The sequence below is a fragment of the Micromonospora sp. DT15 genome (genome assembly GCF_049841475.1).
Taxonomy (GTDB): domain Bacteria; phylum Actinomycetota; class Actinomycetes; order Mycobacteriales; family Micromonosporaceae; genus Micromonospora.
The window spans coordinates 222,348-278,838 of sequence record NZ_JBNCKJ010000002.1; the positions used below are offsets into that span (position 1 = coordinate 222,348).

Consider the following 56,491-nt stretch of genomic DNA (forward strand, 5'->3'; position numbering starts at 1 on the left):
GGGTGACCATCACCTACGACGCCGGCATCGACCGGCCGTTGCGGCTGACCCCCGACGAGGCCCTGGCCCTCGTGGTGGCGCTGCGGATGCTGGCCGAGACGCCCGGGGTGGCCAACCGGGAGGCCGTCGAACGGGCCCTCGCCAAGATCGAGGCCGCGGGTGACCTGGTGGGTGCGCCGGTGGCGGTCCGGTTGCCCGGGGACGCCCCGCGGGTCGAGGCGCTGCGTGCCGCCGTGGAGGGCGGCAGGGCCCTGCGGATCACCTACTACACGGCCGCCCGGGACGAGACCACCGAGCGGGTCATCGACCCGCTGCGGATGCTGATGGTCGGCGGCCGGGCGTACGTGGAGGCGTGGTGTCGGCGCGCGGAGGCCGTCCGGCTGTTCCGCGCAGACCGGATCGACGCGGTCACCGAGCTGGACGAGCCGGCCACGGTGCCGCCGCAGGCGGTCCCGCACGACCTCACCGAGGGCGTGTTCCGCCCCTCGGCCGACCTACCGCTGATCACCCTGCGCATCGGTCGGGGCGAACGGTGGATCACCGAGTACTACCCGTGCGAGCGGGTGGAGGCCGGCGACGGCGACCAGTGGCTCGTCTCCCTGCGGGTCACCGACCTGGGGTGGGCCCGCCGGTTCGTGCTGGGCCTCGGCCCGGAGGTGACAGTGGTCGCCCCGGTGGAGCTGGCCGAGCAGGTGCGGGCGACGGCGGCCGCCGCGCTGGACGCGTACGCCGTGCCGGCGGCCGTGCCCCGGCTGCCGGAGGTCGACCCGGTGCGCGCGCCGTCGGGTGACCCGGCGGTGGCTGGCCGCACCCAGTAGGCTGACCGCCGTGCTGATCTGGATCGTGCTCGCGGTGGTGCTGCTACCTCTCGTGGTGCTCGCGTTGGCCGTGCGCCCGGTGCTGGCCCGGCTGCCCCGACTGCGCCGCGCCGCCGTGGCGTTGCAGCGGCGTGCCGCGGAGGCCGAGGCGCTGCGGGACACCGCCGAGGCGCTGCAACAGCGTGCCGAGGACGTCCAACGTTCGCTCGACACCACGTCCCAGCGGCTCGCGGTGATCAAGGCCAAGCGCGGCTGATCGGGTACGCGCCCGGCGGTGGTTGACGGATCATCGCGGGTTGGTCAAGACTTCACCCTCTCGCCCAGACCACCACCACCCAGCGGGTGGCGGGCAGCCGATCCGCACGTACGATGGGCTGCGTACCACCCCCCGGACACAGAGCGACTGGAGCTTCTCATGGGTGCCCTCAAGCCGTGGCACATCGCTGTTCTCGTGGTTGTGCTGATCCTGCTCTTCGGTGCGAAGCGGCTCCCCGACGCGGCCCGTTCGCTGGGTCGGTCGCTGCGAATCATCAAGGCCGAGACCAAGAGCCTGCAGGATGACGACCGCGACCTCGCCGAGAAGGCCGACGCGCAGGCCGGCTACCAGCCGCTGCCGCCGCACGCCGGGCAGCAGGCGCCGTACGCTGGCCAGCCGCAGCAGGCCCCGTACCAGCAGGCCCCGCCGCAGCAGCCGGTCGTCGACCCGGTGCACCGCGTCCGCGACAACTGACCGAAGGGCCCCACTTCCGTGGCCTTCGCACTGCGTAAACGCGCCCCCAAGTCGTTCGAACGGGCCGCCGACGGCTCGATGACGCTCATCGAGCACGTCCGCGAACTGCGTAACCGTCTGTTCCGCGCGTCCGTGGCGATCCTCATCGGCTTCGGCTTCGGTTTTTGGTTGGCCAAGCCGGTGCTGCACCTGCTCCAGCAGCCCTACTGTGACCTGCCGCAGGCTCGATATGTCGACGGCAAGTGCGAGTTCGTGCAGCTCGGCCCGGCCGACCTGTTCCTGCTCAACCTGAAGGTCGCGCTCTGGGTCGGGTTGATCGTGGCCGCGCCGATCTGGCTGTACCAGCTCTGGGCGTTCATCGCCCCCGGCCTGCACCGGCACGAGCGGCGCTACGCGTACTTCTTCACCGCCCTCGCCGCGCCGCTGTTCGCGGCCGGTGCGGTGCTGGCGTACTTCGTCACGGCCAAGGGCTTGGAGTTCCTGCTCAGCATCTCGGACAGCGAGATCAGCACGACCTTGGAGATCACCAAGTACATCTCCTTCGTCACCAACCTGATCCTGTTGTTCGGCGTGGCCTTCGAGTTCCCGCTCGTCGTGCTGATGCTCAACTTCGTGGGCATCGCCAGCGCGAAGCGGTTGCTCAGCTGGTGGCGCGTGGCGATCTTCGTGTTCTTCGCGTTCTCCGCCGTGGTCACTCCGACGCCGGACCCGTTCGGCATGACGGCCCTGGCGATCTGCCTCTCCGCTCTCTACTTCGGTGCGGTGGGCGTCGCCTTCCTCAACGACAAGCGGCGTGGGCGCGGCAAGGAGATCTACGCCGGCATCGACGACGACGAGGTGTCGCCGTTGGAGTTCGACGCGGACCCGGTCGTGGCCGGGCAGCGGGTCGACTCGGCAGCGCCGATCGGCGAACCCGAGCCGATCGCCAAACCGGCGCCGATCGAACGCCGCTACGACGACATGACCTGACGGCTCCGCGCCGACCGGTCCACCGACGCCGTCCCCGTGTTTCGGGGGCGGCGTCGTCACGTCACCTGCCGCGCCGGCGGCGGAACTGTTGGTGACGGCACCTGCCCCTGGTGAACGGCGGGTGTCCGACCGGTACGGTGCTGCCCGTGACCGCAGACGACCACCTGCCCGGCCCGGTCGCCGGCGAACCCGTCGACCGCGCCCCGCTCGCCGGTGGGCCGGTGGCCGTGCTCACCAACCCGTCCGCCGGTCGGGGACGGTACAGCGCACTGCTGCCCCGATTGTTGGACGGGCTGGCCGGCGCGGGTCGGCCGCTTCGAGTGCTGTCGGCGTCCAGCCCGGGCGAGGCGGAGGCGGCATGCCGTCAGGCGGTCGCGGACGGCGCGGGTGCGCTGGTGGCGGTCGGCGGCGACGGCACCGTGCACCGGGCGTTGCAGGCGGTCGCCGGGACCGACGTGCCGTTCGGCCCGATCCCGGCCGGCACCGGCAACGACTTCGCCCTGGACACCGGCTTTCCAGCCGACCCCCTAGCTGCGGCGGCGGTGATCGCCGAGGCGGTACGCGACGGCCGCAGTCAATCGGTCGACCTGGCCCGGATGGTAGGGGTCGACGGCGTCGAGCGCTGGTACGGGGCGGTCCTCGCGGCCGGGTTCGACGCGATCGTCAACGAGCGGGCCAACCGGATGCGCTGGCCCCGCGGCCCGCGCCGATACGACCTGGCGATCCTGGTCGAGCTGGCCCGGCTGCGCCCACGCCGCTACACGCTGCGCCTCGACGGCGTGCCGCACGACCTGGACGCGGTGCTCGTGGCGGTGGGCAACTGCCCCACGTACGGCGGTGGCATGCGGATCTGCCCCGACGCGGACCCGACCGACGGGCTGCTCGACGTGGTGGTGGCGGGTCGGGTCAACCGGCGCACCCTGATCCGGGTGAAGCCGCGCATCTACCAGGGCACCCACATCAGCCATCCGCTGGTGCGCAGCTTCCGGGCCCGCACCGTGGAGTTGGCGGCCGAGGGCATCACGTCGTACGCCGACGGGGAACGCTCCCTGGAGTTGCCGGTGACGATCAGCGCGGTTCCGGGCGCCGTGCGGCTGCTGCGTTGACCCGTACCGCGCCGATGCTGGCGACGATCACCAGCACGATGGCGGTGCACTCCAGCACTGTCAACTCCTGCCGCAGCACCAGCCAGCCGGCGAGGGTGGCGACGGCCGGGCCGAGGCTCATCAGAACGGCGAAGGTGGCGGTGGGCATCCGCCGCAGCGCCATCAGCTCCAGGGTGTAGGGCAGCCCGGAGGCGAGCACGGCGAGGGCGGCGCCGAGGGCCAGCACCCGCGGGTCGAGCAGCGCCGCGCCGCCGTCGACGATGCCCAGCGGCAGGGTGACCAGCGCGGCGACGGTCAGCGCCAGGGCCAGCCCGTCCGCGCCGGGAAAGCGGCCGCCGACCCGGGCGCTCAGCACGATGTACGCGGCCCACATGGCGCCCGCGCCGAACGCGAAGGCCACCCCGACCGGGTTCAGCCTGTCGAAGCCGCCCTGCCCGAGCAGGGCCACCCCGGCCAGCGCGAGCCCCGCCCAGCCCCAGCTGGCCAGTCGGCGGGCGGAGAACACCGACAGCGCGAGGGGGCCGAGCACCTCGAGCGTCACCGCCGGGCCGAGCGGGATGCGTTCGATGGCCTGGTAGAACAGCGAGTTCATGCCGGCCAGCGCCAGCCCGAACGCGCCGGCCGCCAGCCAGGCCGACCGGTCGTGTCCGCGCAGGCGGGGCCGGCACACGACGAGCAGCAGCACCGCCGCGATGGTCAGCCGCAGGGTCACCGCACCGGCCACCCCGGTACGCGGGAAGAGCAACGCGGCCACGGCGGCGCCGAACTGCACCGACAGGGCCCCACCGAGCACCAGCCCCACCGCGACGACGCCACCGCCGCGGGCTGGTGGCGTTTCTGCCGGTGCCGGCGTGGGCAGCAGGATCTCGGTCACGGGCACGACGGTAGGCGCTCAGCTGCGGCTACCTCTCGGCGGTGTGCACCTGCCGCGATTCATTGCCGACTGACGAAACACACACCGTCGGTCAGCCGGGCAGGGCGAGGTCGAGCACCGCGCCCAGCCCGTTCTCCCGGCCCGGCTCGGCCGCCGGGAGCACCAGCGCCGAGCAGCCGGCGGCCACCGCGCCCGCGTCCGCCGGGGTGTCACCGACCATCAGGGTCTGCTCCGGGTCGACGCCCAGCATGCCGCAGGCACGCCAGAAGATCGCCGGGTCGGGCTTGCAGCGCCCCACCTCGTACGAGAGCACGAACGCGCCGACCAGGTCGGTCAGCCCCCAGGCGTCGAAGTGTGGCCGCAGGTCGAAGCCGATGTTGCTGACCACCGCCACCGGCACCCCGGCATCGCGTAACGCGGTCAGCGTGGGGGCGGTGTCGGCGTACGGCAGCCAGCCCTCGGTGGTCAGCAGCCGCTCGTAGAGCGCGTCGGCGAAGCCGTCGATGCCGGCGTCGACGGTCTCGGCCAGCCCGGTGTACGCGCCCCGGTGGGCGTGTTGGTAGAGGTCCCGGTCGGCCCACAGTTCGGCGAGTCGGGGCGGCACCCGTGCCGGCAGTGGCCCGCCGGCGCGACCGGCGGTGAGCAGTCGGTCGGCCAGCGAGGTGGCGCGGACGCGGTCCAGGGTGACGCCGCACGCCGCCGCGGCCTCCGACACCCACCGCTGGGGGTCCTCCACCTGGGCCAGGGTGCCGTGGAAGTCGAAGAGCACCGCCTTGACAGGGCGTCGGGACGCCCGGCGCTCGGTGGTGCCCGGCGGACTGGTCTGGGGCGGTTCGGCATGGTCCGGCACGCCGTGCACCCTACCGACCGCCCCCGACCGCGCCTCCGGACGGCCTTGTGGGGTGACATGACGCGGCACGCACTAATCTTGGTGCCATGTCGAGCCCCGCCGAGCGGTACGCAGCGGCGCGCCGCAAGGCCGCACAAGCCGCACAGTTTCCGGCGCTGGACGAGTTCGCCCTCGAGTTGGGGTTCGACCTCGACGACTTCCAGCGGGAGGCGTGCCAGTCGCTGGAGCGGGGCAGCGGTGTGCTGGTCTGCGCTCCCACCGGCGCCGGTAAGACGGTGGTCGGGGAGTTCGCCGTCCACCTGGCGTTGCGGGGTCGGCCCGATGACCCGGTGCCCGCCGTCGACGCGACGACCCCACCGGTGCGACGCAAGTGCTTCTACACCACCCCGATCAAGGCGCTGTCCAACCAGAAGTACCACGACCTGGTCGCCCGGTACGGCGCCGAGCAGGTCGGCCTGCTGACCGGCGACAACGCGATCAACGGCGACGCGCCGGTGGTGGTGATGACCACCGAGGTGCTGCGCAACATGCTCTACGCGGGCTCCAGCACCCTCCAGGGCCTCGCGTACGTGGTGATGGACGAGGTGCACTACCTGGCTGACCGGTTCCGCGGTGGAGTGTGGGAAGAGGTGATCATTCACCTGCCGGCTTCGGTCACCCTGGTCTCGTTGTCGGCGACGGTCTCCAACGCCGAGGAGTTCGCCGACTGGCTGGTCACCGTGCGCGGGGAGACCGCCGTGGTGGTCAGTGAGCACCGGCCGGTGCCGTTGTGGCAGCACATGCTGGTCGGCAAGCGGATGTTCGACCTGTTCCACGACGCCGACGCGGCCCGCAAGCACGACGTGCACCCGGAGTTGCTGCGCTACACCCGGGAGACCGCGCGGCGGCTGGAGTTGGGTGAGGGGCGCAGCGCCGGGCCCGGTGCCGGCCGGCGTGGTCCGCGTTGGCGTGGCCCGTTGCGCCCGGACATCGTCGACCGGCTGGACCGGGAGGGTCTGCTACCGGCGATCTTGTTCATCTTCAGCCGGGCCGGTTGCGCCGCCGCGGTGCAGCAGTGCCTCGCCGCCGGGTTGCGGCTCACCTCGGCGGAGGAACGGGCCGAGATCCGCCGGGTCGTCGAGTCGCGGGTCACCGCCATTCCCGGCGAGGACCTGTCGGTCCTGGGCTACTGGGAGTGGCTCGACGGCCTGGAACGCGGCCTGGCCGCCCACCACGCCGGCATGCTGCCGGTGTTCAAGGAGGTCGTCGAGGAGCTGTTCGTCCGCGGCCTGGTCAAGGCGGTCTTCGCCACCGAGACGCTGGCTTTGGGCATCAACATGCCGGCCCGCTGCGTGGTGCTGGAACGGCTGGTCAAGTACAACGGCGAGGCGCACGTCGACCTGACCCCGGGGGAGTACACCCAGCTCACCGGGCGTGCCGGCCGCCGAGGCATCGATGTGGAGGGGCACGCCGTCGTGGTGTGGTCCCCGGAGATTGACCCACGGCACGTGGCCGGGCTCGCGTCCACCCGCACCTATCCGCTGCGCTCCAGCTTCCGGCCGTCGTACAACATGGCGGTGAACCTGGTCGGCACGGTCGGCGCGGAGCCGGCCCGGGCGCTGCTGGAGTCCTCGTTCGCCCAGTTCCAGGCGGACCGGTCGGTGGTCGGCCTGGCCCGGCAGGTGCAGCGCAACACCGAGACCATCGAGGCGTACGGCGCGGAGGCCGCCTGCCACCACGGCGACTTCGACGAGTACTTCGCGCTGCGGGTGGCGATCGCCGATCGGGAGAAGGCGATCGCCCGGCAGGGGCAGACCCAGCGCAAGGCCGCCGCGGTGGCCTCTCTGGAGCGGCTGCGGGTCGGCGACGTGATCCGGGTGCCGTCGGGCCGGCGGGCTGGGCTGGCCGTGGTGTTGGACCCGGCGACCGGTGGGTTCGGTGAGCCCCGTCCGTTGGTGCTCACCCAGGACCGTTGGGCCGGGCGGGTCAGCCCCGGCGACTTCACCACTCCGGCCGAGGTGTTGGCCCGGATCCGGGTGCCCAAACACTTCAACCACCGGTCCCCGGGCGCCCGGCGGGATCTCGCCGCCGAGGTCAGCGGCACCGGCCTGGATCGGCACGCTGGCCGACGCGGGGGCCGTTCCCGGCAGGCGACCGGCGAGGACCACCAGATCACCCAGCTCCGCAGCGAGCTGCGTCACCACCCCTGCCACGCCTGCCCGGAGCGCGAGGATCACGCCCGCTGGGCGGAGCGGCGTCGGCGGCTGGAGCGCGACACCGAGGAACTGCGCGAGCGCGTCAGTGGTCGTACCGGGTCCCTCGCGCGAACGTTCGACCGGATCGTGGCGCTGCTGACCGAGCGTGGCTACCTCGCCCGCGACGGCGCGGTCACCGACGCCGGTCGGATGCTGGGCCGGATCTGGACCGAGGCGGACCTGCTGGTCGCCGAGTGCCTGCGCCGGGGGGTGTGGAACGGGCTGTCCCCGGCCGAGCTGGCCGCCGCGGTGTCGGTGGTGGTGTTCGAGGCGCGCCGCGATGTCGACGAGAGGGCGTCGCTGCCGCGCGGGCCGGTGGCCGACGCGGTGGACGAGACGCTGAAGCTGTGGGGGGAGATCGAGGCCGACGAGGCGGCGCGAGGGCTGACGGCGACCCGGGAGCCGGATCTCGGTTTCGCCTGGCCCGTCTACCGGTGGGCCCGGGGGGAGGCGCTGGCGAAGGTGCTCGGCAGCGGTCACGAGATCGATGGTGAGATGCCCGCCGGTGACTTCGTCCGGTGGGCCCGACAGGTCGTCGATCTGCTCGGTCAGCTTGCCGACTCCGGGGGCGCTTCGCCGGAGCTGCGGTCCACCGCCCGGCAGGCGATCGCGGCGGTCAACCGGGGTGTTCTGGCCTACCACACCTCGGTCTGATTACTACTCCCGGTGAAGACCGTCGGCTGATCGACGCAGCGGTCGCGCCGGACAACCCGTCCCGCTGACGTCGACAGTCAGCTCACCAGGCCCGTCCGGTAGGCGTAGACGACCGCCTGCACCCGGTCGCGCAGGTCGAGCTTGGTGAGGATCCGTGACACGTGGGTCTTCACGGTCTCCTGGCTGATCACCAGCCGGGCGGCGATCTCGCCGTTGGACAGGCCGGTGGCGACGAGGCGCAACACCTCCAGCTCACGCGGAGTCAGGCCGACGTCGTCCACGGTGCCCCCGGCCGGGCGGATCCGCTCGGCGTACCTGCCCACGAGCTGCCGGGTCACCTCGGGCGCCAGCAGCGCGGCACCGGACGCGACAGTGCGGATGCCGTGCAGCAGTTGGGCCGGAGGGGCGTCCTTGAGCAGGAAACCGCTCGCCCCGGCGCGCAGCGCCTCGTACACGTACTCGTCGAGGTTGAACGTCGTCACCACGAGCACCTTGACGGGCTCGGTGACCCCGGGGCCGGCCAGCAGCCGGGTTGCCCCGATGCCGTCGAGGATCGGCATCCGTACGTCCATGACGACCACGTCCGGGCGCAGCCGGCGGGCGAGGTCGACAGCGTCGCGCCCGTTGCCGCACTCGCCCACCACGTCGATGTCGGGCTGGGCGTCGATGATCGTGGCGAAGCCGGTGCGGATCAGCTCCTGGTCGTCGCAGACAAGCACCCGGACAGACGCGGTCACGACGGGCTCCCGGTGGGGATGCGGGCCCGCACGACGAAACCGCCGCCCGCCTGCCGTTCCGCGCTGAACTCGCCACCGAGCACGTGGACCCGTTCGCGTAGCCCGGCGAGGCCACGCCCGCTCCCACCGGGCGTCGCGGCGGGCGAGCCCGATCCGTCGGTGCTGACGTTCACCGAGGTGTCCCTTTCGCCGTGCCGCACGTGGACGATGGTGCGGCTGCCGTGGTCGTGCTTGAGGGCGTTCGTCAGCGCCTCCTGCACGACCCGGTAGGCGACGACCTCGCCGCCGCCGGTCACCCCCGCGGGGCTGCCCTCCTCGGTGAACTCCACAGGCTGCCCGGCCCGGCGGGTCTGCTCCACGATGGCGCGTAGGTCGCCGACGGCCGGCGTACGAGGATCGGTGGCGTGGTCGGGGTTGAGCAGGTCGAGCAGATGCCGCAGGTCGGTGATGGCCCGCCGGCCGGTGTCGGTGATGGCGGTCAGGGTCGTGTCGAGGCGCTCGGGGGCGGCGGTCAGGTAACGCGCCGCCTCCGCCTGCACGACCATCGCCGTCACGTGGTGGGTCACCACGTCGTGGAGTTCGCTGGCGATGCGGGTGCGTTCGGCGTTGCGGGCGGCCAGGGCGACGTGTCGACGGCGTTCCGCCTCGGCTGCCCGGGACTGCCGTAGCCACACCCCGATGCCCCACGCGAAGGCCAGCATCAGATAGAACGTGCCGAACCCGAGCACGCCCTCGGTCGAGCCTTGCCGATGCAGGGCGACAGCCAGCGACACGTACGCGGCGGAGGCCAGGACCACCGCGGTCCGCCGGTGCTGGTCGAGGTGGGCCGCCGCGCTCACCAGCGCGATGGCAAGCCCGGCACCCGCCACCGTGTGGTAGGCCCGGAGCTGGTCGAGCGCGAAGCCGAGGGACACCAGGGTGAGGCAGAGCGCCGGCCAGCGTCGACGGACGGCGAGTGGCAGGCACTGGAGGAGGATCGCCACGAAGGCCAGCGTGTCGAAGGGACGCGCCGGCAGGTCGCCGAGCTGCGTCCCGCGGTCCTGCAACGCCGGCACCACCGACGCGGCGGCGAGCAGCAGTGCCACCGGGAGATCCCGGACCGTGACGGCGTGCTGCCGCCACCGGTCCAGGAACGTCCGACGGTCGATCACGCGGTGACTGTAACCGTCGTCGGGGCGGCGGCCGCGCGGCGGCGACGCGGGACGATGGTGCCGCGGCGGTGAGCCATCCACATGAACCCCGCGGTCATCAGCACGCCCGCCGTGACCGCGAACACGCTCGCCTCGGGGCCGAAGTTACCCCCGGTGAGCAGCGCCGGGCCCGACATCGCAGTCTCCAGCAGGCCCTTCGACTGCTCGTTGCCCGAAACCACGGAGCTGAAGATGCCGCCCGCGGCGATGTTCCAGCCGAAGTGCAGGCCGATCGGCAGCCACAGGTTGCGGGTTGCGGCGTAGGCGGCGGCGAACATGAACCCGGCCTCGATCGTGATCGCGGTCGCGCCCCACAGGCTGGCATCCGGGTTGGTCAGGTGCATCATGCCGAACGCCACCCCGGTGAGGAGCAGGGCGATCCAGGTGCCGGCGCGTTCCTCGATGACGCGGAACAGGACGCCGCGGAAGAGCACCTCCTCGGTCACGGCGGCGGCGACCATGAACCCGACCAGCCCCATCGCGCCCGTCGCCGAACCGAAGCCGTTGATGTGGTACTCGGCGAAGAGCGCGATGGTGACGAGGACGGCCACGAACATCCCGACCCCGAGCACCGTTCCCAGGCCGGTCTGCGAGACGGCTCCGGCCCTCGCGAGTTCGGTGACCGCGCGACCTTCGGTACGCCGTACGACCCAGATGTAGACGAGGATGGCGAGCACCGACGTCAGCACGCCGAGTGGCAGTGTGAGCCAGTCGTTGCCCTGCGCGGCGACGGTGGCCTGGCCGCCGGCGAAAGCGACCGCCGCGACGGCCACGAGTTGCTTTACGAAACGCATCGGAGTCCTTCCCAAGGCCGTTGCACGGGCGCAGCGGCCTGGGTTGAACGCTATTTTTTCGCCTGCCGGAAATCGTCACCGCTCGGAGCGCACCTGCGGTAGCTCGCACGGGGGACAAACGGGCCGTCGAGGTGCGTGTCCGCACTGCGCCACACCCGGGAGGCCGCGCGGCGGCTGGAGTTGGGTGAGGGGCGTGGCGCCGGGGCCGGTGCCGGCCGGCGTGGCCCGCGTCACCGCCATTCCCGTGGCCCGGGGGGAGGCGCTGGCGAGGCCCGCCAGGTCGTCGACCTGCTCGGTCAGATTGCCGACTCCGGCGGTGCCACAACGGAGCTGCGGTCGACAGCTCGACAGGCTATAGCGGCCGTCAATCGAGGCGTTCTCGCGTACCACACGTCAGCGTGATAGTTACTTCCAGTAACTTTCGTCGGGTAAATCGACGCAGCGGACGGTTACCGAAACGGCACACCTCGAATAGCCCGGGGGGCCTATTGCGCCTGATCACAGCACCCCTGATCATTGCCGGGGCGTCTTGTTGACGCATCGGTAACGAATGGGGAGAAAGCCGCCGTGGCGGAAATCAATCACTTTGAGTACGGGTGGATCACGCCCGCGTTGAGTTACGCGCTGTCCGTGCTCGGCTCGATCCTCGGTCTGGTCTGCGCCGGGCGCATCCGTACGGCCCGGACGAACGGCCAGCGGGCGTGGTGGGGTCTGCTGTCGGCCTGGGCGCTGGGCGGCACCGCCATCTGGGCGATGCACTTCATGGCCATGCTCGGCTTCGCCGTCGAGAACACCCGGATGCGTTACGACGTGCCGCTGACCGCGGCCAGCACTGTCATCGCCGTGGTGGCGGTCGGTATCGGCCTGGCCATCGTGGGCACCGGCCGGCTCAATCCCGTACGACTGATCGCCGGCGGTGTCTTCACCGGCGTCGGCGTGGCCTCCATGCACTACACCGGCATGGCCGCCATGCGTCTCAACGGCACCCTCGGCTACGACACGGTCCGGGTCGTGCTCTCGGTGGTCATCGCCGTGGTGGCGTCCACCGTCGCGCTGTGGCTCGCGATGACCGTCCGGCGGGGGTTGGCGATCTTCGCCTCCGCGCTGGTCATGGGGATCGCCGTCAACGGGATGCACTTCACCGGCATGAGCGCCCTGTCGGTGCACCGCCACGAGCGGGCGGGCGAGGTGACCGGCGCCGGGGTGAGCACCCTGCTGGTGCCGATCGTGCTGGCGGTGATCTTCGGGGTGGTCGGTCTGCTCTACGCGCTGCTCGCCGCTCCGACCGATGACGACCGGGCCGCCACCGCGTACCTGAACGGGCTGCGGCTCTCGGAGCCGCCGGCCCCGGCCCCCACCCCTGCTCCCGACCCGGTCGGGTTGCGCGCCCGCTCCACCCTCGGCCAGCCCGGTACTCCGTTCCCGTCCCGCCGGGACACGCCGCCGCGCTGACGCCGTGCGGCCGGCCCGCGCCGCGTTGCTGGCGACCTCGGGGATCCGGCCGTCTCCGTGCCCGGACGGAGGCGGATCAGGCCGGCCGCCGGCCGGGACGGCTGCTGTCGATCGTGAGGGTGACCAGCAGCCCGGGGTGGTCGGTCGTCCCGTTCATGGGCACCTGGCTGCGACAGCAGAGGGTGATGTCGGCGGTCGCCGTGACGTGTTGCAGTCGGCCATCGTCGACCCGCTGATGGCCAGGTGGGATGCAGGACCGCACGTCGGGGTCGGGGCCGGCGCGCAGGTTGAGGTCGCCGCCGAGCACGGTCGGCTCGTACCCGGCGTCGCGGCTGATCGTCGGCAGGATGGTGCCGAGCAGGTGGTCGCACTGCGCGAGCGCGACCCGGTAGCCGCCGCTGGCCGACAGGTGCGTGGTGCAGGCGAGCAGGGCGCGGTCGACGTCGACGCAGAGCCAGGCGCGTTCCTCGGGGTCCGCGAGGTCCTGCGTGGGGTGGGTTCCGGCGTACACGGTGCTTGGTGTGCCCGGCGTCCGCAGGTGGGCCAGTAACCCGATGCCGAACCGTTGTCCGTTGCGGCAGCGGGTGTCGTCGCCGCTCGGGCGGTCGCCGGCGGCCTGGAACGCGGCCACCACGCTCTGGCCAGGGTGGACGGTTTGGAACACCCGGCGCAGGGCCGGCAGGTCGTCCGCGCAGATCTCGTTGAGGGTGACCAGGTCGGGCGCCTCGGCGGTGATCACCTCTGCGGCCCTGGCCATCGCGCGGCCGGTGTAGCAGCCGGCGAGGCCACTGTTGCAGAGGTTCATCTGCAGCATTCGCAGGACCGTGGGTTGCGCGACGGCGGTGGGCGCGGCCGGTGGTGCGGCCTGCGGGTTGGCGGGCAGTGCGGCGGCGGCGAGGATGCAGCCCACGACCAGGGTTCGGCGCAGGAACCGATAGGGACGGGCGGCCACACGGACTCCGGGGTGCGCGAGGCGACAGTCGTCGCCGAGGTGCCAGTGATCTTACTGGCGGCCGAAACGACGATCGAGGTCCCAGGAGCGGTGGGCCGAGGGGCACCCGCGCGGCGGGTGCCCCTCGGGTCGCTCAGTGGGCGCGGACCGCGACCGCCGTGTAGGGCGTGGTGGGGGTCGGCGGTGTGGTGAACCGGGCGTTGGGCAGGTAGAGCCGGCCCAGCGCCTTGGCGACGGTGGTGGGTACGTCGAAGTGCGGATCGGTGATGGTGCCGGTGAGCGCTCCGGCGGTGCCGGAGTGGTTCAGCCTGACCACCGCGATCTGGTTGAGGCGGTTCTGCACGACGTATAGGGTGCGGCCGAGCAGGAGAAGCCCGTCGCCGTTGGTGAAGGTGTGGCCCGGCACGTCCACGACGGTGCTCGCCCCGGTCGCCGGGTCGACCCGGTACAACGTGCCGGTGGAGGACTGGACGACGATCAGCGCCCGGCCGTCGGGTGTGGTGGTGATGCCGTTGAGGTTCACCCCCGTGCCGACCTGCTCGTACGCGCCGGTGAGCGTGATCGTGGTGAAGGCGTCGGCGGGCGGCAGCGCGCCACCGCGACCGAGCGGCAGCCGGTAGAGCACCGGCCGGTTCGAGTCGGTGAAGTATGCCGCGTCGCGGGTCAGCACGACGTCGTTGACGAACGTCGGGGCGGTGGCGAACTGGTAGCGGGCCAGCACCTCGCCGGTGCGGGTGTCGAGCACGCGAGCGTCGCCAGCCGTGCCACCGGAGACGAAGAGCCGGCCACGTGTGTCGACCTTGAGGCCGAGCGACGGCGTGCCGGTGGCCGCGCCGATCGTCGTGCCCCGGCCGGTGACCAGGTCGACGCGCTGGATGGCACCGGTGGCGCGGGAGCCGAAGTAGGCGTACCGGCCGGCGGTGGCGATGCCCTCGGGCTGGAACCCGTCGGGGAGGGCGAGGACGGCCGGCGGGCGCCCTGCGGGGTGCGCCTGCGCCGGCGCGACGGCGACGGTGGCCAGCATGACGGCGGCCAACGCGCTGCCAAGCGTGGTGCGGAGGGGGCGGTTCACTGTGCTCCTTCCGGGCGGAAGCGGCACGAGCCGACACGTCCGCCACGTTCACTGGGGCCAGGACCCTCCCCACTGTACGACCGCTGGCGGGCGCCCGCCCGGCGTCACCGGCGCGGCCTTCGGGTGACCGCGCCGGTGAGCCCGTCGAGCGGGGGCGGAGGTCAGGCGTTGCGGACCAGCCTCCACCGGTTGTCCGCGCTGCCGTTGTCCGGATCCTGCACTGCCTGCGCTCCCCAGGCGGTCGACCCGTTCAGGATTCCGAGCAGTTTGTTGCTGTTGACGTTGCGGATCTTGTAGGTGCCGTCGCCGTTGTCCACCAGGATCCACCGGTGATCGGCGGTGCCGTTGTCGGCCCACTGGAGAACCCGGGCGTTGTCGGCGGTGGACATGTTCTCCACGCCCAGGACCTTGCCGCTGTTGACGTTGCGGAACCGGACGGCGTTGCCGTCGGTGATGACCACCCAGTTGTGGTCCGCGGTGCCGCTGTCGCTCCACTGCACGGCCAGACCACCGTCGGCGGTGGACATGTTCTGGATACCGAGGACCAGCCCGGTGCCGACGTTGACCAGTCGGTAGCTGCCGCCGGTGCCGCCGCTTCCGCTGGTGTTCCAGTAGACCGTGTAGTTGAAGCCGTGGGCGTCGTGGAAGGGGCCGAGATTCACAGTGGACCCGTTGGCGCTCGCGGAGAACGCGAGTGAGCTGGTGCTGGTCCGGGTGATCGAGGAGACGGTGATGGTCGGCGGGGCGCTCAGCGCCGTGTTGCCGTAGTTGCCGGCCAGCACCGCCGGGCCGTACATGATCGCGCCGATGGTGGCGTTGTCGTTGGCGGCCCGGACGGCGACCTGCATCGGCAGCCGAACGGTGATGGTGTCGCCGGCGGCCCAGGTGCGCGTGACGGTGGCGTAGCTGCCCGGGGTGGTGGCCACGTTCTCCACGGTGCCGTTGACGGCGATCGTCGCGCCGCTGGTCCAGGACGGGATCCGCACCCGGATGCTCCACGAGCCGCTCATCGAGCCGCTCAGGGTGAGGGTGCTGGTGTCACTGACCGGGAAGTTGGTGCTCTGGGTGACAGTGATGCCGCGTTGCGTCCAGTCCAGCACCGACGGCGCGAACAGGTTCACACTCAGCGTGGTCCCGTTGTAGAAGTAGATGGAGTCCATCAACCTCGTGTTGATTTCCAGGCCGGTGCCCTGGCAGCACCAGAACGAGTTGTAGTCGGTGCTCCAGGTGCCACCACCCCACGCCGGGCCCACGCCCCGCCGACCGCCCGGCCGCAACGGGGTGAAGTAGGTGATGTGGCCGTGGCTGTCGGCCGGGTTCTGCCCGCCGATCAGGTGGTTGATCAGCGCGCGCTCGTAGAAGTCGAAGTAGTCCGCCCGGCTCGGGTCGAGCAGCCACAGCTCCCGGGTCAGTTTGAGCATGTTGTGCGTGTTGCACTGCTCGCAGGTGTCGTTGCTGAGGTAGCCGGCGATGGCGTTCGGTGCCCGGAAGTGCTCCGCCTGGCTGTTGCCGCCGATGGCGTAGGTGTGCGCGCCCACGGTGATACGCCACGCGTTGCTGGCGATGTCCCGGTAACGGGTGGTCCCGGTGGCCTTGTACTCCCGGGCGGCGCCGATCCACTTGGGCACCTGCGTGTTGGCGTGCAGCCCGTTGAGCTGGTCCTGGTTGGCGGCCAGGGGATTGAACACGGCGGCGTGGTCGAACCGCTGGGCGGTGGTGAGCCACCGGGAGTCGCCGGTCTGCTGGTAGATGTCCGCGAGCACGTCGTTCATGCCACCGAACTCGGTGCCCAGCATCGACTGCATCTGGCTGGAGCTCAGCCGGGCCGTCCGGGTGTCGACCCAGCCGGCGAGGGACAGCAGCACCGTACGGGCCTGCGTGTTGCCGATGTAACGCCAGACGTCGAGGAGGCCGGCGAGGGTCTTGTGGATGCAGTAGTAGGGCACGTTGCCGTTGGAGAGCGTCCGTGCCTCCAGCGCGGTGAAGTCGGACTCCGGGAAGCCGGAGAGGTAACCCGCGCCGAACCCGGCGGCACCGTTGTTCGCCTGGCACTTGGCCAGTTCGGCGACCATGTAGTTCGCCTTGTCCCGGCAGGTGGTGTCGCCGAGCACCGCGTACGCGTACGCCCAGGCGCTCAGGAAGTGACCCTGCATGTGGGTCCGGAACGGGAAGTTCGGCGCGTCCCAGCCCCCGTTGGTGGCGGCGCCGTTCGTGGACAGCCGGTGGTTGGCGCGGAAGTTGTAGAGCATCCGGTCGACATCGACGAACCGCAGGTAGTTCAGCGTCCGGGTCTGGTTGTCCATCCAACGGCCGGCGGTGAGTCGTACCTGGCCCGGGTCGAATCCGTACGCCGAGACGCCGATGTCGGACCGGGCCGGGGGCACGATGGCGGCGGACGCGCTTGCGGGGGAGACGGCGACGCCGGTCGCGGAGACCACCACGGTGGCTCCGGCGGCCTGAAGCAGGTGGCGGCGGCTGAGGGGCAGGGATGGCATGGGGAACCTCCAGGTGGCCGGGTACGTCGGGGCCGCCATCGATGGCGGTGGGTCGTCGGCGGCACAAGGGGGCCGACGCCGGGAGCGGTGTGGTGGGTGGGACGTGGGTCGCCGTGGACGCCGGGTGCCCACCCCTGCGCTTATCGCGGCACATCGATGTGATCGCTAACATAGTTCGTCGTTAACACGCCCGCAACCCCCGGAGTGTCTGGTCGACCCATTTCCGCGACGACCTGGCCCGGGGTCGCCCGGTCCCGGCGGCGGTTGTGGTCCGAAACGGACATCTACCGGGCTCGCGATCATCGGAGCGTCGCCGTGAGTGACCGTTGCCGGTGGTTGCCCCTCCGTTGACGCCCGTCCGGTGGCTCAGTACCGTGCATCGTAAATCTTCGATGTCAACGTTGATACCTCAATGCTGCGATGGGGTTACGACGGTCATCCCGCGCCACACAAAAATCCAGGCCAGCTAGGGGAAGGAGGCATTGGCGAATAGCTGTTAGCGCTAACACGGCCGCCGGTCGTGCTGCCCAGCGCGCGAACCACAAGCCCGTTCGAGCGGCCGCCGCAGCGGTGGCTCCCCCCGTCAAGCACCGCGCACTCTCTGTGGGAGTAATCGTGAACGTTAAGGATCCAACCGCAACCCGGGCCGCTCGCCGGACCAGGCGAACCGTCGCCTGGCTGGCCAGCATGGCCTGCCTCCTCGCACTGATCCCGGGTACGGCCAGGGCCGACAACCCCATCGTCCAGAACATCTACACCGCCGACCCCGCGCCGATGGTGCACAACGGTCGGGTCTACCTCTACACCGGACACGACGAGGACGGATCCACCTACTTCACCATGCGCGAATGGCGGGTGTACTCGTCCGCCGACATGGTGAACTGGACCGATCACGGCTCGCCGATGAATCTGGCGACGTTCGCGTGGGCGGACGCCAACGCGTGGGCCGGGCAGGTCGTTCCGCGTAACGGAAAGTTCTACTGGTACGTGCCGGTGCGCCAGCGCTCCAACGGGCAGATGGTCATCGGCGTCGGCGTGGCCGACAGCCCCACCGGGCCGTTCCGCGACGCGCTCGGTCGACCACTGGTCGGCAACAACGAGATCGACCCGCACGCGTTCATCGACGATGACGGACAGGCGTATCTGTACTGGGGTAACCCCGGTCTGTGGTACGTGAAGTTGAACCCGGACATGATTTCGTTCTCCGGCAGCGCGACACGCATTCCACTCACGACCGCGGGGTTCGGCACCCGTAACGGTAATGCGAGTCGGCCGACGCTGTACGAGGAGGGGCCGTGGGTGTTCAAACGCAACGGCTTGTACTACAACGTGTTCGCGGCGGAATGCTGCTCCGAATTCATCGCGTACTCCACGGCGACGGGACCGACGGGGCCGTGGACATATCGGGGAACGATCATGCCGCGACAGGGAGCCAGTTTCACCAATCACGCGGGTGTGATCGACTTCCAGGGCGGTTCGTATTTCTTCTATCACAACGGGGCGTTGCCCGGTGGTAGCGGTTACACCCGTTCGGTAGCGGTGGAGAAGTTCACCTACACCAGCAGCGGCATGTTCCCGACGATCAACATGACCACCACGGGGGCGCCGCAGGTGGGCACCCTGAACCCGTACGTGCGGCAGGAGGCCGAGACGATCGCCTGGGGCTCGGGGATCGAGACCGAGGTGTCCAGCGAGGGCGGGATGAACGTCGGCTGGATCGAGAACGGCGACCACATCAAGGTCAAGGGTGTCGCGTTCGGCGCGGGTGCGACCTCGTTCAGCGCCCGGGTCGCGTCGGCCACCAGCGGCGGGCGGATCGAGGTACGCCTCGACAGCGCCAACGGCCCGACAGTGGGCACCTGCACCGTGGGTGGCACCGGCGGCTGGCAGACCTGGAGCACCACCACCTGCGCGATCAGCGGAGCGACCGGCACCCATGATCTTTACCTGCGCTTCGCCGGCGGCAGCGGCAACCTGTTCAACATCAACTGGTGGCAGTTCGGCGGCACCGGCGGCACCGTCACCAACCTGCTCACCAACGGCGACGTGGAGAACGGCACGACGGGCTGGGGAGTGCACGGCAGCGGCACGCTCTCCCGCAACACGAGCGTGGCGCACGGTGGCAGCGGGTCGCTGTCGATCACCGGCCGGACCGGCGCCTGGAACGGCCCCGGCCAGGACGTGACCGCCACGCTCACCAACGGCAGGAGCTACACCACGAACGTCTGGGTACGCGCACAGGGCGGCACCCCGTCGGCGAAGGCGACACTGTCGCTGACCGCGAACGGCACGACGAACTACCTCCAGCTGACGCCGGCGGTGGGAGTGAACGTCAACGGCTGGACCCTGCTCACCGGCACCACGACAGTGTCGTGGAGCGGCACGCTGACCAGCGCCACCTTCTACGTCGAGACAGCCGAGGGCACCGACAGCCTCCTGGTCGACGACGCCTCGTTCCAGTGACTGTCGCTGCCGGGGCCGTGCTCGGCACGGCTCCGGCAGCACGGCGACAGGCCCACCACCGTGACGGAGCGACAGGTTTCCCGGCGCGGTTGGTTACGACTTGACGAACGGCATGTTATCGCTCACAGTCGATGGTTGAGGGCAGCCGCACCTGTGGTTCACCGGGCGAACCTGCTGTGGCACCTCGACCCGTGACGTCCGCCCAGGGCATGCCGGACGTCGGGTCAGGACTCCCCGCACCGCTGCCGCGACGGCGATCGTTGCTGACATCCCCCCATGTCGCAGGAGCGGCTCCGGGCGTGCGTCTCCATCGCTGCACCACCACAGAGAAGGAATCCGCATGAATCACAGAAGAGCCCTGCGAGCGGCGGTGACCATCGCCGTTACCGGCGCCCTCGCCGCAGGCATGACGATGACGCTGACCTCCACGGCCAGCGCCGGCACGACCCTCCGGGCCTCGGCGGCCGAGAAGGGCCGTTACTTCGGCGCGGCCGTCGCGACGAACAAGCTCTCCACCAGCGTCTACACGACCGTCCTGAACCGTGAGTTCAACAGTGTCGTGGCCGAGAACGAGATGAAGTGGGACGCCACCGAGCCGCAGCAGGGTCGGTTCAGCTACACCGGTGGTGATCGTCTGGTCAGTCACGCGCAGGCCAACGGCATGAGCGTGCGCGGTCACGCGCTCTTGTGGCACCAGCAGGAGCCGGGTTGGGCCCAGGGTATGTCGGGCAGCGCGTTGCGCAGCGCGATGATCAACCACGTCACGCAGGTGGCGACGCACTTCCGCGGGAAGATCTACGCCTGGGACGTGGTGAACGAGGCGTTCGCCGACGGTGGTTCCGGTGGGCGGCGTGACTCGAACCTGCAGCGCACCGGCAACGACTGGATCGAGGCGGCGTTCCGGGCGGCGCGGGCGGCGGATCCGGGTGCGAAGTTGTGTTACAACGACTACAACACCGACGGGGTCAACGCGAAGTCGACCGGGATCTACAACATGGTGCGGGACTTCAAGTCCCGTGGCGTGCCGATCGACTGCGTGGGTTTCCAGTCGCACCTGGGCACCTCGCTGGCCGGTGACTACCAGGCCAACCTGCAGCGGTTCGCCGACCTCGGCGTGGACGTCCAGATCACCGAGCTGGACGTGATGACCGGCGGCAACCAGGCCAACATCTACGGCGCCGTCACCCGCGCCTGCATGAACGTCTCGCGCTGCACCGGCATCACGGTGTGGGGTGTGCGGGACTGTGACTCGTGGCGTGGCTCGGACAACGCGCTGCTGTTCGACTGCAACGGCAACAAGAAGGCCGCGTACACCAACGTTCTGAACGCCCTCAACGCCGGTACGGGCACCCCTACGACCCCGCCGCCGACCACGCCCCCGCCCACCGACCCGCCGCCCACCACCCCGCCGCCCACGACCCCGCCGCCGACCACCGGCGGTTGCTCGGCGTCGGTGTCGCTGAACTCGTGGAACGGTGGGTTCGTGGCCACCGTGAAGGTGACCGCCGGCTCCGCCGGCACGAACGGGTGGAACGTCAGCGTCACCCTCGCGAGTGGTGCCAGTGTCACGAACACCTGGAGCGCGACGGCCAGTGGCTCGACCGGCACGGTGCGGTTCGCCAACGTGGACTACAACGGCCGCCTCGGCGCGGGTCAGGTCACCGAGTTCGGTTTCCAGGGCACGGGCAGTGGGGCCGGCATCACGCCCACCTGCACCGCCTCCTGACAACGACTGACTGACCGCACAGCGTCGGCCGGTGTGCGGGACCGATCCTGGTCCCGCACACCGGCCGACGTCGTGCGGCGTTCGATCTAGCCGATCAGGAGTACGGAAGCCGCAGCACCGACTGGTTGCCGATGCCCAGCGTGGTCGGGTTGTTGCCGATCGCCGACCAGACCTCCACCCGGACCGTGCCGTTGCTCAGCGCGCCCAACGTGCCGGTGGCCGAGGACAGGCCGGCGTTCTGGGTGTAGTGCTCGTAGCCGGTGACCGGGTCGGTGGCGAAGTAGCGCAGCGTCTCCACCCGTTCCCAACTACCGTTGCCGGTGAGGTCGTAGGAGATCCGCACCTGCACGCCGTTGCCGACCGCTGTCCCGGCGTCGACGAACAGGTCGAACGCCGTCTGCCCGCCGGCGTAGGCGAGGTTGAGGCCGGTCGCCGTGAAGACCTGGGCGTTGGTCGGCGTACCGTCGTGGTTGCCGTTCGCCGCCGCGACCGTCGTCGTGGCCGCGCTGCCGGCGCCGCCCAACCCACCTCCCGGCAGCAGGTAGCGGGTCGGCCCGCCGGTGGACGGCGGCGGGGTGGTCGTCGGCGGGGTGGTCGTCGGCGGGGGATCCGTCGGCGTCGTCGGGGGAACGCCGCCGGCCGCGTTGCCACCACTCCAGGTGTACGCCCCGGTGGTGGCCGTCTTGCCGGCACCCACCGCGAGCGTGGTGCCGTTGGAGAACGTCACGGTGATCGGCGTCGCCGTCGGGTTCGACGCCACGTAGGTCCGTGCCCCGTTGCGGGAGAAGACCGCGGACAGCGGGTGGTTGCCGGTCACCGTCGTGTCGACGTTGCCGAGGGCGGCGAGGTTACGGATCCAGTGGAACGTGTGCGCCCGGCTCTCTCCCTCCTCCGGCGTGTAGCCGGGGTTCGCGCGCAGGTTCGCCAGCGCGGCGTCGGCGTCCCCGAGGGCCTGGAACTGCCAGAGGATGTCCTGCCACACCGTCGGTTGTCCGCCGTTGTTGCGGACGAGTTCGGCGTAGTTGGTCCGCACGTACGCCGGGTTGTTACCGAGGTAGAGGTGACCGCCGGTGACCGGCAGCAGGTTGATGCCCTGGATCATCTCCGGCTCGGCGCTGAACCAGGTGGCGTACGCGCCGCCGTCACCCCAGACCATGCCGACCGTCGAGTGCCCGAAGGCGGCGGGGAAGTTCTGGTCGCTGACGTCGAACCAGTACTCCTGGATCGCCGCGGCCTGCGTGGTGTAGAGGAAGACACCCGCGTCGCGGACAGCGGTGTCGCCGGTCGTCTGCCCCCACTGGATCAGGGCGCTCGCGAAGTTCATCCCCTCCGACGAGGACTCCTGGTTGTTGCCGGAACCGAACGAGCCGTGCCCGGACGCCCAGTCGTGCCCGGCGTAGATGTCGAAGTCCCGCAGGTACGGGAAGCGGGTGTCGTCGCGACGGTAGTTGTTGGCGTCGCGGATCAGCAGGTCGACCATCCCGCCGTAGCGGCTGGTGGCCGCCCAGGCCGGGTCGAACTTCGCCAGGGTCGCGGCGGCGGCGATGTAGTAGCCGTAGTGGAAGTGGTGGTCGTTGAGCTCCTGGTCGGACCCGTACGACGCCGGGTAGCCGATCAGCGTGCCCCAGTTGTTGTCGTAGTAGAAGACCCGGCTGGTCTTGCCGCTGGACGCGGTGAACCAGTCGGTGAGCGTGCTGCGGATCGCGTTCAGCGCGCTGTCGCGCGTCGTGGTGTCGTTGACCTGGTCGGCGATCTCGGCGATCCGCGCGGCACGGCCGAGCCCCTTGCCGGTCCAGTAGGTGTCGTTGCCGCGTTGGTCCATCGGGTTGGCGCGGGTGGCGGCCAGGTGGCCGGTGAGCGTCGACAGGTCGCCACCGCTGCCGTCGCCGACGGCCGGCAACTCCGGCAGGATGCCCTGGAACTTCATCGCGGTGCGGAACTGGTTGACGCCGGTGAGCACCTTCATCCGGCCACGCGCCGACGGATAGGTCGGCGTGATCGCTGTGGAACCGCTCAGCGACTTCCACTGGTGCGGGTAGAGGCTGACCACCGTCTGCGTGGCGGTGCCCTCCCGGGCGGTGGTGGTGAACGCGTACGTGGTGGTCAGGCCGCTGGTCGCGGGGTTGTAGGCGTACGAGACCTGGGTGCCGGTCACGTGGGCGTGCGCGTACTGACCGTAGGTCGCGGCCAGCGCGGCGCGCTCCGTCGCGCTGGACGTCGGCGGCAGCAGGGCGACGGAGAAGTAGCCGCGGCCGGCCAGGGTGGACGAGATCCGGCCGGACGCCACGGTCCAGCTGGCGCCGCTGGGCGCGAACCCGACGTAGTCGTGGCCGTTGACCCGGAAGCCGATGGTGGCACCACTGTTGGACCAGACGTCGGGGGTGCCGGCGGTGCTGATCTGCGCGTTCCCGCCGGTGGTCTGGAAGTACGCGAAGGGCAGACCGTGGCCGATGGTCGCGCGCATGGTGCGCGTGCCGTCGCTCCAGTGCGGGCTGACCGTCCAGTCCGTCCAGCCGTCGACCTTCACCAGGGGTGCGGCGAGCCCGGCCACACCGACCCGGATGTCCTGCACGTACGGGTAGTGGAACTCACCGACGCCGGTGGCGGTGCCGCTGATGGCGGGCGTGGAGTTGGCGGAGAAGCCGAGGCCGTCGCCGAAGGTGTCGTACGAGATCGGGTGGGCGTGCAGCGGCTCACTGAACGAGCAGTCGGTGCGCTTCCACAGCAGCGAGGACCACCAGTCGTTGGTGGGGATCGGCCCGGCGGGCGCGTTGGCGGTGGCGAACTGCCGGGGGTTGCTGGTCATCGCGCCGCAGCCGCTGGGCAGCGGGCCGACCGGGGTGGTGGTGTAGCTGCCGGCGCCGACGGGTGCGGCCTCGGCCGCGCGGGTGACGGGGATGGTGAGGCCGCCGACGACCAGGGCCAGCGCGGTGGCGGCGGCCAGGGCCCATCGGCGGTGGGGGACGGGAGGTTTCATCGTGCCTCCATCGCGCGCGCCGGGTGCGGCCCTTGCCGGGTCCAGCGCTTTGCGTCTGAATTGGGGGGAAGGTCGGGTGAGAGAGCGCTCTCTCGGCCACGGTAATGGAGCACCGAGATCCCCGTCAATGTGTCCAACGCGTTGCGTGCTGATATCGCTATTTGCCGGCGCCCGCACTGTCGCTCAACAGCGAGTCCGGCACGCGCATCCGCCACGCGTCGGTCACCAGCTCGGTCAACCGGTCCAGGTCGACCGCCGCCAGGCGTAGCAGCACCAGGGGCAGGCCGTCGTAGCCCGGCGTGGTGAAGAAGATCTCGGGCTCCCCGAGCAGGAGAGCCTGCTTCTCGGCCTCGTCGCCGACGAACAGCACCGCGATGTCGAGCCTGATCACCCGGGGCTTGCCCGGTGTCCGCTCCGGATAGGACCAGACGAAGCCCTTGTCGGCCACCCGGAAGTCGAAGCCGTCACTCGCGATCTCCACCGTGTGCGGCAGGGCCAGCGCCACCCGGCGTACGTCGTCCGCGTCAGCCACCGGATCCCCTCACACCGCGCACCATCCGCATGGGCTGAGATTACGCGGTGGACAGCTCGATGGCCGTGGCGCCGACGATCGCCCGTTCGCCGTTCTCCTGGACGTAGCCGACCACGCTGGCGCGTCGCGGATCGAGACCAGGTGGCGTCGCCAGCTCCAGCTGCCCCCGCTCGGCGTCCAGGCCCACCGACCTGAAGGCGCGTACGACGTTGTCCTGCCGCAGCGTCCGCCCGGCGTTCTCCCCCCGGGCGATGGCGCTGGTCAGCTCTCGTTCCACGACCGCCATGTGCACCACCGCGCGCTCCGGCGGCTGTTCGGTGCGGTAGTCCACCATCACCCGGTCATTGCCCAGGTTGGCGATGGAGAGCGCCAGTGGTGTGGCGGCGGTCGAGGCCATGGCGGACATGATCGCGGCGGCTGCCCGTCGGCGATCGGAACCGACGAACTCGACGGTGCCGTTGACGACCATTTGCGGGGTGTAGAGACCCCGGGTGCCGAACGCGCGCGCGTACGCCTCCTGGCGCGCGGTGTACGCGGCGTCCGCGAACTGGTCGGGCCAGCCCAGGTCGTCCCAGTAGTCGACGTGGAACCCGAGGGCGAAGACGTTCTGGCCCCGGTCCCGGGCGTCGCGCTCGATCTCGCTCAGCAACTCCTCCGCGGGCGGGCAACTGTTGCAGCCCTGGGACGTGAACATCTCGACGACGGCGAAGCCGCCGTCCGTCGATGGATTCGTCATGGTGGCGTGTCCCCTCCCACGGTCTGCCCGACGGCGTCGCGTACCCCGGTGCCCGACGGCCTTGCGTTTCCCGTTCCGGCCGAGACAATGCGCGTGGGGCCGCGTCCCTGCCGGCCTCGCGACGAGCGCCGTCGGGCCGGGTGGTTGGATGGTCGGGTGCAGTTCACCGTGACAGACGCGCCGGCGCGGGAGCGTTTCGAGGCGCGCGACGAGGCGGGCACGGTCGTCGGGTTCGTCACCTACCAGCTGACCGGCTCGATCATCGCCTACACCCACACCGAGGTCGATCCGGCGTACGAGGGCAAGGGCGTCGGGTCGACGCTGGCGCGGGCCGTGCTGGACGACGCGCGGGGCAAGGGCCGGACCGTCGTGCCGATCTGCCCGTTCATCGCCGACTGGGTGGTCAAGCACCCCGAGTACGAGAGCATCGTGGTGCGCTCCACCCGCAAGATCAAATAACCGCTGGTGTCAGGCGTCCGGTAGGAGCTTGGCGGCGAGGGTGCGGGCCGTGGCGGTCAGGGTGTCGATGTCCAGCCCCGTCCGCCCCATGAACACCAGGCCCTGCTGCGCGGCGAGCAGCGCGCGCGCCGTCTCGACCGGGTCGACGTCGCTCGGCAGGTCGCCCTCGTCCTGCGCCCGCCCGACGCTCTCGGCGACCAGGGCGGTCGTCGCCTCGTAGGTACGCCGCGCCTCGGCGAGGACGTCGGGATCGCTGGTGGCGAGTTCGTACGTGCTGTTGGCCATGAGGCAGCCGCGCCGGGCGGCAGCACCACCGGTGTCGTCCACCGGTGCCATGACGAACGCGCGCAGCGCGTCCAGGGCGCGGGGGGCGGCGGCGAGCATCTCGCGCAGGTAGCCGCCGCTGGTGTCGGTGTATTCCCGCAGCGCCCGCAGGAACAGCCGGTGTTTGTCGCCGAAGGCGCCGTAGAGGCTGCCCTTGCCCAGCCCGCTGACGCGTACCAGGTCCTCCAGGGAGGTCGCCGCGTAGCCGGCGTCCCAGAACTGGTCCCGGACGGCGCGGATCACCTGCTCCTCGTCGAACTGCCGTGGCCTCGCCATCTGACCAGCGTAACGATTGTTGACCGTATGGTCCACCAAACGTAGGGTGGTCCGATGCGCACCGCGGCGAAGATGCCGCCCGACAACGGCCGGATCGTCACCATCGGCGGGAGACCACAACGATGACAGCCTCCACCTTCCGCGCCCTGCACCACGACCGTGCCATCGGTGACCCGCTCGTCCTGCCGGGCCCCTGGGACGCGGCCAGCGCCCGGGTCCTGGCCGACGCCGGTTACCCGGCGCTCGCAACCCCGAGCGCGGGTGTGGCGGCCTCGCTCGGGTACGAGGACGGCGCGACACCGCCGGACGAGATGTTCGCGGCTGTCGCGCGCATCGTCCGCGCCGTGTCCGTTCCGGTGTCCGCCGACGTCGAGGGCGGTTACGGCCTCGCCCCCCGCGAGCTGGTCGGACGGCTGTTGGAGGCTGGCGCCGTCGGCTGCAACCTGGAGGACTCGGAGGGGGACGCCACCCTCAAGGACCCCCGGCGGCACGCTGACTGGCTGGCCGAGGTGCGCGCGGAGGCGGGCGACGCTCTCTTCGTCAACGCCCGCGTCGACACGTTCCTGTTCGGAGCGGGTGACCCGGCCGACGCGGTGGAACGTGCCCGCCTCTACGTGGCCGCCGGCGCCGACTGCGTCTACCCGATCCTGGCGCCGCCACAGGTGCTCCCGCGGCTGCGGGAGGGCATCTCCGGGCCGATCAACATGGCCGCCGGACCCACCCGGAAGTCCGTTGCCGAACTGGGCCGGCAGGGCGCCACACGCATCACCTTCGGGCCAGGAATGCAGCGGTACGCGATGGCGTCGATCGGCGACCTCGCGGCCGAGCTGCGCACCTGAGCCTGCCCGTCGACCCTGCGCCCCACCGCAGCTTCGACGCGGCGGCCCGGAGGATCGGGCGCAGCGCCTTCCGGCTTGCGCCGCAAGATCGCGCCACATCGACGGTGACCGTTCACACGGCTGACCGAACGTGGCGTCAGATGACGGGGAGTTCACCACCGTCGACTGTCAGGCTCACTCCGGTGACCCACTGGGCCCGGTCCGATACGAGGTACGCGACTGCCTCGGCGATGTCGCGCGGGTCTCCGGGACGACCCAGAGGGATGCCCGCTGTGGTGGCGGCAAGCGTGACCTCCATCGCGTCGGCGAAGTTCTGGCGGATCGCGTCGGCGCCGGGGGTGAGCACGTTCCCGGGAATGATCGTGGTGACGCGGATTCCGGCAGGCGCGAGCTCGGAGGCGAGCGCTTTGCCGTAGGCGTTGAGGGCGGCCTTGGCGGCGCCGTAGTGCGCCAACGGCGGTGCCGGCGTGAGGGACGCTCCCGACGAGATGTTGACGATCACACTGCCCGACCCGGCCTCGCGCAGCGCCGGTAGCAGCTCGTTGTTGACTCTCACGGCGGACAGGTAGTTGAGGTCGAGCGCGTCGATCCACTCCTCATCGGGGATGGATGAGATACCGCCGATGTGGGCGCGTGCCGCCGCCGCGTTGTTGACCACGATGTCGACGCCGCCGAGTTCGTCGAGCGCTGCCGCAGTGAATGCCCGCACGCCCGCGAGCGTGCCGATGTCGCCCTGAATGAAGGTCGCGGCTTTCGGCGTCTCGTCGGAGGCGTTACGCGCCGTGGTGACGACCGTCGCGCCGCCGTCGAGCAACCGCTGCACGATGGCAGCGCCGATCCCGCGAGAACCTCCCGTGACGACCGCGCGCTTGCCGGCGAACTCGGTGGGATCCGGCGGGGCAGGAGCTTTGAACATGAACTCACAGTAGCGAGTGCCACGGTGCTCGGCGGGCTGATCGTCAGCACGCATCGCGGGCTTGGCGCGACCTCGCCGACCTCGCCGTTGGACTGAGCAAGCGCGGGGCGGCAATTGCCGATCCAGCGACGGCCGAGCCCCCGGCGCGCCGTCGTGGTGGACGGCTGCCGGGGGCTCGAACGCAGTCGGTCAGGCCTGGTTGCCGCTCGGCAGCACCGCGGCCATCTCGTCGCCGGCGCCGGCGAGCACGCGTGCCTGCTGCGGCCAGCTGGCCAGCCCAGGTGCGGCGCGCAGGCCGGCGGTCCGGATCAGGTCGCGCAGCGCCGGCTCGTCCAACCCGCCGAGCTGGTCGTACGTGCGCACGCCAGCGTCCTGCAACGCGGCCGCCATCTTCGGCCCGATCCCCTGGATCCGGCGGAAGTCGTCGGCAGGGCCCGTCGGGTCGGCCTCGACGCTGCTGGTCGTCGTGTCGACGGCAGAACGGACCGGAGGGGTCGCGGCGGGGGTCGGGCGGACCGGAGGCGCGGCCACCGCCGACTCGTCGGCCTCGGTGGAGGCAACCGCAGGCTCGGCGTCCACGGGCTCGGCGTGCGCCGGCTCAGCATCGGACGGGCCCGGGGTCCCCAACGCCTCTGCCGGCGTGGCGTCGACCGCCGTGGCCTTGGTCTCCACGTCGTCGGCCGGGCCACCGGGGGCCGCCACGTCGTCGGCTGGCGTCGTGTCGAGCGGTGCGGTGTCGGCGGGCAGGAGGTCGTCCGCCGGCTGGCGGGGGGCGACCACGGCCGCCGAGGCGGGCTGCTCGTCGGCCGTGACCGGCTCGAGGGCCGAGTCCACGCCCGAGTCCTGCCGCAGCTCGGCGGCGTCGGGCTGCTCGGTGGCCGGTACGGGCGGCGGGTCCTCGGTCAGCGCCATGTCCGCCGGGTCGACGGTGCTCGGGGCGTCCGCCGGCACGGGCACCGGGGTGGGACCGTCCGGTCCGGTCACTGCGGCCGGCGCGCTGACCGTGTCGACCGGTACCGGCTCGTCGGCTACCGCGGTGGGTGCCGGGTCGACGGCGGCGGCGGGCTGGGCCTCGTCGGTGGTGGCGGCCGGCGTGGGCGTGGAGATCACGGCCAGACCGGCGACGGGGTCACCATCCACAATCGATTTGCCCTGTACGCCCCGCCGGCCGCGCAGCAGCCACCCGGCGGCCAGGCCCAGCAACAGTGCAAGTACCACTATCAGCGAGTGTCCGAAAGACCACGCCACGGCGAACCTCCCTCTCAGGTCGTTGGAAAAGTCACGAGAAAAACTCGCCGCAGCTTCGCACACGCGTATTGCCGACGACAGGCAGGATCGGCCGTCAGCGTTGCGGGTGGGACAGCCACCTCAGCCGGTGCCTGCCGGGTGACACAGCGTCGCCCGATCACACCAGAACCCGGCCCGATGAGACCCGGGTCGGGCACGGAGCGGGTCAGGTGTGGCTCGGTCGGATGGAGCGCTCCGGACGCGATGAGACCCGGGCCCGGCGAGGACGCCGAGCCCGGGTCGGGTGATGCCGGGTTCAGTCCCGGTCGCCCTCGTAGGTGTGGAATTCGTCGACGAACCGGCGACGGAGCCGTGGTACCCGGCTGGTCACTCCGAAGTAGCCGCGCGCACCGAGCAACGCGAGTCGACCCACCACCGGCCGGTACATCCGGTCGTCGCCGCTGGTGCCGCTGCGGTTCAACGATTCGGCGACCCGGGCGAAGCCGTACGGCGCCATCACGGCCTCGTAGTCGGCGACCGCCTGGAGCAGCGTCTTGTCGCCGGCGGTGGCGCGGCTGAGTTGTGCGCAGAGCAGGCGGGCGTCGCGCAGCGCGGTGTTCGCCCCCACGCCCCGGCCCGGGGTCATGGTGTGGATGGCGTCGCCGAGCATGGTGACGGTGCTGCTCTTCCAGGGTGGCACCGGCTCGGATGTGGACACTTTGATCGGTAGGGCGCTGGCCGGGTCCGCGTGGGCGAGCAGTTCCCGCAGGTGCGGGTGCCAGTTCGCGGTGAGATCCAGGGCGACCTGCACCAGGTCCTCACCGCGGCGTTCCATGATGTCGGTCGGGAACCGGTTGGCCGCACTCCAGATGATCAGGTTGATGTTGTCGGTGGTGGTGTCGTGGGCCAGGCCGGGCCAGTCTCGGAGCAGGGCGGCGTCGGGCTCGCTGACGCCGGGCTTCATCGCGCGTTCGGCGTCCCACTTGAACTCCATGACGTGCAGCACGCCCATCATCCCGCCGACGCCGAAGATCAGTGAGATGCCCTGCTGGACCCGCTCCGGAATGAGACCGCGGGTGTGCGGGGTCAGCGGGATGCGGGTGGCGATGTTGATCGTCCCGGCGTCGCGGGTGACGGCGTGTGGCAGGTACTGGCGGCGTACGGCGGAATGGGTGCCGTCGGCCGCCACCAGCAGGTCGCCGGTGGCGCTGGTGCCGTCGGCGAAGTGCGCGCTGACAGTGCCGTCGTCGCGCTGCTCGTACCGGGTGAAGGTCTTGTCGAAGTGCACCACGTCCTCCAGGCCGGTCAGTAGCACCTGGCGCAGCACCATCCGGGCCACCGAGTGTTCGGTGCGGACCGGGTCGGCGGTCGGCCGCAGCGCGAACGACGCGGTCTGGCGCAGCCCTTGAGTCACGACGTTGAAGTAGTGCGGCGGCCGGGCGCAGGTGGCCAGGAAGGTGGCGAACAGCTCCGGGGGCAGGCACTCCTTCAGCGCTCGGCTACCGGTGGGGCCGATGCCGACCCGGTAGCCGAGCAGCCCCTCGGCGCGGTCGCGGTGCCGTTCGTAGACGGCGACGCTGATCCCGGCGCGGCGCAGGCCGTGCGCCAGGCACAGCCCGCCCGTGCCCGCGCCGATGATCAGGACGTGCGGCGGCGCGGCGGACATCTCAGCCGGCCGGGTGCGCGGCGGGCGCCTCGGTGACGGCCGGGCGCGGAGCGGGTGCCTCGGTGCTGGCCGGGCGCGGAGCGGTTGCGTCGGTACCGGCCGGCCGCGCCGCGGGCGCCTCGGCCGCGTCCCACCGGTAGAAGCAGCCGGCGATCGCGTCCCGGGGGGAACGCCAGGTCGGCAGGTACGGCGACGTGTGCGCGGAGAGCCGCTCGTTGACCTGTCGGAAGAGCGGGTGGTTGCGGGCCGCCGCGAGCGCGTCCGGGTCGACGTCGTCCGAGGTCTCCAGCAGGTGTACGTACAGGTCGTGCAGGCAGTACAGGGATCGGTGCGTGACACCGGTCAGGCCGGGCAGTTCGGTGGCGTCGGACTCGGCGAAGATCTGCGCGACCCGCCCCTCCGCTCCCGGGATGATCCGGCTGACGATCAGTAGACGACTCATGGGACCCCTTCCGCCGGTGGCCTGCCCGACCCCTCGGGGACCGGTGCCACGTGCTCTGTGCGCCCACCGTGCCGTAGCGCCTGTCACATCACCGTCACGTAGGCCGAACGGACGGTGACGGCCACCGCTGTCACGTACGCCGGACGGCGGGTGACGGGCGGTCGGCAACGGCCTCGCGGCTGGCCTGGCGGATCGGGGCGAGGGTGTCGTCGAGTAAGGCGCTCATGGCTGGGCTCGGCTCCAGCCGCAGCTCCCGGCGCAGCAGGTCCCGATAGACGTAGAAGGCGTGCACCGCTTCGAAGGCGTTGCCCTCGGCCAGGTGGATGCGGACCACCAGCCGGTGTGGTGTCTCCCGTAACGGCTCGGCGGCCATCGCCTCCAACGCGGCTTCGAGGGCCTCGCCGTGCCGCCCCGCGGCCAGGTGGTGCCCGGCCACCTGTTCCAGCATGTGCAGGCGGAGTTGGCGCAGGCGTTCCCGGTCCAGCAGCACCCAGTCGTCGTACCAGCCGGGCAGGAGGTCGTGCCGCCCGGCGGCGAGCGCGCCGGCCGCGGTGCGGGGGTCGTCGCCGTCCCGGACCCGGGCCGCGGTGCCGACCAGGTCGTCCACGTCGAGCCGGACGGCCGGGCCGAGGCGCACGGTGTCGCTCGCCACTGTCATCGGGCAGCACGGGTCCTGTCGCAGCCGCCACAGGGCGGTACGCAGGGAGGACAGCGCCCGTTCCTCCGAAGCGTCGGGCCAGAGCAGCCCGGCGAGCTGGCTGCGGGTGGCGCCGGGGCGGAGCCCGATCAGCGCGATCACCCGTTGCAGCCCGCGCGGCACCACGACCGGCACCGCCTCGCGGAGGAGCCGGAAACCTCCGAGCAGGTGCAGTGAGACGCCCTCCTCGGGCGGGTCTCCGGCGGTCGGCACGGACGAATCAGTGGCCACGGCGGCACCCCCTGCGGAACGCTCGTCCCGACTGTCTGCTGTGTCCCGGATCGGTTGCCCTCGACGCCACTGTCGACCCCGCCGATCGCGGCGTGGCCGGGCGCGGCCCCGCCCGCCGAGGCCGCCGGGCTGACCACGCTGAAGATTATCAATAACGGTCACGTTGCGTCAACGCCAACGCGGACGTTCTATTGGCGACAGCCAACCCGAAATCGCTTCCGAACTGCATAAACATTAGCGCGTCGAACCCGTCCGGCACATAGCTGATACACAGGTTGCGTCAACGCAGCGTCACCATCATCCGTCGCTGGCCGACCTGGCACGGTGACGCCGCCGTGACGAGGATCGGCGCATCGTGTCGGCAGTCGTCCAGCGCGTCCGGGGGCCACCCGTCGCCGGCCGGACGCCGTGGGGGGAGGCCCAACATGGACCGATCGCTGATCATCGCGAAGGTCGATCCGACCGCCGAGGAGCGGGTCGCCGAGATCTTCGCCGAGTCGGACGCGACGGAGCTGCCGCGCCTGGTCGGTGTCCGGCACCGCTCGCTGTACCGACTGCACGACCTCTATGTGCACCTGCTCGAGACCGCCCAGCCGGCGGAGGGCGCGGTGGAGGCCGCGCGTGACCACCCCGAGTTCATCCGGGTCAGTGACCGCCTACGCCCGTACGTGTCGCCGTACCTGTCGACCTGGCGCTCGCCGCGCGACGCCATGGCGCGGTGCTTCTACCGGTTCGACTCCCCGGACACCGGGCGGCGGTCGTGACGGCCACCGCGCCGCGTGAAGAGCAGCTCTGGTCCCGCTGCGCGGGCTGCGCGACCCTGCTCTACCGCAAACGGCTGCGCCGCAACCTCGACGTCTGCCCGGAGTGCGGGGAGCATGCCCGACTCGGCGCGCCGGAACGCCTGCGCCAACTGGTCGACCCGGGTTCGCTGCGCCTGCTGCCCGACCGGCTGCCGGGGGCGGACCCGCTCGACTTCGTCGACGTGCTGCCGTACCCGCACCGGCTCACCGGCGCGCGGGCCAGCACGGGTCTTGCCGAGGGGGTCGTCTGCGCCACGGCCACCATCGGCGGGAACCCGGTGACCCTGGCGGTGATGGACTTCCGCTTCCTCGGTGGCAGCCTGGGCTGCGCGGTCGGCGAGCTGATCACCAGGGCCGCCGAACGGGCGCTCGACGACCGCACGCCGCTCATCCTGATCACCGCCTCCGGCGGGGCGCGGATGCAGGAAGGCGCGCTGTCGTTGATGCAGATGGCGACCGTCAGTCAGGCCATCGCCGCGTTGCGCGAGGCGGGACTGCTCACCGTGAGCGTCCTCACCGACCCGACCTACGGCGGAGTGGCCGCCTCGTTCGCCACCAACACCGATCTGGTGCTCGCCGAGAGTGGCGCGCGGATGGGCTTCGCCGGCCCCCGGGTGATCCGTCAGATCACCGGGCGGGCCCTGCCGGAGGGCTTCCAGACCGCCGACTTCCTGCTCCGACACGGGCAGGTCGACATGGTGGTGCAGCGCCGGTCGCTGCGCGGACGGCTGACGGCGCTGCTCGCCGCGACCCGCGCCGGCCGTCCGGCGCATCCGCCCGTACCCCGTCAGGAGCCGGCGTCGCACCGCGAGCGCCTTGCCGACGACGGCGCCGTCGTGACGGGGCAGACGGACCCGGCGGCCGAGGGAGACGCCGGCAACCCGGCGGTACGCGACGCGTGGGACACCGTCCGGATGGCGCGGCACCCGGGGCGGCCCACCACACTGGACTACCTGGACTCGGTCTTCGACGGGTTCGTGGAGCTGCACGGCGATCGGCTCGGTGCGGACTGCCCGGCCATCGTTGGTGGGGTGGCGCGGTTGGCCGGCCGGCATGTGATGGTCATCGGTCACCAGAAGGGGCACACCACCGCCGAGCTGGTCGCCCGCAACTTCGGCATGGCCAGCCCGGCCGGGCACCGTAAGGCGCTGCGGCTCATGCGCCTCGCGGCCCGCCTCGGCCTACCCGTGGTCACCCTGGTGGACACCCCCGGCGCCGACCCGGGGGTGAGCGCCGAGGAACACGGCCAGGCGGCGGCCATCGCGGAGAACATCCTCACCCTCACCGTGCTGCCCACCCCCGTGCTCGCGGTGATCACCGGCGAGGGTGGCAGCGGCGGCGCGTTGGCGCTGGCGGTGGCCGACCGGGTGCTGATGCTGGAGAACGCCGTCTACTCGGTGATCAGCCCCGAGGGGTGTGCGGCGATCCTCTGGCCGGACCGGTCGGCGGCCCCGCAGGCCGCCCGCGCCCTGCGACTGACCGCGCCCGACCTGCGCCGGCTCGGGGTTGTCGACGAGGTCGTGCCGGAGCCGTCGAGCGCCGCGCACGACGACCCGGCGGAGGCCGCCCACCGGTTGCGTGCCGCCCTGCTGGCCAACCTCCTGCCGCTGCTGGACGTGCCGCCGGCCATGCTGGTCCGGCTGCGCCGGCAACGCTTCCGACGGTTCGGCGCGAACCGCGTCGGCGCTCGGGCGGGCCTGCGATGACGGCCGGCGACGGGGCGCTGTCGACAGTCGACGCGTCCGACGACGTCGGGGTGGACGGCGAGGAGGCCCTCGCCGGGCTGCGCCGGCAGGCGCAGCACCTGATCGCCGAGCTGGCCGGGCCGGTTCGCCGGATCCGGCTGCGCAGCGGGCCGGCGGTGCTGGAGGTCGAGTGGCACCCCGAGGAGGCGACCCGACCGGACGTACCCCTGCCCCGGGCCGAGGTGGCACCGGCGGTCGGTCCGGCGCCCAACGCCGCCCCTGCAATGCTCCGGCCGCCGGTGCCCGGGCGTGCCGCGGTGCGGGCACCGATCGTCGGCACCTTCTACCGGGCGCCGGAGCCGGGCGCGCGGCCGTTCGTCGCGGTGGGCGACCTGGTCCGCCCCGGCCAGCCGGTGGCCATCGTCGAGGCGATGAAGCTGATGAACGAGGTGACCGCCGACCGGGCCGGCCGGGTGGCCGCGATCCTCGTCGAGGACGGCCAGCCGGTCGAGTACGACCAGCCGCTCGTCGAACTGGATCCGGCATGACGGCGCGGGGTGGTTGACCATGTTCGAGACCGTGCTGATCGCCAACCGGGGCGAGATCGCGCTGCGGGTGTTGCGCGCCTGCAAGGAGCTCGGCGTCCGGACGGCGGTGGTCTACTCCGCCGCCGACGCCGACTCGGCGGCGGTACGCCTCGCCGACCAGGCCGTCCGGATCGGACCGGCGTCGAGTCGGCGCAGCTACCTCAACGCCGCCGCCATCGTGGAGGCGGCCCGGCAGGTGGGGGCGCAGGCCGTGCACCCCGGCTACGGCTTCCTCTCCGAGGACGCCGACTTCGCCGAGATCTGCGCCGACAACGGGCTGACGTTCATCGGCCCGCCACCGGCGGTGATGGCCGCGCTGGCCGACAAGTCCTCGGCCCGCGCACTGATGAGCCGCGCCGGCCTGCCGCTGTCGCCGGGCAGTGTCGCGCCGGTACCGACCGCCGCCGCGGCGGCCGAGGTGGCCGACGCCGTCGGCTACCCGGTGATCGTGAAAGCCGCCGCCGGGGGCGGGGGCCGGGGGATGACAGTGGTGCGCACCCCGGGCGAGCTGCGCCGGGCGTACACCCGGACCCGGGCCGCCGCGCAGGCAGCCTTCGGCGACGACCGGGTGTACGTCGAGCGTTACCTCACCGATGCGCGGCACGTCGAGGTGCAGGTGCTCTGCGACGCCCACGGCAACGGGGTGCACCTGGGCACCCGGGACTGCTCGGTGCAGCGCCGGCACCAGAAACTGGTCGAGGAGGCACCCGCGCCGGCGCTGCCCGCCGCCGTTCTCGACACCATCGCCGAGACCGCCCTGCGGGGTGCCCTCAAGGTCGGTTTCGTTGGCGCCGGCACGCTGGAGTTCCTTGTCGACGCCGAGGAGAAGTTCCACTTCCTGGAGATCAACTGCCGGATCCAGGTGGAGCATCCCGTCACCGAGATGGTCACCGGGATCGACCTGGTGCACGAGCAACTCCACATCGCCGCCGGCGTACCGCTGCGGTGGCGGCAGAAGGAGATCCGCCTGCACGGCGTCGCTGTGGAGTGTCGGGTCAACACCGAGGACCCCGGGCGCGGCTTCGCCCCCACCCCCGGCCGGTTGGAGCGGTTCACCCCACCCGGTGGCCCGTTCACCCGGGTGGACACCCACGCCAGCGCCGGTTACCTGGTCGGTCCCTGGTACGACTCGCTGCTCGCCAAGGTGATCGTCTGGGCGCCCGACCGGGAGCTGGCCCTCAACCGGCTGGAACGTGCCCTGGACGAGTTCGACGTCGCCGGTCCGGGCGTGCACACCACCATCCCGTTCGTCCGGCGGGTGCTCGACGACGCCGCATTCCGCAAGGGCCGCTACACCACCGGCCTGGTCGACCGTCTGCTCTCCGCGCCCGCTCCGGGGCCGACGACCACCCCCGCACCGCGTACCGCGCCCGCCGCAGATCCCGACGCAACCCACAGGAGGACCCGATGACCGTCACCCATGGTCGCCCGATGACCGCCGAGATCACCGACATCCTGGTGGCGCACTGCGGGCTGGACGCCGACGCCGCGGCCCGCGCGCCCGCCGCGTCGCTGGAGGAGCTGGGCATGGACTCGCTCGCCCTGCTGGAACTGTCGGCGGTCGTCGCCGACCGCTGGCAGGTGGCCATCCCCGAGCAGGCCGGACAGCTGAGCATCCCGGCGGTGGCCGACCTGGTCGCCCGCCGCGCCGACCCGCCCGGGCACACCGAGAACAGCGTGGTCATCGACGCGCCGCTGGGGCTGGTCTGGGAGGTCACCAACGACGTGGCGAACTGGACCGAACTGTTCACCGAGTACGCCGTGGTGGAGATCCTGCACCGCGAGGCGCACACGGTGCGGTTCCGCCTCACCATGTACCCCGACGAGAACGGGGTGTCCTGGAGCTGGGTCAGCGAGCGCACCGCCGACCCGGTGAGCAGGCAGGTCCGGGCGCACCGGGTGGAGACCGGGCCGTTCGAGTACATGCGGATCCACTGGCGCTACACCGAGGAGGCCGGTGGCACCCGGATGACCTGGACGCAGGACTTCGCGATGAAGCCGACCGCGCCTGTCGACAACGCCGCGATGACCGAGCGGATCAACACCAACAGCGTGATCCAACTCGCGGTGATCAAGGACCGGGTGGAGCGGATCGCCTGGCAGCGCGCCGACCAGGGCACGCCGACCGCCAGCGACGCACCGACGGGAGCCGACGATGAGTGACCTGAGCACCCGCCCGATCGCCGCCCGGGACGTACCCGCCGACCGCCGGCGCGGCGGTGAGCTGCGGGTGCTGCTCGGCCCCCGCACCGTCGGCAGCACCTCGGGTTTCCTCGGTGTGGCCACACTCGAGCCGGGGGAGCGGATCGCCGAGCACTACCACCCGTACAGCGAGGAGTTCCTGTACCTGGTGCGGGGCGCGATCACCGTCGACCTGGACGACCACCCGACGCTGCTGGCCGCCGGTGAGGGGCTTTTCGTCCCGGTGAACGTGCGGCACCGGCTGCGCAACACCGGCGTCGAACCGGCCGAGGTGGTCTTCCACCTGGGCCCGCTCGCCCCCCGACCCGAACTGGGCCACGTCGACACCGAACTGGTGGAGGCACCATGACCGGGCGCCGCACGGTGGTGACCGGGATCGGGGTGGTGGCCCCGGGCGGCGCCAGCCGGGACCGCTTCTGGAAGACCATCACCGAGGGGCGCACCGCCACCCGGCGGATCAGTTTCTTCGACCCGTCGGCGTTCCGGTCGCAGATCGCGGCGGAGTGCGACTTCGACCCGGTCGCGGCGGGCCTGAGCGAGGCCGAGCGACGCCGGGCCGACCGGTACGTGCAGTTCGCGCTGGCCTGCTCCGCCGAGGCGGTGGCCGACGCCCAGTTGGAGCTCACCGACGCGCAACGGGACCGGGCCGGGGTGGTGCTGGGCACGGCGGTGGGCGGCACGATGGCCTTGGAACAGGAGTACGTCACAGTGAGCGAGCACGGCCGACGGTGGCTGGTGGACGGCACGCGCGGTGGCCCGTACCTCTATCAGGCGCTGGTGCCCAGCAGCCTCGCCGCGGACGTGGCGTGCCGGCACGGGCTGCACGGCCCGGCGCAGGTGGTGTCCACCGGCTGCACCTCGGGCATCGACGCCATCGGGTACGCCCACCAGATGATCGTGGACGGTGAGGCGGACGTGATGCTGGCCGGCGCGTCCGACTCGCCGATCTCGCCGGTCACTGTCGCCTCGTTCGACGCGATCAAGGCGACCAGTCCGGACAACGACGACCCGGCACACGCCTCCCGCCCGTTCGACGCCGACCGGCACGGGTTCGTGCTGGCCGAGGGCGGGGCGGTGCTGGTGCTGGAGGAGGCCGGCCACGCCCGGCGTCGGGGAGCGCACATCTACTGCGAGGTGGCCGGCTACGCCAGCCGCAGCAACGGCTTCCACATGACCGGGCTGCGGCCGGACGGGCTGGAGATGGGCCTCGCCGTCACCGACGCGCTCCGGCAGGGCCGGATCCTGCCCGAACAGGTCTCCTACATCAGCGCCCACGGCTCGGGCACCCGGCAGAACGACCGACACGAGACGGCCGCGTTCAAGCGGGCGCTGGGCCAGGCCGCGTACCGGATCCCGATCAGCTCGATCAAGTCGATGGTCGGGCACTCGCTCGGCGCGATCGGTTCGATCGAGATGGCCGCGTGCGCCCTCGCCATCGAGTTCGGTGTGGTGCCGCCGACGGCGAACTGGAGCACCCGGGATCCGGAGTGCGACCTGGACTACGTACCCAATGAGGCACGGGAGGTGCCGGTGGACGTGGCCCTCTCGGTGGGCAGCGGTTTCGGCGGTTTCCAGTCGGCCATGGTCTTCCGTCGGATGCTCGGCGCGGTGGCGGCGTGAGCGCCGCTTCGCACAGTGGCGGCGCGACGGCCCGGGCTGTGGTGACCGGCATCGGGGTGGTCGCACCGAGCGGCATCGGCGCGGACGCGCACTGGCGCACGGTCCTTGCCGGCACCCGCCGGACCGGGCCGATCACCTTGTTCGACCCGGCCGGCTATCCAACCCGATTCGGCGGGGAGGTGCCCGGCTTCACCGCCGACTCCTACGCCGACAGTCGACAGTTGGTGCAGACCGACAGGTGGACGCACCTCGGCTTCGCCGCCACCCGGCTGGCGCTGGCCGATGCCGGCCTGCCCGACCGGGCACCCGACCCGTACGGCTACGCGGTGACCCTGGCCAGTTCGTCCGGGGGCAACCTGTTCGGTCAGCGGGAACTGCAACGGCTGTGGGGCGGCACCACGCGGACGGTCGGGGCGTACCAGTCGATCGCCTGGTTCTACGCGGCCAGCGTCGGGCAGCTCTCCATCCACCACCAGTTCAAGGGCCCGAGCGGGGTGCTGGTCGCGGAGTCGGCCGGCGGGCTGGACAGCCTGGCCCACGCCGCCCGCGCGGTGCGCCGGGGCACCCCGGTCGTGATCGCCGGGGCCACCGAGTGCCCGTTGAGCCCGTACGCGCTCGCCTGCCAGCTGCGCTCGGGGCTGCTCAGTGACGTCGCCGACCCGGAGCGGGCGTACCGGCCGTTCGACGCCACCGCCAGCGGCTACCTGCCGGCCGAGGGCGGAGCGGTGTTCGTGGTGGAGGAGTTGGGGCACGCCCTGGCCCGGGGCGCCCGGGTCTACGGCGAGGTGAGCGGGTGGGGCTCCACCCACGACGCCGCGCACACCACTGCGGAGAGCAGCGGCGACCCGGCCCAGTACGCGCGGGCGATGCGGCTGGCCCTGGACCGGGCGGGCGTCGCCGCCGCCGGAATCGACGTGGTGCTGCCCGACGCTCTCGGCGTGCCCCGCTACGACCGCAGCGAGGCCGAGGCGCTGCGGGCAGTGTTCGCCGACCGGCCGCCCCCGGTGACCACGCAGAAACCGCTGACCGGTCGGGCGTACCAGGGCGGCTCGGCGTTGGACGTGGCCACCGCGCTGCTCGCCTTCGCCCACGACACGTTGCCCGCGTCGGCGGGCCCGGACGAGGTGGCCGAGGGCTGCGAGCTGGACTTCCTGCGCGAGCACCGTCGACCGCGCAGTCGACTCGCCCTGATCTGCGCGCGGGGCTTCGACGGGTTCAACAGTGCGCTGGTCCTGCGCGGGGCCGCGCCGATGAGGGGAGAGGCGTCATGAGCGACAAACGGGCCCGGGTGGTCTTTCTGGTACGGGTGCCGGTGCCGCGCACCGAGGCGTTCCTCGCCGCTTACGAACAGGTGCGGCACCTGGTCGCCGGCGGTGTGCCGGGGCACCTGGTCGACCAGGTGTGCCGGTCGTCGACCGACCCGGAGCAGTGGCTGATCACCAGCGAGTGGGCGAGCCTGGCCGACTTCGAGGAGTGGGAACGCAGCCCCGAACACCGGGACCTCGTACGCCCGATGCGGGAGTGCTTCACCGACGCCCGTTCGCTGCGCTTCCACATCCACGCCCAAACCCCAGCCCTGGCCTGAAGGTCCCCGCGCCCCCGGCGCCGCCCCCGTCGCCCTCTTCCCGCGATCTTGTACTTGGTGTCGCGACATAGGGAGCATGTCACGCGTCTCGACGACCGAAACTGCAAGATCGACGCGGTGGGGACGGATTGCGGCGCGTAGGGTCTTGGAATTGTGAAGGTACTGATCTCCGTCGACATGGAGGGCGTCTCGGGGATCGTTCATCCCACCGAGACGAATCCGGATCGGTACGACTACGAGCGCGGCCGGGCATTGATGACGGCCGAGGCGAACGCGGTGATCGCCGGGGTCCTCGATGCCGAACCCGAGGCGGTCGTGTGGGTCGCCGACGCGCACGGGACGTTCCGGAACATCCTGCCCGAGGACCTCGACCGGCGTGCTCACCTGGTGCGGGGCAAACCCCGCCCGCTGGGCATGCTCGCCGGGCTGGACGAGCACACGGATGCCGTCCTGCTCGTCGGCTATCACGCTCGCGCCGGTGCCGGGCCCGCCGTCCTGGCCCACACGTTCAGTGACGCCATCCTCGACGTGCGGGTGGCCGGGCGGTCGCTGGGCGAGATCGGCCTCAACGTCGCCATGGCAGGGCACCTCGATGCGCCCGTCGTCCTGCTCAGCGGAGACGACACCGCCTGCGCCGAGTTCAGCGCGCTGGTGCCCTCGGCGGTCACCGTCGCCGTCAAGCAGACCCTGGGTCAGGCCGCCGCGGTGGCCCTGCATCCGCAGGAGGCACGGGAGCGGCTGCGCCATGCCGCCGCCGACGCGATCGCCCGGCGCGCCTCGATCCCACCGGCGCAGATGGCCGGGCCGGTTGACGTCGAGGTCGACCTGTACGGGCCGTACATGGTCGACCTCGCGGTTCTGGTGCCGGGTGTTACCCGCGTCGGTGGCGGCCGGACGGTCGCCTTCCACGCCGCCGATGTCGCCGAGGCGTACCGGCTGGTTCAGCTGCTCGTCCAACTCGCCAGCATCAAACCGAGCTAGGGCCTGTTTCGTCAGAACTGGCCGGCCTGCGCCGGGCCCGGACGACGACCGGCGGCGTTGCGGTTTCGTCTCGCTCGGCCGGCGACCGCGCCGCCATCGGCCGTCCGGCTGAGGACGCGCGACGGTTGTACGAGGGGTCATACCTCGGTGACGCTCCGCCGAATCACCCGCCCGATCCTGCCCGCCGAACGGGCTGTCGGCAATCCGGCTGGCCGCTGCTTTTGATCCATCCATTCGCATCTAGCAATGGCCACGTGGGAGTCGTATGGTTCCCCGCAGCACCCCGACAAGCGTACGTGATGGGCGGATTCGCCCTCTTTCATGCTGGGCGGTGAACGGCAGTGACGGCAGAAGATCCTACGGCGACAGACCCCGGCTGGGTGGACGAAGTCCTCTTCGCCGGTCACCCGACCGACGTTTGTCTTCGTCTGCCCGAGCCCGTCGACCGGGCGACCCTGCACCGGCTGGTCACCGCCGCGCAGGAGCGGCTGACCACCGCCGGACTGCGCCCCGGTGGCGCCGTGGCGCTGCGGTTGCCGCCGTCGCTGGCGTACGTGGTGAACCTGCTCGCCACCTGGCGCGCCGGGGGGCAGGCGATCCTGCTCGACCACCGGCTCACCGACCACGAGGTGGACCGGGCGCTGACCCGGTTGGCCCCGCAGGTGGTGGTCGCTCCGGTGCGGACCGGTGGCGGCGCCCTGAAGATCTTCGTCGACGTCACCGAGGGCGTCACCCGGTACGCCGACCGCCCGGCGGTCAGCGGCCACGCCGTGATCCAGCTCAGCTCCGGCTCCACCGGCCCGTCCAAGGTGATCGGCCGCACCGCCGCCGACCTGGTCGCCGAGGTGCACCGCTACACCCGGATCGACGGGGTGGCGCTGCCCGGCGAGCGGATCATCCTGCTGCCCTCGATGGTGCACGTGCTCGGCCTGGTCGGTGGCCTGCTCTACGGGCTGCACGCCGGGGTCGAGCTGGTGCCGCCGGAGCGGCTCAGCGGTGACGCCGTCCTGGCCGCGATCAGCGCCGGCCCCACGCCAGCCACGGTGCTCGGCGTGCCGTTCCACATCGGACTGCTCGCCTCCACCCGTCCGACCGGTCCACTGCCACAGCTGCGGCGGATGACCACCGGGGGTGAGCTGGTCCCGGCCGCCGTCGCCCGTGCGTTCACCGACCGGTACGGCGTACCCCTGGGCAACATGTACGGGATGACCGAGGTCGGGGTGATCGGCACCGACCTGCACGGGTCGCACCGACCGTCGATCGCCCCCGCGCCCGGGATCGAGGTCCGCGAGTCCGGCGGTGAGCTGTGGGTGTCCTGCCCGGCGTCGCCGTACGTCGGGCTGAGCGACCCGACCCGCTGGTCCGACGGGTGGCTGCACACCCGCGACGCCGGGACCGTCGATGGCGACACCGGCCTGGTCACGGTGCGCGGTCGACTCGACTCGCAGGTCTCCGTCGGCGGGATGAAGGTCGACCTGACCGAGGTGGAGGCCACCGTCGCCGAGCTGACCGGCGTCGCCGCCGCCGTGGTGGTCTGGGACGACGGCATCACCGCGTACGTCCAACCGGACGGCCCGCTGTCGGAGGAGACGCTGGACAAGCTCCTCGCCGAGCGGTTGGCCGGCTACAAACGGCCCAGGGCGCTGCACCTGCTCGATCAGTTGCCCCGTACCACCACCGGCAAGCTGGTCCGCTCGACCGATGCCCTGCGCTCGGCGGTCACCCCGTGACCGGGCCGCTGCATCACCTCGATGCCGACCTGCTCGCCCGCGTGCGCGGCGACGGCCAGGACGAGGCCCCCGCCCAGGTGCGGATGACCGACGCACAGGTGCTCGGCGCTGGGCACCGGCCGCAACGGCAGCCCCGGCGGCGGCATCAGCCGGCGCAATCCGCCGCCGCGCAACCCCTGCCCGAGCGCCTTGCCGACCGCCTCCTTGGCAGTCCACAGCCGCAGGAAGTCCACAGTCCGGCTGGCCTCGGGCCGATCGCCCAACCAGGCCAGCTCGGCGGGCGGGAACCAGCGGCGGGCCAGCGCGAGCGCCGGCAGCGGGCGGATCCGCTCCACGTCCACCCCGACCGCGCCGGCTTGACGGGCGGCGACCACCACCAGCCCGGCGGTGCGGCTGACGCTGACCGCCAGCTCGACCGACCCGGTCACCTCGTCGACCCGGACGACCGGCCGTCCCTCGCGGTCGTGCGTCAGCACCAGCTCGGCGTCCGGGCGACCGAGCAACAGAGCACCCGCCCGCCGCAGCAGCACAGCGGCCGGATCCGGCTGACCGCCGGTGTCCCGGCCGACCCAGACGTAGGCGGTGTCCCGACCGGACACCGTCAGCTGAGCCACGCAGAAAGGGTATCCATGAGAGCCGAGGTCCGCGCCTTCGTCGTCGAGCAGCTCGCCGACATGAATTACGACGTCGAGGGGCTCGACGACGACACCACGCTCGGCCCTTCCGGCGTCGACCTGGAGTCACTCGCCCTGGCCGACCTGTCCGTCCGGGTCGAGGACCGGTACGGCCTGACGTTCGCCGACGACGAGTCGGAGCAGCTCGCCCTGATGACGGTCGGCGAGTTCACCACAATGGTCGCCGATCGCGTCACCGAGGCGACGAGCGACAAGAGCTGATGGGCGGTCAGCCCGATCTGGGGCGAGCTGACCTGATGACCATGCTCGCCGAACTCACAGCGAAACCGGCTGCCGACGTGTCCGACCGGATCGGCTCGATGGAGCTTGCCTGGCTGGTGCACCTCGTCGAGCAGCGCTACGAACGCCGGCTCGACCTCACCGACGACGAACTGGCCGGCATCCGCACAGTCGACGACGCCCTGGTGGTGTTCCAGGCGTCGCTGACCGCCTCCGCAGATGGTTGAGGCGCGCGTAGCCCAGCTCACCGGCGTGTACGCGGTCAGCGCCCTCGGGCGGGGCGCCGACGCGCAGCTCGCCGGGGTGTTGGCCGGCGTGCCGGCGTTCGGGCCGGTGGACCGGTTCGACACCGCCGCCCGCCGGGTCACAGTGGCGGCCACCCTGCCCGAGGTCGCTACCCTCCCCGACGAGTTGGCCACCGCGATCGACGCGGCCTGCCGCGCGGCCGGTCTGAACCGCGCGCAGCGCGCCGGGTGTGCCCTGCTGCTCGCCGTGCACGGCGGCCCGGCCGTGGGCCCGACGCCGGCCGTGCTCGCCGGTCAGCTCGCCGCGCGATGTGGACTGTCCGGGCACACCCGGGTCTACACCAGCGCCTGCGTGTCGGCCAGCACGGCGGTGGCCGACGCCGCCGCCCGGATCACCCGGGACGATGTCGAGCGGGTCGTGGTCGCGGCCGGCTACCTGGTGGAGTCGGACCAGTACGCGCTCTTCGACGCCGGTCGCGCCCTCGCTGTCGACGGGGCGGTCCGCCCGTTCAGCGCCGGCCGTCGAGGGTTGCTGCTGGGCGACGGCGTGGCCGCGGTGGTGCTGGAGTCGAGCGCCGTCCGACGACGCGGTGTCGAACCGGTGGCCACAGTGGTCGGTTGGGGGCGGGCCGGCGACGCGTTCCATCCCTGCCAGCCGGAGCCCGGCGGCACCGGGCTGGCCCGCGCTGTCGACGGCGCGCTGCGCCGGGCCGGGCTGCCACCGCAGTCCGTCGGCTACGTCAACGCCAACGCCACCGGTACCGCGCAGAGCGACGCCGCCGAGGCCGCCGCCCTGCGTCGGGCTCTCGGCGGTCATGCCGCCCAGGTCCCGGTCAGCTCGACGAAGTCGGTGCACGGGCACGCGCTGGAGGCGTCCGGGTTGCTCGAACTGGTGGTCACCGCGCTCGCGCTGCGCCACGGCGACCTGCCGGTCAACGCCGGATGGCTGGGCCCCGACGAATCCTGCCCTCTGAACGTCGTCAAAGACCGTCCGCAAAGGACGGAGGCCACCCACGCCCTGACCCTCAACGCCGCCTTCGGTGGCGCCAACACCGCTCTCCTGGTCGGCGTCGGATGACCGGATCGCCGGGGGAGAGGGCTCGGGCTCTCTGGCCCGAGGGCGGGGACGTCGGGGGCACCGTGGCGGGGGTGCCGGGGTTCGTGCACTCGGACTTCGCGCCGGTGGTGGTGGCCGTCGCGGAACGGTGTCTGCGGCGGGGATACGGGTCAGCGGGAGTGCCCGCCGGGGTGCGGACGGGAATCGTGCTGGTCAGCGCCAGCGGTGATCTCGCCAGCGCTCGGCACGTACGGGCCACCGTCGAGGCCGGCGGGCGGGTCGGCCCGCTGTTCTTCTTCCAGTCCGTGCCCAACAGCGTCGCCGGGCACCTCGCGGCCCGCTGGAACCTGCGAGGACCGGTGGTCTGCCTCAGCCCGACCGGCGACCCGTACACCGACGGTGTCGCCGAGGCCGACCTGCTGCGCGACGACGGCGACACCGACGAGGTGTTGCTGATCCTGATCGAACAGGCACCCGACGGGCCGACCGAGGCGGTCGCGGTGCTGCTGGGGGGAGGAGCACGACCATGAGGACACGGGGACTGCGCGGCGCACTGGCCGCCGACACCGAACTGGGCGCGGGCAACGTCCTGGCCCGGGTGCTGGCGCACGGCGCCGACCCGGACGGGCCCGGCCTGACCTTCGACACCGCCGTCGACGGGCACCCCGCCGAGACGCCGCTGACGCTGGGCCGGCTCGACGAGCGGGTCGCCGCCCGCGCCGCCTGGCTGCACGAACAAGGAGTACGCCCCCGCGACCCGGTCGCCGTCTGGGCCACCGCCGCCGCCGACATGGTGCTCAGCTTCCTGGCGCTGGCCCGGCTCGGGGCGATCCCGGCGCTGATGAACGGCAAACTCCGCCCGGAGATCGCCGCCGAGTACATCCGCCGCCTGCGGGGCGTCGGTGTGCTGGCCGACGACGCGCACACCGCGCTGCTGGCCGGGCACGACCTCGGCGTACCCCTGCTCGGCACTCCCGCGCAGGCCGGCACGGGTGACCCGGCCGCGGCCCCGGCGCACTACCGGCACCACCCGGACGACCCGATCGTGATCACCCACACCTCCGGGACGACCGGGGTGCCCAAGGCGGTGCTGCACTCGCACGCCAGCCTTTTCGCGGCCACCCGGCACCTGCTCACCATGCCGCAGGCGCAGGGCACCACCCGGATCCTCAACGCGCTGCCCGCACCGCACACCGCGACGGTGCTGATGGTCAACCAGGCGCTGGGCAACCGCGCGCAGATGTTCCTGCTCTCCGAGCAGGGCGGCGAGCAGGTGCTGGACGCCATCCAACGCTGGCGCCCCGACGGGGTGTTCGGTTTCTCGGTCACCTGGGCGGAGTTGGCCCGCTTCGACCTGTCCGGGTACGACCTGGACTCGGTGCGGCTGTGGTTCAACACCGGCGACGCCTCGCACGAGCCGCACATCCGCCGGCTGGTCGCGGTCGGTTGGCGCGACACCATCACCCGCGACGGGGTGGCGAAGGTGCCCGGCTCGGTCTTCATCGACGGGTTGGGCTCCAGCGAGATGGGGCACTCGATGTTCCACATCACCCACCGCGCCGACACCGACCGGTACGGCCGCTGCATCGGCCGCCCGTACCGGTTCGCGAAGGTGGCGGTGCTCGACGCCGACGGTGAGCCGGTGCCGGTTGGCGAGGTGGGTTTCCTGGGCATCGACTCACCGTCGCTGTTCCGGGGCTACTGGAACGACTCGGTCACCACCTACCGCTTCCGCCAGCGCGGCTGGTACCTCACCGGTGACCTGGTGCGCGCCGACACCGACGGCCGCTACTACCACCTGGACCGGGCGGTGGACTCGGTCGACGCGGGTGCCGGGCGGCGGTTCTTCACCGCGCTGTCCGAGGAGCGCATCCTCGCGGCCTGCCCGGACGTCACCGACTGCACCGTGGTGATCGTCGCCGAGGCCGGGGCGGTCGTCACCGACGTGCTGCTGGAGTTGGCCGCCGGCGCCGACGAGGCCGAGGACCGCACCGAGCGGGTCCGCGCCGCCCTCGGCCCGGACGTCGGCGTCACACTGCGTCGGGTCGTGCCGGTGCGCTCCGCCGACATCCCGGTCACCGTGACCGGGAAGGTCCGCAAGGTGGTCCTGCGCGAGCGCTACCTCACCGAGGCACGCTCATGACCGCGTTGATCACGGGGATGGGTCTGTTCACACCGGTCGGTCGGGGCGTCGAGGAAACCTTCGACGCGCTGACCACCGGCCGGTCCGGGCTGACCCGTCTGCCCGAGGGGCACCCGGCGAGCGCGTCGCTGGACGTCGCCGGCCTGCTACCCGACATCGACCCACGTACCGTCGCGTCCGGGCCGGAGACCCGGGTGCTGGACCGGATCGTCGTCCTCGCCCTGCTCGCCGCCGCCGACGCTCTCACCGACGCCGGCATCGAGGTGGGCCACGACGTCGACCCCGACCGGATCGGTGTGATCGTCGGTGGGGTCGGCGGGATGGCCACCCTGGAGTCGCAGGTGCTGGCCCGGGCGGCCCGGGGTCGGGCGGCGGTCAGCCCGTACCTGCTCACCGGGATCCTGCCGAACATGCCGGCGGCGCGGATCGCCATCGCGCACGGCATCCGCGGCTACAGCTCGTCGGTCGGCACGGCCTGCGCCTCCGGCGCCCAGGCGGTCGCCGACGGGGTGCGGCTCATCGCGACCGGCGAGGTCGACGTGGTGCTCTGCGGGGCCAGCGAGGCACCGCTCTTCCCGACCTTCGCCGACACCTTCGGTAACGCGCGGGCGTTGGCGCGCGCCGGCACCGACCCGGGCCGGGCGAGTCGGCCGTTCGACACCTCCCGCAGCGGGTTCGTCCTGTCCGAGGGCGCCGCGCTGCTGGTGCTCGAACGCGCCGAGCACGCCGCGGCCCGCGGCGTCGCCGGGTACGCGGAGGTGGCCGGCCACGGCGCGACGACGGACGCGTTCCACCCGACCGCCCCCCGCCCGGACGGCGCCGGCGCGGCGGCGTGCATCCGCCGGGCGCTGCGCAGCGCCGGTGTGCCGGCGGCGGCGGTCGGATACGTCAACGCGCACGGCACCGGCACGAAGCTCGGTGACATCGCGGAGACCACGGCGCTGGCCGACGTCTTCGGCGTCGGCGGTGTGCCGGTCAGCTCCACCAAGGCGCTCACCGGTCACCTGCTCGGTGCCTCCGGGGCGCTGGAGGCGGCGGCCACCGCGTTGGCGCTCGGTCGGGGCCTGCTGCCGCCGACGTACCACCTCGACGATCCGGATCCGGCCTGCCCGGCGGACCACATCCGTGGCACGGCCCGCAAGACAGACCTGGAGTACGCCGTCACCAACTCGTTCGGGTTCGGCGGCCAGAACGTGAGCCTGCTGCTGGCGCGCGTCGCCGAGCCGAGGGGGTGATCGAGGCGGCATCCCGGGCGGGGTGTGCCCGGACGGCAACACAGGGGGAATCGGGTGGGAAGGGTTTCAGGCGACATGGACATCCGTGGTATCGACCACATCGAACTCTATGTGGGGGACGCCCGACAGGCGGCCTTCTACTTCAGCACCGCCGTCGGCTTCGAGATCTGTGGCCAGGGCGGTCCGGAGACCGGGCTGGCGGGGCAGCGCTCACTGCTGCTCTGCCACGGCGACATCCGGTTGCTGCTCACCTCCGGGCTGAGCGCCGAGCATCCGGCGTCGCGGTACGTGCAACGCCACGGTGACGGCATCGGGGTCGTCGCCGTCGAGGTCGACGACGTGCCGGCCGCGTACGCCGAGCTGGTGGGTCGGGGCGCGACAGGGGTGACGCCGCCGACCACCCGCACCGGCGCGGACGCCGAGGTGGTGACCGCCGAGGTGGACGGCTTCGCCGACGTGCGGCACCGGCTGGTGCAGCGCCGGGGCGAGGGGAGCGAGTTCCTGCCCGGCGCCATCACCGCGGCGACGTCCACGACGGACGGCCACCCGCCGGTGCTCGCCGAGATCGACCACCTGGCGGTCTGCGTGCCGCCCGGCCAGCTCGACGAGACGGTCCGGCACTTCGAGGCGCTGTTCGACTTCGCGCAGATCTTCGAGGAGCACATCGAGGTCGACGGACAGGGCATGAACTCCAAGGTGGTGCAGAGCCCGTCCGGGCGGGTCACTGTGGTGCTGCTCGAACCGGACCGCAACCGGCGACCCGGGCAGATCGACGCGTTCCTCGACCAGCACGCCGGTGGGGGAGTGCAGCACCTGGGGCTGCGCACCGACGACATCGTCGGCGCAGTCGAGGCGCTCGGCCGGCGCGGGGTGCGCTTCGCCGGCACCCCCGCCAGCTACTACGACGCCCTGGAGGCGCGGGTCGGTCGGGTCGACGCCCCACTGCACCGGCTGCGCGAGCTGGGTGTGCTCGTCGACTCCGACCACGACGGCCAGCTGCTGCAGATCTTCGCCGAGTCGATGCACGTGCGTCGCACGCTCTTCCTGGAGTTGATCGAGCGACGCGGCGCGCGCGGCTTCGGCAGCGGCAACATCAAGGCCCTCTACGAGGCCAAGGAGCGGGAACTGGCCACCGCGGTGGCCACACCACAGGGGGTGGGGGCATGACCGCGACGGAGTACGAGCCGACGTTGACCGCCGAGGAGCAGGCGCTGCTGCCGTCCGACGACGACGTGCGGCACTACGCCGAGCACGGCTGGTACCTGTCGAAGAAGGTGTTCACCGACGACGAGGTGGACGCCCTCGCCGCCGCCACGCAGCGCTACTACGACGGGGAGCGGGACCGGCGGCTGCCGGTACGCCCACCGAAGCTGGCCTACTGGGAGCCCTCCAAGGGGCCGGTGCAGCGGCACAACGACTACGTCCACCACGAGCACGACGGGCTCGGCGCGATTCTGCGCAAACCGCTGCTCGGCGCGGTCGCCGCCCGGCTCGCCCGAGCCGACGAGATCCGGGTCTTCCAGTCCACGCTGATCTACAAGCCGCCGATCTCCGGCGAGCCGAGCAACATCGTGCCCTGGCACTTCGACAAGCACTACTGGGCGTCCTCGTCGTCGGAGAAGATGCTGACCGCGTTCATCCCCTTCCACGACTGCGGGGAGGAGATGGGCACCATCACGATGGTCGACGGTTCGCACCGGTGGAAGGAGATCGGCGCGGACGACACTGTGGTGCGGCACTTCGCCGACCGGGACCGCAGCCAGCTGGAGGAGATGCTGGCCGAGAACGCCGCGTACAACGGCGCGGAGATCCGCAAGATCCCGATGGTGATCCCCAAGGGACACGTCAGTTTCCACCACTGCCGCACCTACCACGGCAGTGGCCCCAACGTCAGCGGTCGCCCCCGACAGGCGATCTCGCTGCATTTGCAGGACGGCGACAACGCCTGGCGGGAGTATCCGCTCTCCGACGGCACGCTCGCCTCGTACAACCACGACGTGCTGGTCCGCCGCACCCACGACGGGCGGCCGGACTACGCGGACCCCGATTACTGCCCGGTCATCTGGCGCCACCGCGCCCAGCAGGGAGGCTGACATGTCACGCTACGACTGGGGTAAGACGCACCCGGGCATCGAGCGGTTGGAGCGGGCGGTGACCGACCGGCGCGACGCCGTGGTCAAGCACCCGCTCTACGCCAACCTCGACACCCACGACGCGCTGGTCACCTTCATGCAGCACCACGTCTTCGCGGTGTGGGACTTCATGTCCCTGCTGAAGTCGCTGCAACGGCAGCTGACCTGTGTCACGGTGCCGTGGATCCCGACCGGCCCGACCGGCAGCCGCCGCCTCATCAACGACATCGTCATGGTCGAGGAGAGCGACGAGCTGGGCGGTGGCTACATCAGCCACTTCGAGCTGTACGTGGGGGGCATGGCCGAGGCCGGCGCGGACACCACGGCGGTGAACGCGCTCATCGACCTGCTGCGCGCCGGCCGACCGGTCACCGAGGCGCTCGCCGAGGCCGGGGTGCCGGCCGCGTCGGCGAGGTTCGCCGCGACCACCTGGCAGATCATCGAGTCCACCCCGGTGCACTGCCAGGCGGCGGCGTTCGCGTTCGGCCGGGAGGACCTGATCCCGGACATGTTCACCCAGGTCGTCTCGGTCAACGAGGTCAGCAACCGGCTGCACACCTTCGTCGACTACCTGGAGCGGCACATCGAGGTCGACGGCGAACAGCACACTCCGATGGCCATGCAGATGCTCGCCGACCTGTGCGGCGACGACGACACCAAGTGGCAGGAGTGCGCCGACACCGTCAACACCGCCCTCGCCGCCCGGGCACGGCTCTGGGACGACATCCTGGCCGCCATCAAGGGGCCCGTGTGACCGACGCCGACCCGGTCCGGCTCTACCGCACGGTCCGGCTGATCCGCCGGTTCGAGGAACGGGCGGTGGAGATGGTCCACGGTGGGCAGATCGTCGGCGGCATCCACCCGTACCTCGGTCAGGAGGGGATCGCCGCCGGCGTCTGCGCCGCGCTGGGCGCCGACGACGTGCTCGCCGGCACCCACCGTGGGCACGGGCACGTCCTGGCCCGCGGGGCCGACCCGGCCCGGATGCTCGCCGAGCTGTGCGGCCGGGTCACCGGCCTCAACGCCGGCCGGGGCGGTTCGATGCACGCCGCCGACCTGAGCATCGGCGTGCTCGGGGCCAACGCGATCGTCGGCGCCTCGGGGGCGATCATCACGGGTGCGGTCTGGGCCCACCGCCGCCGGGGCCGCGACACCGTCGGGGTGAGCTTCTTCGGCGACGGCGCGGTCAACGAGGGGATGCTGCTGGAGGCGTTGAACCTGGCCGCGCTCTGGCGGGTGCCGGTGCTGTTCGTCTGCGAGAACAACGGTTACGCGACCACCATGGCGGTGGCCGGCGCGGTGGCCGGCAGCATCGCCGGCCGGGCCGCCGCGTTCGACATCCCGGCCGTCCAGGTCGACGGCCAGGACCCCGAGACGGTACGCGTCGCCGCGTGCGCCGCCGTCGACCGGATGCGCGCCGGCGGCGGCCCCGAGCTGATCGAGGCCCGGACCTACCGCTTCGACGTGCACCACACCTTCGAACACGCGGTACGCCTCGACTACCGGCCCCCCGACGAGGTGACCCGTGGTCGGGCCCGGGACCCGGTGCGCATCCAGGGTGAACGCCTCACCGACACCGACCGCGCCGCCGTGGACGCCGAGGTCGAGGCGACCCTCGACGCGGCGGTGCGGTTCGCCCTGAACAGCCCGCAACCCGACCCGGCCGACGCGTTGACCTACCTGTACGCCAGCGGCCTGACCGCCCGCACCGGAGGTGGCTGAGGTGCCCCGACTGTCGTACCGCCGGGCGCTGACGAGGGCCCTCGGCGACGAGTTGGCCCGCGACGAGGCGGTGTTCCTGCTCGGCGAGGACGTCCAGGTCGGGGCGTCGCTGGTGACCACCGGGCTGGCCAAGCGGTTCGGCAGCGACCGGGTCCGCGACACCCCCCTGTCGGAGCAGGCGTTCACCAGCTTCGCCACCGGTGCGGCGCTGGCCGGGCTGCGCCCGGTGATCGAGTTCCAGATCCCGTCGCTGCTGTTCCTGGTCTTCGAACAGATCGTCAACCACGCGCACAAGTTCCCGTTGATGACCGGCGGGCAGTGCCGCGTTCCCGTCACCTACCTGGTGCCCGGGTCCGGCTCGCGTACCGGGTGGGCCGGGCAGCACTCCGACCACCCGTACAGCCTCTTCGCCCACGTCGGCGTGGTCACCGTCGTACCCGCCACTCCGGCCGACGCGTACGGGCTGCTGGTCACCGCGATCCGCCACGACGACCCGGTGGTGGTGTTCGCCCCGGCCGGCGCGATGGACGTGCGTGACGACGTCGACGACCTGACGCCGGTGCCGCTGGGCCGGGGTCGGATCCACCGTTTCGGCGACGACGTGACAGTGGTCGCGATCGGGCACCTGGTGCACGACGCGCTGGCCGTCGCCGAGGAGCTGGCCGACCAGGTCTCGGTGGAGGTGTTCGACCCGCGCACCCTGTACCCGTTCGACATCGACGGTCTCACCGAGTCGGTGGCCCGCACCGGACGCCTCGTGGTGCTCGACGACGGCAACCGTTCCTGCGGCATGGCCGCCGAGATCATCACCTCGGTGGTGGAGCGGGTCCGGCTGCTCGCCCCGCCGCGCCGGGTCACCCGCCCGGACGGGGCGGTGCTGCCGTTCGCCCCGGCACTGGACCGGGCCGTCCAGCCCGGCCGCGACCAGCTCGCCACCGCGATCCACCTCACGATGAAGGACGGCTCATGACTGATCCGCACTACCCGTGGCCGGCGGCCGACCGGGCCTGGAACGACCTGCCGGAGCCGGCCCGTCGAGCCATGGTGGCAAGCGGGGCGGCGGCCTGGGAGCAGGTCTTCCACGGTCGGGCGACGTACAACAAGCAGTGGCGGTTGGCCCGGCCCCCGGTGCTCACCGCCGACGCCTGGCGGCAGCTCAACGAGGTCTGCGATCGGCTGGCCCAGCTCATCCTCGACGCCTGCCGCCGGCGGGCCGACACCGCCGGTGAGCTGCGCCGGCTGCTCGGCGTGCCGGCGGGGGAGACCCGGCTGCTGGACGAGGCCGAGCCGCTGACCGAGGCGCTGCTGGCCGCGTACCGCCCGGACGTCATCTTCTCCGCCGGCGTGCCGAAGTTCGTCGAGTACAACATCGACAGCAGCCTCGGTGGCGGGTTCGACGCCGACACCGTCATCCAACGGTACGAGGGTCTCTACCGGGAGCACGGCATCCTCGACGACCTGCCGGTGCGGGCCGCGCCGTCGCTGCTGGACCAGCGGTTCGTGGCGATCCGCGAGGAGCTGCGGCTGCCCGAGGGCGCCCGGGTGGCGCTGTTGATGGACTTCGACGGCGACTACCCGGGCCTCGACGACCCGCAGACGTTCATCCGGATCCTCGACCCCCTCGCCGTACGGGCCCGGGACTTCGGCATCGACCTGGTCATCGCCCCGGTCGCCACCGCCAGACTGGACGCCGACAGCCGCCTGGTCGTCGACGGCGCACCTGTCGACGCGCTGTTCCGGCTGTTCGTGCCCAACCGGGTCACTCCGACCGCCGGTCTGGACGCGGTGGCCGTGGCCCTCGCCGCCGGCACCCTACCGATGTTCGTGTCAGCGGCAGCCTGGCTGCTCGGTAACAAGACCACGTTCGGTTGGCTGTGGGAGGACGTGGACGGGCTGCCCGCCGACGACCAGGCACTGATCCGCCGGCACGTGCCGTACACGGTGCCGTTGACCGCCGCGGTGCTCGACCGGGCCATCGCCGAGCAGGCCACGCTGGTGGCGAAGCCGGCCGACGGTTCGGCCGGGCACGGTGTCCTGCTCGGCCCGGAGCTGAGCGCCGCGGACTGGGCCGACGGTGTGCGGGCCGCCGTCGAGCAGGGCGGCGCCATCCTTCAGGAGTACCTGCCGACCGACCGGGTGTCGATGGACTTCGTCCAGATCGAGACGGGTGAGACGGTCACCGCCGACGTCCCGTACTCCCTGGCCCCGTACCTGTTCGGCCGGCACGCCTCCGGCGGCCTGGCCCGGGTCGGCTACCCCGGCTGCGACGGCATCCTCAACCTGGCCCACGGCGTCCTCCTGACCGGAATCCTCCTGAGCGACTGAAGACCCGGCCCCACCCCCACCCGCGGTGATCATGAAGTTATTGCCCCGCGCTGCGGCGTGTCGTGGCAATAACTTCATGATCAACAGGTGGGTAGGGGTGGGGTCAGGGAATGCGGGGGGTGCGGTGGGGGGAGAGGACGCGCAGGGTCTGGGCCGTGGCTATGGCGTCGCTGCGGGCGCTGCCGTGGCGGCCGTCGGTGCTGTAGAGGCTGGGATCGGCCGTCAGGGGATGGTCGGTCAGGTGCACGTGGATCGTGTTCAGCCGCTCGGCCAGGTTCGCCGTGTGGGCCGACAGGCGGCGCATCCTGTCGCCCAGGCCGGGCCGGAGGTGCGCGGGCACCGCCGGGCTGTGTGAGACGTCGAACATGCCCACTGTGATCACGTCGGCGCCCACCTCGCGCAGCGCGACGATCATCGCGGTCAGCTCGGCGTCCACCGCCTCCGCGTCGTACGCCGGGTGAAAGGCGTCGTTGCCGCCGCAGACGACAAGCGCCAGGTCCGGTGCGAAGGCCAGCGCCGGGCCGAGCTGGGTGGCCCGCACCTGGTGCGCGCGCAGCCCGCGTCGACCCAGATTCCGGTACGCCAGTTCGGGGCGCACGGCGGTCAGCTCGGCGGCGACCCGGTCGACCCACTGCATGTCCGGGTAGCCCGGTGTCGGCTCACACATGCCCTCCACGACGCTGTCGCCGAGCGCCACGAACCGCCGCCACCGGTGCCCGCTCAGCAACTCGGTCGCCTCCCCGGGGCGCAGACAGTACGGGTCCGTCGATTCGGTGAGCGTCGATGGCATGCCGGCACGCTAGCCGACCGCCGGGCTGCCGGGCCAGGCTCAGCCGGTCAGGCTGACCTCGGCCAGGTAGACACAGGTCTTCCCCTCGTGTGACGAGTAGTAGCTCACCCACAGCAGGTCGTCGTGCCAGACCAGCCCGGGGTAGCTGGTGTCGCCACCGGACGGCAGCGCGACCAGTTCGGTCAGCTCGCCCCGGTCCGCATCGACGACGCAGATCGCGGTGCGGACCTCGCCGTCGTGCAGGCGCACCCCGGCCAGCAGCAGCCCGTCGGGCAGTCGGAGCAGCGCCGGCCCGCC

The 56,491-nt window shown here is 71.9% G+C and carries 53 protein-coding genes and 1 pseudogene (2 of these 54 only partly in view); 34 read left to right on the top strand and 20 right to left on the bottom strand.

The window, feature by feature from the left end; all coding sequences use genetic code 11:
- The 5 genes from ACLQ3F_RS05145 to ACLQ3F_RS05165 all read left to right on the top strand — a co-directional run.
- Window positions 1–818, top strand: partial view of a helix-turn-helix transcriptional regulator gene (locus tag ACLQ3F_RS05145; protein WP_425846595.1) — the 3' portion only. It extends 232 nt beyond the left edge of the window; only the last 818 of its 1,050 coding nucleotides appear in the window; its start codon lies off the left edge, out of view; its stop codon occupies window positions 816–818.
- A gap of 10 nt (window positions 819–828) precedes the next feature.
- Window positions 829–1,074: a hypothetical protein gene (locus ACLQ3F_RS05150; protein ID WP_425846597.1), complete on the top strand. Its 246-nt coding sequence runs from the start codon at window positions 829–831 to the stop codon at window positions 1,072–1,074.
- Between the two features lie 159 nt (window positions 1,075–1,233).
- Window positions 1,234–1,548 (top strand): Sec-independent protein translocase subunit TatA, encoded by a 315-nt coding sequence (gene tatA / locus ACLQ3F_RS05155; protein WP_124855346.1) that lies wholly within the window; start codon window positions 1,234–1,236, stop codon window positions 1,546–1,548.
- An 18-nt stretch (window positions 1,549–1,566) separates the two neighbouring features.
- Complete coding sequence (gene tatC / locus ACLQ3F_RS05160; protein WP_425846600.1) at window positions 1,567–2,517, top strand: twin-arginine translocase subunit TatC; 951 nt, start codon at window positions 1,567–1,569, stop codon at window positions 2,515–2,517.
- 164 nt (window positions 2,518–2,681) lie between these two features.
- Entirely contained in the window at window positions 2,682–3,623 is a 942-nt protein-coding gene (locus tag ACLQ3F_RS05165) for a diacylglycerol kinase (RefSeq protein WP_425847384.1), read from the top strand.
- On the opposite strand, the gene ACLQ3F_RS05170 is transcribed toward ACLQ3F_RS05165, so the two are convergent.
- Window positions 3,586–4,497 (bottom strand): EamA family transporter, encoded by a 912-nt coding sequence (locus tag ACLQ3F_RS05170; protein ID WP_425846603.1) that lies wholly within the window; start codon window positions 4,495–4,497, stop codon window positions 3,586–3,588. The genes ACLQ3F_RS05165 and ACLQ3F_RS05170 overlap by 38 nt on opposite strands.
- A 91-nt stretch (window positions 4,498–4,588) precedes the next feature.
- Complete coding sequence (locus tag ACLQ3F_RS05175) at window positions 4,589–5,347, bottom strand: HAD family hydrolase (RefSeq protein ID WP_357223238.1); 759 nt, start codon at window positions 5,345–5,347, stop codon at window positions 4,589–4,591.
- An 86-nt stretch (window positions 5,348–5,433) separates the two neighbouring features.
- Here ACLQ3F_RS05175 and ACLQ3F_RS05180 point away from each other — a divergent pair, with 86 nt between their 5' ends.
- The gene (locus ACLQ3F_RS05180) at window positions 5,434–8,235 is read left to right on the top strand and encodes a DEAD/DEAH box helicase (RefSeq protein ID WP_425846605.1); all 2,802 of its coding nucleotides are present in this window, start codon (window positions 5,434–5,436) and stop codon (window positions 8,233–8,235) included.
- Window positions 8,236–8,312: 77 nt separating this feature from the next.
- On the opposite strand, the gene ACLQ3F_RS05185 is transcribed toward ACLQ3F_RS05180, so the two are convergent.
- Genes ACLQ3F_RS05185 through ACLQ3F_RS05195 form a run of 3 tightly spaced genes read right to left on the bottom strand, consistent with a single transcriptional unit; the run spans window position 8,313 to window position 10,956 of the window.
- On the bottom strand, window positions 8,313–8,972 hold the full coding sequence (locus ACLQ3F_RS05185) for a response regulator (protein WP_425846607.1): 660 nt from the start codon (window positions 8,970–8,972) through the stop codon (window positions 8,313–8,315).
- Complete coding sequence (locus tag ACLQ3F_RS05190; protein ID WP_425846610.1) at window positions 8,969–10,123, bottom strand: sensor histidine kinase; 1,155 nt, start codon at window positions 10,121–10,123, stop codon at window positions 8,969–8,971. Before ACLQ3F_RS05190 ends, ACLQ3F_RS05185 begins: the two co-directional genes overlap by 4 nt.
- Window positions 10,120–10,956 carry a CPBP family intramembrane glutamic endopeptidase gene (locus ACLQ3F_RS05195; protein ID WP_425846613.1) on the bottom strand — a complete coding sequence of 279 codons (837 nt, stop codon included), beginning with the start codon at window positions 10,954–10,956 and terminating at the stop codon, window positions 10,120–10,122. Before ACLQ3F_RS05195 ends, ACLQ3F_RS05190 begins: the two co-directional genes overlap by 4 nt.
- 567 nt (window positions 10,957–11,523) lie before the next feature.
- Between ACLQ3F_RS05195 and ACLQ3F_RS05200 the strand changes: the two genes are divergently transcribed.
- Complete coding sequence (locus tag ACLQ3F_RS05200; protein WP_425846615.1) at window positions 11,524–12,408, top strand: MHYT domain-containing protein; 885 nt, start codon at window positions 11,524–11,526, stop codon at window positions 12,406–12,408.
- Between the two features lie 76 nt (window positions 12,409–12,484).
- Here ACLQ3F_RS05200 and ACLQ3F_RS05205 read toward each other — a convergent pair whose 3' ends face one another.
- From ACLQ3F_RS05205 to ACLQ3F_RS05215, 3 genes are all read right to left on the bottom strand, one after another.
- Window positions 12,485–13,360, bottom strand: coding sequence for an endonuclease/exonuclease/phosphatase family protein (locus tag ACLQ3F_RS05205; protein ID WP_425846617.1), 876 nt, complete (start codon window positions 13,358–13,360; stop codon window positions 12,485–12,487).
- A 133-nt stretch (window positions 13,361–13,493) separates the two neighbouring features.
- Entirely contained in the window at window positions 13,494–14,432 is a 939-nt protein-coding gene (locus ACLQ3F_RS05210; protein ID WP_425846620.1) for a superoxide dismutase, read from the bottom strand.
- Between the two features lie 161 nt (window positions 14,433–14,593).
- On the bottom strand, window positions 14,594–16,927 hold the full coding sequence (locus ACLQ3F_RS05215; protein WP_425846623.1) for a beta-L-arabinofuranosidase domain-containing protein: 2,334 nt from the start codon (window positions 16,925–16,927) through the stop codon (window positions 14,594–14,596).
- A 687-nt stretch (window positions 16,928–17,614) separates the two neighbouring features.
- Between ACLQ3F_RS05215 and ACLQ3F_RS05220 the strand changes: the two genes are divergently transcribed.
- Both ACLQ3F_RS05220 and ACLQ3F_RS05225 read left to right on the top strand, forming a co-directional pair.
- Complete coding sequence (locus ACLQ3F_RS05220) at window positions 17,615–19,390, top strand: family 43 glycosylhydrolase (protein ID WP_425847386.1); 1,776 nt, start codon at window positions 17,615–17,617, stop codon at window positions 19,388–19,390.
- Window positions 19,391–19,730: 340 nt separating this feature from the next.
- Window positions 19,731–21,116: an endo-1,4-beta-xylanase gene (locus tag ACLQ3F_RS05225; RefSeq protein ID WP_425846624.1), complete on the top strand. Its 1,386-nt coding sequence runs from the start codon at window positions 19,731–19,733 to the stop codon at window positions 21,114–21,116.
- 94 nt (window positions 21,117–21,210) lie between these two features.
- Here the strand turns inward: ACLQ3F_RS05225 and ACLQ3F_RS05230 are convergent, their stop codons facing one another.
- The 3 genes from ACLQ3F_RS05230 to ACLQ3F_RS05240 form a co-directional block, all read right to left on the bottom strand.
- Window positions 21,211–24,093: a glycosyl hydrolase gene (locus ACLQ3F_RS05230; protein ID WP_425846626.1), complete on the bottom strand. Its 2,883-nt coding sequence runs from the start codon at window positions 24,091–24,093 to the stop codon at window positions 21,211–21,213.
- A 157-nt stretch (window positions 24,094–24,250) separates the two neighbouring features.
- Entirely contained in the window at window positions 24,251–24,625 is a 375-nt protein-coding gene (locus ACLQ3F_RS05235) for an MmcQ/YjbR family DNA-binding protein (RefSeq protein ID WP_396794179.1), read from the bottom strand.
- Window positions 24,626–24,665: 40 nt separating this feature from the next.
- Window positions 24,666–25,361, bottom strand: a complete 696-nt coding sequence (locus ACLQ3F_RS05240; protein WP_425846628.1) for a DUF1223 domain-containing protein — start codon at window positions 25,359–25,361, stop codon at window positions 24,666–24,668.
- Window positions 25,362–25,517: 156 nt separating this feature from the next.
- On the opposite strand from ACLQ3F_RS05240, the gene ACLQ3F_RS05245 reads away from it, so the two are divergent.
- A complete protein-coding gene (locus tag ACLQ3F_RS05245; protein ID WP_355007976.1) occupies window positions 25,518–25,820 on the top strand; it encodes a GNAT family N-acetyltransferase in 303 nt (100 codons plus the stop codon).
- Between the two features lie 9 nt (window positions 25,821–25,829).
- Here the strand turns inward: ACLQ3F_RS05245 and ACLQ3F_RS05250 are convergent, their stop codons facing one another.
- Window positions 25,830–26,420: a TetR/AcrR family transcriptional regulator gene (locus ACLQ3F_RS05250; protein WP_425846631.1), complete on the bottom strand. Its 591-nt coding sequence runs from the start codon at window positions 26,418–26,420 to the stop codon at window positions 25,830–25,832.
- 122 nt (window positions 26,421–26,542) lie between these two features.
- Here ACLQ3F_RS05250 and ACLQ3F_RS05255 point away from each other — a divergent pair, with 122 nt between their 5' ends.
- On the top strand, window positions 26,543–27,259 hold the full coding sequence (locus ACLQ3F_RS05255) for an isocitrate lyase/PEP mutase family protein (protein WP_425846633.1): 717 nt from the start codon (window positions 26,543–26,545) through the stop codon (window positions 27,257–27,259).
- A 136-nt stretch (window positions 27,260–27,395) separates the two neighbouring features.
- On the opposite strand, the gene ACLQ3F_RS05260 is transcribed toward ACLQ3F_RS05255, so the two are convergent.
- From ACLQ3F_RS05260 to ACLQ3F_RS05280, 5 genes and pseudogenes are all read right to left on the bottom strand, one after another.
- Window positions 27,396–28,229, bottom strand: coding sequence for an SDR family oxidoreductase (locus ACLQ3F_RS05260; RefSeq protein WP_425846635.1), 834 nt, complete (start codon window positions 28,227–28,229; stop codon window positions 27,396–27,398).
- A gap of 135 nt (window positions 28,230–28,364) precedes the next feature.
- The gene (locus ACLQ3F_RS05265) at window positions 28,365–29,393 is read right to left on the bottom strand and encodes a helix-hairpin-helix domain-containing protein (RefSeq protein WP_425846636.1); all 1,029 of its coding nucleotides are present in this window, start codon (window positions 29,391–29,393) and stop codon (window positions 28,365–28,367) included.
- Between the two features lie 325 nt (window positions 29,394–29,718).
- On the bottom strand, window positions 29,719–31,068 hold the full coding sequence (locus ACLQ3F_RS05270) for an FAD-dependent oxidoreductase (RefSeq protein ID WP_425846638.1): 1,350 nt from the start codon (window positions 31,066–31,068) through the stop codon (window positions 29,719–29,721).
- A gap of 94 nt (window positions 31,069–31,162) precedes the next feature.
- Window positions 31,163–31,510: pseudogene (locus ACLQ3F_RS05275) on the bottom strand (TcmI family type II polyketide cyclase); the annotation flags it as partial.
- Between the two features lie 130 nt (window positions 31,511–31,640).
- Window positions 31,641–32,438 (bottom strand): AfsR/SARP family transcriptional regulator, encoded by a 798-nt coding sequence (locus ACLQ3F_RS05280; RefSeq protein WP_425846640.1) that lies wholly within the window; start codon window positions 32,436–32,438, stop codon window positions 31,641–31,643.
- Between the two features lie 425 nt (window positions 32,439–32,863).
- On the opposite strand from ACLQ3F_RS05280, the gene ACLQ3F_RS05285 reads away from it, so the two are divergent.
- From ACLQ3F_RS05285 to ACLQ3F_RS05335, 11 genes are all read left to right on the top strand, one after another.
- Window positions 32,864–33,202 carry a TcmI family type II polyketide cyclase gene (locus tag ACLQ3F_RS05285; protein ID WP_355007983.1) on the top strand — a complete coding sequence of 113 codons (339 nt, stop codon included), beginning with the start codon at window positions 32,864–32,866 and terminating at the stop codon, window positions 33,200–33,202.
- Complete coding sequence (locus tag ACLQ3F_RS05290; RefSeq protein ID WP_425846643.1) at window positions 33,199–34,947, top strand: acetyl-CoA carboxylase carboxyltransferase subunit alpha; 1,749 nt, start codon at window positions 33,199–33,201, stop codon at window positions 34,945–34,947. The genes ACLQ3F_RS05285 and ACLQ3F_RS05290 overlap by 4 nt, the downstream gene beginning before the upstream one ends.
- Window positions 34,944–35,474 (top strand): acetyl-CoA carboxylase biotin carboxyl carrier protein, encoded by a 531-nt coding sequence (gene accB / locus ACLQ3F_RS05295; RefSeq protein WP_425846645.1) that lies wholly within the window; start codon window positions 34,944–34,946, stop codon window positions 35,472–35,474. The genes ACLQ3F_RS05290 and accB overlap by 4 nt, the downstream gene beginning before the upstream one ends.
- 19 nt (window positions 35,475–35,493) lie before the next feature.
- Entirely contained in the window at window positions 35,494–36,924 is a 1,431-nt protein-coding gene (locus ACLQ3F_RS05300) for an acetyl-CoA carboxylase biotin carboxylase subunit (protein WP_425846647.1), read from the top strand.
- A complete protein-coding gene (locus tag ACLQ3F_RS05305; RefSeq protein WP_355007987.1) occupies window positions 36,921–37,676 on the top strand; it encodes an SRPBCC family protein in 756 nt (251 codons plus the stop codon). The genes ACLQ3F_RS05300 and ACLQ3F_RS05305 overlap by 4 nt, the downstream gene beginning before the upstream one ends.
- A complete protein-coding gene (locus ACLQ3F_RS05310) occupies window positions 37,669–38,064 on the top strand; it encodes a cupin domain-containing protein (RefSeq protein ID WP_357197541.1) in 396 nt (131 codons plus the stop codon). Before ACLQ3F_RS05305 ends, ACLQ3F_RS05310 begins: the two co-directional genes overlap by 8 nt.
- Window positions 38,061–39,335 carry a beta-ketoacyl-[acyl-carrier-protein] synthase family protein gene (locus ACLQ3F_RS05315; protein WP_357197538.1) on the top strand — a complete coding sequence of 425 codons (1,275 nt, stop codon included), beginning with the start codon at window positions 38,061–38,063 and terminating at the stop codon, window positions 39,333–39,335. The genes ACLQ3F_RS05310 and ACLQ3F_RS05315 overlap by 4 nt, the downstream gene beginning before the upstream one ends.
- A complete protein-coding gene (locus ACLQ3F_RS05320; RefSeq protein WP_425846650.1) occupies window positions 39,332–40,606 on the top strand; it encodes a beta-ketoacyl synthase N-terminal-like domain-containing protein in 1,275 nt (424 codons plus the stop codon). The genes ACLQ3F_RS05315 and ACLQ3F_RS05320 overlap by 4 nt, the downstream gene beginning before the upstream one ends.
- A complete protein-coding gene (locus tag ACLQ3F_RS05325; protein ID WP_357197532.1) occupies window positions 40,603–40,920 on the top strand; it encodes an antibiotic biosynthesis monooxygenase family protein in 318 nt (105 codons plus the stop codon). Before ACLQ3F_RS05320 ends, ACLQ3F_RS05325 begins: the two co-directional genes overlap by 4 nt.
- A 153-nt stretch (window positions 40,921–41,073) precedes the next feature.
- Entirely contained in the window at window positions 41,074–41,901 is an 828-nt protein-coding gene (locus ACLQ3F_RS05330) for a M55 family metallopeptidase (RefSeq protein ID WP_425846653.1), read from the top strand.
- Between the two features lie 380 nt (window positions 41,902–42,281).
- A complete protein-coding gene (locus ACLQ3F_RS05335) occupies window positions 42,282–43,631 on the top strand; it encodes a class I adenylate-forming enzyme family protein (protein WP_425846655.1) in 1,350 nt (449 codons plus the stop codon).
- Here the strand turns inward: ACLQ3F_RS05335 and ACLQ3F_RS05340 are convergent.
- On the bottom strand, window positions 43,559–44,245 hold the full coding sequence (locus ACLQ3F_RS05340; RefSeq protein WP_425846657.1) for a 4'-phosphopantetheinyl transferase family protein: 687 nt from the start codon (window positions 44,243–44,245) through the stop codon (window positions 43,559–43,561). The two genes, ACLQ3F_RS05335 and ACLQ3F_RS05340, sit on opposite strands and share 73 nt — an antisense overlap.
- A gap of 15 nt (window positions 44,246–44,260) precedes the next feature.
- On the opposite strand from ACLQ3F_RS05340, the gene ACLQ3F_RS05345 reads away from it, so the two are divergent.
- From ACLQ3F_RS05345 to ACLQ3F_RS05400, 12 genes are all read left to right on the top strand, one after another.
- Window positions 44,261–44,527 (top strand): acyl carrier protein, encoded by a 267-nt coding sequence (locus ACLQ3F_RS05345; protein ID WP_355007995.1) that lies wholly within the window; start codon window positions 44,261–44,263, stop codon window positions 44,525–44,527.
- Window positions 44,527–44,772 (top strand): acyl carrier protein, encoded by a 246-nt coding sequence (locus tag ACLQ3F_RS05350; RefSeq protein WP_425846660.1) that lies wholly within the window; start codon window positions 44,527–44,529, stop codon window positions 44,770–44,772. The genes ACLQ3F_RS05345 and ACLQ3F_RS05350 overlap by 1 nt, the downstream gene beginning before the upstream one ends.
- Window positions 44,765–45,868, top strand: a complete 1,104-nt coding sequence (locus ACLQ3F_RS05355; protein WP_425846663.1) for a beta-ketoacyl-[acyl-carrier-protein] synthase family protein — start codon at window positions 44,765–44,767, stop codon at window positions 45,866–45,868. The genes ACLQ3F_RS05350 and ACLQ3F_RS05355 overlap by 8 nt, the downstream gene beginning before the upstream one ends.
- Window positions 45,865–46,377: a beta-ketoacyl synthase chain length factor gene (locus ACLQ3F_RS05360; RefSeq protein WP_357197513.1), complete on the top strand. Its 513-nt coding sequence runs from the start codon at window positions 45,865–45,867 to the stop codon at window positions 46,375–46,377. The genes ACLQ3F_RS05355 and ACLQ3F_RS05360 overlap by 4 nt, the downstream gene beginning before the upstream one ends.
- Entirely contained in the window at window positions 46,374–47,990 is a 1,617-nt protein-coding gene (locus tag ACLQ3F_RS05365; protein ID WP_425846665.1) for a class I adenylate-forming enzyme family protein, read from the top strand. The genes ACLQ3F_RS05360 and ACLQ3F_RS05365 overlap by 4 nt, the downstream gene beginning before the upstream one ends.
- Window positions 47,987–49,225 carry a beta-ketoacyl-[acyl-carrier-protein] synthase family protein gene (locus tag ACLQ3F_RS05370; RefSeq protein ID WP_425846667.1) on the top strand — a complete coding sequence of 413 codons (1,239 nt, stop codon included), beginning with the start codon at window positions 47,987–47,989 and terminating at the stop codon, window positions 49,223–49,225. The genes ACLQ3F_RS05365 and ACLQ3F_RS05370 overlap by 4 nt, the downstream gene beginning before the upstream one ends.
- A gap of 75 nt (window positions 49,226–49,300) precedes the next feature.
- Entirely contained in the window at window positions 49,301–50,392 is a 1,092-nt protein-coding gene (gene hppD, locus ACLQ3F_RS05375; protein ID WP_425846670.1) for a 4-hydroxyphenylpyruvate dioxygenase, read from the top strand.
- Entirely contained in the window at window positions 50,389–51,318 is a 930-nt protein-coding gene (locus ACLQ3F_RS05380) for a phytanoyl-CoA dioxygenase family protein (RefSeq protein ID WP_357235173.1), read from the top strand. Before hppD ends, ACLQ3F_RS05380 begins: the two co-directional genes overlap by 4 nt.
- 1 nt (window position 51,319) lies before the next feature.
- Entirely contained in the window at window positions 51,320–52,111 is a 792-nt protein-coding gene (locus ACLQ3F_RS05385; RefSeq protein WP_425846673.1) for a DUF3050 domain-containing protein, read from the top strand.
- Window positions 52,108–53,079, top strand: coding sequence for a thiamine pyrophosphate-dependent dehydrogenase E1 component subunit alpha (locus tag ACLQ3F_RS05390; RefSeq protein WP_425846676.1), 972 nt, complete (start codon window positions 52,108–52,110; stop codon window positions 53,077–53,079). Before ACLQ3F_RS05385 ends, ACLQ3F_RS05390 begins: the two co-directional genes overlap by 4 nt.
- A 1-nt stretch (window position 53,080) precedes the next feature.
- Complete coding sequence (locus ACLQ3F_RS05395; protein ID WP_425846679.1) at window positions 53,081–54,049, top strand: alpha-ketoacid dehydrogenase subunit beta; 969 nt, start codon at window positions 53,081–53,083, stop codon at window positions 54,047–54,049.
- Window positions 54,046–55,404: a hypothetical protein gene (locus ACLQ3F_RS05400; RefSeq protein ID WP_425846682.1), complete on the top strand. Its 1,359-nt coding sequence runs from the start codon at window positions 54,046–54,048 to the stop codon at window positions 55,402–55,404. The genes ACLQ3F_RS05395 and ACLQ3F_RS05400 overlap by 4 nt, the downstream gene beginning before the upstream one ends.
- 103 nt (window positions 55,405–55,507) lie before the next feature.
- Here the strand turns inward: ACLQ3F_RS05400 and ACLQ3F_RS05405 are convergent, their stop codons facing one another.
- Together ACLQ3F_RS05405 and ACLQ3F_RS05410 are read right to left on the bottom strand one after the other, a co-directional pair.
- Window positions 55,508–56,194 (bottom strand): SGNH/GDSL hydrolase family protein, encoded by a 687-nt coding sequence (locus ACLQ3F_RS05405; protein WP_425846685.1) that lies wholly within the window; start codon window positions 56,192–56,194, stop codon window positions 55,508–55,510.
- A gap of 39 nt (window positions 56,195–56,233) precedes the next feature.
- Window positions 56,234–56,491, bottom strand: the end of a protein-coding gene (locus tag ACLQ3F_RS05410) for a sialidase family protein (protein ID WP_425846688.1). Its footprint extends 681 nt past the window's final position; 258 of the gene's 939 nt are visible here — the last part of the coding sequence; its start codon lies off the right edge, out of view; its stop codon occupies window positions 56,234–56,236.

Excerpts from the sequence above, each read along its gene's own strand:
- tatA (WP_124855346.1), top strand. The coding sequence starts at position 1,234 with ATGGGTGCCCTCAAGCCGTGGCACATCGCTGTTCTCGTGGTTGTGCTG.
- ACLQ3F_RS05180 (WP_425846605.1), top strand. The coding sequence starts at position 5,434 with ATGTCGAGCCCCGCCGAGCGGTACGCAGCGGCGCGCCGCAAGGCCGCA.
- ACLQ3F_RS05195 (WP_425846613.1), bottom strand. The coding sequence starts at position 10,956 with ATGCGTTTCGTAAAGCAACTCGTGGCCGTCGCGGCGGTCGCTTTCGCC.
- ACLQ3F_RS05215 (WP_425846623.1), bottom strand. The coding sequence starts at position 16,927 with ATGCCATCCCTGCCCCTCAGCCGCCGCCACCTGCTTCAGGCCGCCGGA.
- ACLQ3F_RS05220 (WP_425847386.1), top strand. The coding sequence starts at position 17,615 with ATGGCCTGCCTCCTCGCACTGATCCCGGGTACGGCCAGGGCCGACAAC.
- ACLQ3F_RS05225 (WP_425846624.1), top strand. The coding sequence starts at position 19,731 with ATGAATCACAGAAGAGCCCTGCGAGCGGCGGTGACCATCGCCGTTACC.
- ACLQ3F_RS05230 (WP_425846626.1), bottom strand. The coding sequence starts at position 24,093 with ATGAAACCTCCCGTCCCCCACCGCCGATGGGCCCTGGCCGCCGCCACC.
- ACLQ3F_RS05240 (WP_425846628.1), bottom strand. The coding sequence starts at position 25,361 with ATGACGAATCCATCGACGGACGGCGGCTTCGCCGTCGTCGAGATGTTC.
- ACLQ3F_RS05250 (WP_425846631.1), bottom strand. The coding sequence starts at position 26,420 with ATGGCGAGGCCACGGCAGTTCGACGAGGAGCAGGTGATCCGCGCCGTC.
- ACLQ3F_RS05255 (WP_425846633.1), top strand. The coding sequence starts at position 26,543 with ATGACAGCCTCCACCTTCCGCGCCCTGCACCACGACCGTGCCATCGGT.
- ACLQ3F_RS05260 (WP_425846635.1), bottom strand. The coding sequence starts at position 28,229 with ATGCGTGCTGACGATCAGCCCGCCGAGCACCGTGGCACTCGCTACTGT.
- ACLQ3F_RS05270 (WP_425846638.1), bottom strand. The coding sequence starts at position 31,068 with ATGTCCGCCGCGCCGCCGCACGTCCTGATCATCGGCGCGGGCACGGGC.
- ACLQ3F_RS05285 (WP_355007983.1), top strand. The coding sequence starts at position 32,864 with ATGGACCGATCGCTGATCATCGCGAAGGTCGATCCGACCGCCGAGGAG.
- accB (WP_425846645.1), top strand. The coding sequence starts at position 34,944 with ATGACGGCCGGCGACGGGGCGCTGTCGACAGTCGACGCGTCCGACGAC.
- ACLQ3F_RS05300 (WP_425846647.1), top strand. The coding sequence starts at position 35,494 with ATGTTCGAGACCGTGCTGATCGCCAACCGGGGCGAGATCGCGCTGCGG.
- ACLQ3F_RS05305 (WP_355007987.1), top strand. The coding sequence starts at position 36,921 with ATGACCGTCACCCATGGTCGCCCGATGACCGCCGAGATCACCGACATC.
- ACLQ3F_RS05310 (WP_357197541.1), top strand. The coding sequence starts at position 37,669 with ATGAGTGACCTGAGCACCCGCCCGATCGCCGCCCGGGACGTACCCGCC.
- ACLQ3F_RS05315 (WP_357197538.1), top strand. The coding sequence starts at position 38,061 with ATGACCGGGCGCCGCACGGTGGTGACCGGGATCGGGGTGGTGGCCCCG.
- ACLQ3F_RS05325 (WP_357197532.1), top strand. The coding sequence starts at position 40,603 with ATGAGCGACAAACGGGCCCGGGTGGTCTTTCTGGTACGGGTGCCGGTG.
- ACLQ3F_RS05345 (WP_355007995.1), top strand. The coding sequence starts at position 44,261 with ATGAGAGCCGAGGTCCGCGCCTTCGTCGTCGAGCAGCTCGCCGACATG.
- ACLQ3F_RS05350 (WP_425846660.1), top strand. The coding sequence starts at position 44,527 with ATGGGCGGTCAGCCCGATCTGGGGCGAGCTGACCTGATGACCATGCTC.
- ACLQ3F_RS05355 (WP_425846663.1), top strand. The coding sequence starts at position 44,765 with ATGGTTGAGGCGCGCGTAGCCCAGCTCACCGGCGTGTACGCGGTCAGC.
- ACLQ3F_RS05360 (WP_357197513.1), top strand. The coding sequence starts at position 45,865 with ATGACCGGATCGCCGGGGGAGAGGGCTCGGGCTCTCTGGCCCGAGGGC.
- ACLQ3F_RS05365 (WP_425846665.1), top strand. The coding sequence starts at position 46,374 with ATGAGGACACGGGGACTGCGCGGCGCACTGGCCGCCGACACCGAACTG.
- ACLQ3F_RS05370 (WP_425846667.1), top strand. The coding sequence starts at position 47,987 with ATGACCGCGTTGATCACGGGGATGGGTCTGTTCACACCGGTCGGTCGG.
- hppD (WP_425846670.1), top strand. The coding sequence starts at position 49,301 with ATGGACATCCGTGGTATCGACCACATCGAACTCTATGTGGGGGACGCC.
- ACLQ3F_RS05380 (WP_357235173.1), top strand. The coding sequence starts at position 50,389 with ATGACCGCGACGGAGTACGAGCCGACGTTGACCGCCGAGGAGCAGGCG.
- ACLQ3F_RS05385 (WP_425846673.1), top strand. The coding sequence starts at position 51,320 with ATGTCACGCTACGACTGGGGTAAGACGCACCCGGGCATCGAGCGGTTG.
- ACLQ3F_RS05400 (WP_425846682.1), top strand. The coding sequence starts at position 54,046 with ATGACTGATCCGCACTACCCGTGGCCGGCGGCCGACCGGGCCTGGAAC.
- ACLQ3F_RS05405 (WP_425846685.1), bottom strand. The coding sequence starts at position 56,194 with ATGCCATCGACGCTCACCGAATCGACGGACCCGTACTGTCTGCGCCCC.